This is a genomic window from Acinetobacter sp. UC24323 (genome assembly GCF_024151445.1).
GTDB classification, from domain to species: Bacteria; Pseudomonadota; Gammaproteobacteria; order Pseudomonadales; family Moraxellaceae; genus Acinetobacter; species Acinetobacter baumannii.
In genome coordinates, this window is the sequence record NZ_JAHIBY010000007.1 from 57672 (window position 1) to 115342 (window position 57671).

At 41.0% G+C, this 57671-nt stretch carries 52 protein-coding genes and 1 pseudogene (1 of these 53 only partly in view); 37 read left to right on the forward strand and 16 right to left on the reverse strand.

All coding sequences use genetic code 11. The features are described from left to right. Positions 1–338 precede the first annotated feature (338 nt). Positions 339–1289: a hypothetical protein gene (locus KNQ97_RS10785; protein ID WP_253612212.1), complete on the forward strand. Its 951-nt coding sequence runs from the start codon at positions 339–341 to the stop codon at positions 1287–1289. Positions 1290–1419: 130 nt separating this feature from the next. Here KNQ97_RS10785 and KNQ97_RS10790 read toward each other — a convergent pair whose 3' ends face one another. The 4 genes from KNQ97_RS10790 to KNQ97_RS10805 form a co-directional block, all read right to left on the reverse strand. Then, complete coding sequence (locus KNQ97_RS10790; protein WP_000675264.1) at positions 1420–1704, reverse strand: hypothetical protein; 285 nt, start codon at positions 1702–1704, stop codon at positions 1420–1422. Positions 1705–2350: 646 nt separating this feature from the next. Then, entirely contained in the window at positions 2351–3697 is a 1347-nt protein-coding gene (locus tag KNQ97_RS10795; protein ID WP_253612213.1) for an OprD family outer membrane porin, read from the reverse strand. A gap of 78 nt (positions 3698–3775) precedes the next feature. Next, on the reverse strand, positions 3776–5161 hold the full coding sequence (locus KNQ97_RS10800; protein ID WP_000182796.1) for an MFS transporter: 1386 nt from the start codon (positions 5159–5161) through the stop codon (positions 3776–3778). Between the two features lie 172 nt (positions 5162–5333). Further along, entirely contained in the window at positions 5334–6278 is a 945-nt protein-coding gene (locus KNQ97_RS10805; RefSeq protein ID WP_000050876.1) for a dihydrodipicolinate synthase family protein, read from the reverse strand. Between the two features lie 186 nt (positions 6279–6464). Here KNQ97_RS10805 and KNQ97_RS10810 point away from each other — a divergent pair, with 186 nt between their 5' ends. The 9 genes from KNQ97_RS10810 (at position 6465) to KNQ97_RS10850 (ending at position 16928) form a co-directional block, all read left to right on the forward strand. Further along, positions 6465–7355: a LysR family transcriptional regulator gene (locus KNQ97_RS10810; RefSeq protein ID WP_199978044.1), complete on the forward strand. Its 891-nt coding sequence runs from the start codon at positions 6465–6467 to the stop codon at positions 7353–7355. 136 nt (positions 7356–7491) lie between these two features. After that, positions 7492–8013 carry a sigma-70 family RNA polymerase sigma factor gene (locus KNQ97_RS10815; RefSeq protein WP_003653184.1) on the forward strand — a complete coding sequence of 174 codons (522 nt, stop codon included), beginning with the start codon at positions 7492–7494 and terminating at the stop codon, positions 8011–8013. Continuing rightward, positions 8014–9030, forward strand: coding sequence for a FecR domain-containing protein (locus KNQ97_RS10820; RefSeq protein ID WP_032050863.1), 1017 nt, complete (start codon positions 8014–8016; stop codon positions 9028–9030). A gap of 138 nt (positions 9031–9168) precedes the next feature. Then, positions 9169–12342, forward strand: coding sequence for a TonB-dependent receptor (locus tag KNQ97_RS10825; RefSeq protein ID WP_272361011.1), 3174 nt, complete (start codon positions 9169–9171; stop codon positions 12340–12342). 192 nt (positions 12343–12534) lie between these two features. Then, the gene (locus KNQ97_RS10830; protein WP_002004304.1) at positions 12535–13326 is read left to right on the forward strand and encodes a Slam-dependent surface lipoprotein; all 792 of its coding nucleotides are present in this window, start codon (positions 12535–12537) and stop codon (positions 13324–13326) included. Between the two features lie 103 nt (positions 13327–13429). After that, positions 13430–14896: a porin family protein gene (locus KNQ97_RS10835; protein ID WP_253612272.1), complete on the forward strand. Its 1467-nt coding sequence runs from the start codon at positions 13430–13432 to the stop codon at positions 14894–14896. A gap of 10 nt (positions 14897–14906) precedes the next feature. Next, positions 14907–15827: an energy transducer TonB gene (locus tag KNQ97_RS10840; RefSeq protein WP_000837760.1), complete on the forward strand. Its 921-nt coding sequence runs from the start codon at positions 14907–14909 to the stop codon at positions 15825–15827. A 32-nt stretch (positions 15828–15859) separates the two neighbouring features. After that, positions 15860–16459: a biliverdin-producing heme oxygenase gene (locus tag KNQ97_RS10845; RefSeq protein WP_002036588.1), complete on the forward strand. Its 600-nt coding sequence runs from the start codon at positions 15860–15862 to the stop codon at positions 16457–16459. A 28-nt stretch (positions 16460–16487) separates the two neighbouring features. Further along, positions 16488–16928, forward strand: a complete 441-nt coding sequence (locus KNQ97_RS10850) for a YbaN family protein (RefSeq protein WP_000359624.1) — start codon at positions 16488–16490, stop codon at positions 16926–16928. A 2-nt stretch (positions 16929–16930) separates the two neighbouring features. On the opposite strand, the gene KNQ97_RS10855 is transcribed toward KNQ97_RS10850, so the two are convergent. After that, a complete protein-coding gene (locus tag KNQ97_RS10855; RefSeq protein WP_000061140.1) occupies positions 16931–17206 on the reverse strand; it encodes a hypothetical protein in 276 nt (91 codons plus the stop codon). Between the two features lie 320 nt (positions 17207–17526). Between KNQ97_RS10855 and KNQ97_RS10860 the strand changes: the two genes are divergently transcribed. Both KNQ97_RS10860 and KNQ97_RS10865 read left to right on the forward strand, forming a co-directional pair. Continuing rightward, the gene (locus tag KNQ97_RS10860) at positions 17527–18234 is read left to right on the forward strand and encodes a YoaK family protein (RefSeq protein ID WP_001115355.1); all 708 of its coding nucleotides are present in this window, start codon (positions 17527–17529) and stop codon (positions 18232–18234) included. A 123-nt stretch (positions 18235–18357) separates the two neighbouring features. Beyond that, entirely contained in the window at positions 18358–20271 is a 1914-nt protein-coding gene (locus KNQ97_RS10865) for an alpha/beta fold hydrolase (RefSeq protein ID WP_136512779.1), read from the forward strand. A 54-nt stretch (positions 20272–20325) separates the two neighbouring features. Here KNQ97_RS10865 and KNQ97_RS10870 read toward each other — a convergent pair whose 3' ends face one another. The 7 genes from KNQ97_RS10870 to betI all read right to left on the reverse strand — a co-directional run bounded on the left by KNQ97_RS10870 (position 20326) and on the right by betI (position 29304). Then, positions 20326–21660: a basic amino acid/polyamine antiporter gene (locus KNQ97_RS10870; protein ID WP_002054440.1), complete on the reverse strand. Its 1335-nt coding sequence runs from the start codon at positions 21658–21660 to the stop codon at positions 20326–20328. A gap of 5 nt (positions 21661–21665) precedes the next feature. Further along, complete coding sequence (locus KNQ97_RS10875; protein WP_253612214.1) at positions 21666–22544, reverse strand: homocysteine S-methyltransferase family protein; 879 nt, start codon at positions 22542–22544, stop codon at positions 21666–21668. 216 nt (positions 22545–22760) lie between these two features. Continuing rightward, positions 22761–23231 (reverse strand): hypothetical protein, encoded by a 471-nt coding sequence (locus KNQ97_RS10880; protein WP_253612215.1) that lies wholly within the window; start codon positions 23229–23231, stop codon positions 22761–22763. Between the two features lie 91 nt (positions 23232–23322). Further along, complete coding sequence (gene mqo / locus KNQ97_RS10885) at positions 23323–24963, reverse strand: malate dehydrogenase (quinone) (protein WP_031998356.1); 1641 nt, start codon at positions 24961–24963, stop codon at positions 23323–23325. A 498-nt stretch (positions 24964–25461) separates the two neighbouring features. Continuing rightward, positions 25462–27120 carry a choline dehydrogenase gene (gene betA / locus KNQ97_RS10890; RefSeq protein ID WP_253612216.1) on the reverse strand — a complete coding sequence of 553 codons (1659 nt, stop codon included), beginning with the start codon at positions 27118–27120 and terminating at the stop codon, positions 25462–25464. Between the two features lie 95 nt (positions 27121–27215). Next, positions 27216–28688 carry a betaine-aldehyde dehydrogenase gene (betB, locus tag KNQ97_RS10895; RefSeq protein ID WP_001286303.1) on the reverse strand — a complete coding sequence of 491 codons (1473 nt, stop codon included), beginning with the start codon at positions 28686–28688 and terminating at the stop codon, positions 27216–27218. Next, on the reverse strand, positions 28681–29304 hold the full coding sequence (gene betI / locus KNQ97_RS10900) for a transcriptional regulator BetI (protein ID WP_000166965.1): 624 nt from the start codon (positions 29302–29304) through the stop codon (positions 28681–28683). The genes betB and betI overlap by 8 nt, the downstream gene beginning before the upstream one ends. A gap of 265 nt (positions 29305–29569) precedes the next feature. On the opposite strand from betI, the gene KNQ97_RS10905 reads away from it, so the two are divergent. The 4 genes from KNQ97_RS10905 to KNQ97_RS10920 all read left to right on the forward strand — a co-directional run bounded on the left by KNQ97_RS10905 (position 29570) and on the right by KNQ97_RS10920 (position 34779). Further along, positions 29570–31192: a BCCT family transporter gene (locus KNQ97_RS10905; RefSeq protein ID WP_000243373.1), complete on the forward strand. Its 1623-nt coding sequence runs from the start codon at positions 29570–29572 to the stop codon at positions 31190–31192. 117 nt (positions 31193–31309) lie between these two features. Beyond that, a complete protein-coding gene (locus tag KNQ97_RS10910) occupies positions 31310–33376 on the forward strand; it encodes a choline transporter (RefSeq protein WP_253612217.1) in 2067 nt (688 codons plus the stop codon). Positions 33377–33387: 11 nt separating this feature from the next. Further along, the gene (locus KNQ97_RS10915; RefSeq protein WP_000254582.1) at positions 33388–34002 is read left to right on the forward strand and encodes a MarC family protein; all 615 of its coding nucleotides are present in this window, start codon (positions 33388–33390) and stop codon (positions 34000–34002) included. Between the two features lie 261 nt (positions 34003–34263). Next, positions 34264–34779: an acyl-CoA thioesterase gene (locus KNQ97_RS10920; protein ID WP_001142469.1), complete on the forward strand. Its 516-nt coding sequence runs from the start codon at positions 34264–34266 to the stop codon at positions 34777–34779. Between the two features lie 111 nt (positions 34780–34890). Here the strand turns inward: KNQ97_RS10920 and KNQ97_RS10925 are convergent, their stop codons facing one another. Further along, entirely contained in the window at positions 34891–35091 is a 201-nt protein-coding gene (locus KNQ97_RS10925; RefSeq protein WP_000761577.1) for a hypothetical protein, read from the reverse strand. Between the two features lie 498 nt (positions 35092–35589). Here KNQ97_RS10925 and KNQ97_RS10930 point away from each other — a divergent pair, with 498 nt between their 5' ends. Beyond that, the gene (locus KNQ97_RS10930) at positions 35590–36588 is read left to right on the forward strand and encodes a GTP-binding protein (protein WP_031997187.1); all 999 of its coding nucleotides are present in this window, start codon (positions 35590–35592) and stop codon (positions 36586–36588) included. Between the two features lie 37 nt (positions 36589–36625). Here the strand turns inward: KNQ97_RS10930 and dctA are convergent, their stop codons facing one another. Further along, positions 36626–37888 carry a C4-dicarboxylate transporter DctA gene (gene dctA / locus KNQ97_RS10935; RefSeq protein ID WP_000267735.1) on the reverse strand — a complete coding sequence of 421 codons (1263 nt, stop codon included), beginning with the start codon at positions 37886–37888 and terminating at the stop codon, positions 36626–36628. 188 nt (positions 37889–38076) lie between these two features. Between dctA and KNQ97_RS10940 the strand changes: the two genes are divergently transcribed. The 5 genes from KNQ97_RS10940 to pgaD all read left to right on the forward strand — a co-directional run bounded on the left by KNQ97_RS10940 (position 38077) and on the right by pgaD (position 43040). Beyond that, positions 38077–38607 carry a YaeQ family protein gene (locus KNQ97_RS10940; protein ID WP_001185269.1) on the forward strand — a complete coding sequence of 177 codons (531 nt, stop codon included), beginning with the start codon at positions 38077–38079 and terminating at the stop codon, positions 38605–38607. A gap of 86 nt (positions 38608–38693) precedes the next feature. Continuing rightward, positions 38694–39035 carry an FKBP-type peptidyl-prolyl cis-trans isomerase gene (locus KNQ97_RS10945; protein WP_253612218.1) on the forward strand — a complete coding sequence of 114 codons (342 nt, stop codon included), beginning with the start codon at positions 38694–38696 and terminating at the stop codon, positions 39033–39035. 236 nt (positions 39036–39271) lie between these two features. Further along, the gene (gene pgaB / locus KNQ97_RS10950; protein WP_000632825.1) at positions 39272–41266 is read left to right on the forward strand and encodes a poly-beta-1,6-N-acetyl-D-glucosamine N-deacetylase PgaB; all 1995 of its coding nucleotides are present in this window, start codon (positions 39272–39274) and stop codon (positions 41264–41266) included. Positions 41267–41279: 13 nt separating this feature from the next. Continuing rightward, positions 41280–42539, forward strand: coding sequence for a poly-beta-1,6-N-acetyl-D-glucosamine synthase (gene pgaC / locus KNQ97_RS10955; protein ID WP_000151613.1), 1260 nt, complete (start codon positions 41280–41282; stop codon positions 42537–42539). A gap of 81 nt (positions 42540–42620) precedes the next feature. Beyond that, the gene (gene pgaD / locus KNQ97_RS10960) at positions 42621–43040 is read left to right on the forward strand and encodes a poly-beta-1,6-N-acetyl-D-glucosamine biosynthesis protein PgaD (protein WP_000856365.1); all 420 of its coding nucleotides are present in this window, start codon (positions 42621–42623) and stop codon (positions 43038–43040) included. 101 nt (positions 43041–43141) lie between these two features. Here pgaD and KNQ97_RS10965 read toward each other — a convergent pair whose 3' ends face one another. Beyond that, entirely contained in the window at positions 43142–43930 is a 789-nt protein-coding gene (locus KNQ97_RS10965) for a crotonase/enoyl-CoA hydratase family protein (RefSeq protein WP_031962940.1), read from the reverse strand. Positions 43931–44178: 248 nt separating this feature from the next. Between KNQ97_RS10965 and pnuC the strand changes: the two genes are divergently transcribed. Together pnuC and KNQ97_RS10975 are read left to right on the forward strand one after the other, a co-directional pair. Then, the gene (gene pnuC, locus KNQ97_RS10970) at positions 44179–44760 is read left to right on the forward strand and encodes a nicotinamide riboside transporter PnuC (RefSeq protein ID WP_038347474.1); all 582 of its coding nucleotides are present in this window, start codon (positions 44179–44181) and stop codon (positions 44758–44760) included. Positions 44761–44774: 14 nt separating this feature from the next. Then, positions 44775–45074, forward strand: coding sequence for a hypothetical protein (locus KNQ97_RS10975; RefSeq protein WP_058062294.1), 300 nt, complete (start codon positions 44775–44777; stop codon positions 45072–45074). A gap of 46 nt (positions 45075–45120) precedes the next feature. On the opposite strand, the gene KNQ97_RS10980 is transcribed toward KNQ97_RS10975, so the two are convergent. Next, positions 45121–45933, reverse strand: a complete 813-nt coding sequence (locus KNQ97_RS10980) for an IclR family transcriptional regulator (RefSeq protein WP_000051057.1) — start codon at positions 45931–45933, stop codon at positions 45121–45123. 273 nt (positions 45934–46206) lie between these two features. Here KNQ97_RS10980 and KNQ97_RS10985 point away from each other — a divergent pair, with 273 nt between their 5' ends. The 13 genes and pseudogenes from KNQ97_RS10985 to KNQ97_RS11045 form a co-directional block, all read left to right on the forward strand. Beyond that, positions 46207–46512 carry a non-heme iron oxygenase ferredoxin subunit gene (locus KNQ97_RS10985; protein WP_000118514.1) on the forward strand — a complete coding sequence of 102 codons (306 nt, stop codon included), beginning with the start codon at positions 46207–46209 and terminating at the stop codon, positions 46510–46512. A 27-nt stretch (positions 46513–46539) separates the two neighbouring features. Further along, positions 46540–46839, forward strand: a complete 300-nt coding sequence (locus tag KNQ97_RS10990) for a recombinase-like helix-turn-helix domain-containing protein (RefSeq protein WP_000847096.1) — start codon at positions 46540–46542, stop codon at positions 46837–46839. A gap of 16 nt (positions 46840–46855) precedes the next feature. After that, on the forward strand, positions 46856–47923 hold the full coding sequence (locus KNQ97_RS10995; protein ID WP_079548225.1) for an aromatic ring-hydroxylating dioxygenase subunit alpha: 1068 nt from the start codon (positions 46856–46858) through the stop codon (positions 47921–47923). After that, positions 47916–48680 carry an SDR family oxidoreductase gene (locus KNQ97_RS11000; RefSeq protein WP_004842113.1) on the forward strand — a complete coding sequence of 255 codons (765 nt, stop codon included), beginning with the start codon at positions 47916–47918 and terminating at the stop codon, positions 48678–48680. Before KNQ97_RS10995 ends, KNQ97_RS11000 begins: the two co-directional genes overlap by 8 nt. An 11-nt stretch (positions 48681–48691) precedes the next feature. After that, entirely contained in the window at positions 48692–49621 is a 930-nt protein-coding gene (locus KNQ97_RS11005; protein WP_103236077.1) for a VOC family protein, read from the forward strand. A 29-nt stretch (positions 49622–49650) separates the two neighbouring features. Beyond that, positions 49651–50862, forward strand: coding sequence for an NAD(P)/FAD-dependent oxidoreductase (locus KNQ97_RS11010; protein WP_000411880.1), 1212 nt, complete (start codon positions 49651–49653; stop codon positions 50860–50862). Between the two features lie 42 nt (positions 50863–50904). Beyond that, entirely contained in the window at positions 50905–52128 is a 1224-nt protein-coding gene (locus tag KNQ97_RS11015) for an MFS transporter (RefSeq protein WP_000064049.1), read from the forward strand. 23 nt (positions 52129–52151) lie between these two features. Further along, positions 52152–52673, forward strand: a pseudogene (locus KNQ97_RS11020) (cupin domain-containing protein). Between the two features lie 36 nt (positions 52674–52709). Continuing rightward, the gene (locus KNQ97_RS11025; RefSeq protein WP_000988617.1) at positions 52710–53534 is read left to right on the forward strand and encodes an alpha/beta fold hydrolase; all 825 of its coding nucleotides are present in this window, start codon (positions 52710–52712) and stop codon (positions 53532–53534) included. Between the two features lie 15 nt (positions 53535–53549). After that, positions 53550–54344, forward strand: a complete 795-nt coding sequence (locus KNQ97_RS11030; protein WP_000009973.1) for an SDR family oxidoreductase — start codon at positions 53550–53552, stop codon at positions 54342–54344. A 15-nt stretch (positions 54345–54359) separates the two neighbouring features. Continuing rightward, positions 54360–55151 carry an aspartate dehydrogenase gene (locus KNQ97_RS11035; protein ID WP_079548227.1) on the forward strand — a complete coding sequence of 264 codons (792 nt, stop codon included), beginning with the start codon at positions 54360–54362 and terminating at the stop codon, positions 55149–55151. 13 nt (positions 55152–55164) lie between these two features. Continuing rightward, the gene (locus KNQ97_RS11040; RefSeq protein WP_016144598.1) at positions 55165–56631 is read left to right on the forward strand and encodes an aldehyde dehydrogenase; all 1467 of its coding nucleotides are present in this window, start codon (positions 55165–55167) and stop codon (positions 56629–56631) included. Positions 56632–56669: 38 nt separating this feature from the next. Continuing rightward, positions 56670–57671 carry the 5' portion of a thiamine pyrophosphate-binding protein gene (locus KNQ97_RS11045; RefSeq protein WP_005111834.1) on the forward strand. It continues 639 nt past the right edge of the window, so the window shows 1002 of its 1641 coding nt (coding positions 1–1002); its start codon is at positions 56670–56672; the stop codon falls past the right edge of the window.

The following is a 57671-nucleotide window of genomic DNA, read 5'->3' on the forward strand; positions in this document are numbered from 1 at the left end:
GGAATTAATAGTCTATGAATATTAAAGATATTTTTAATCGTTAGGTAGTGTTAGGTGTTGGTATTAAACTATACTTTATTTAATACTTCGATTATCTCTAGGTATCCGTGCATATCGAAGTTTAATTTTGTATGGGTTTACAGTAGAAACTAGTGCAATACAAGCTAAAATATATGGCCTAAAAACGTATAAGTTTTTTGTGGCATTACTGAATAGTATGTGGGAGACATACTCTTAAATTTGGGGAAATTTCAAAAGATGATTACTCCGCTGGGGAGCGGTTTAAGAAAAGGGTAATCATCGATTCTTAAATAATTTATAAGATTTGGTTAGATCAAATGAATGACTTGATAACGAGATATTTAAATAATCTGGGGCAGTGGCATGACGTTGCGTTGGCAATGGCTAAAGCGATAGTGGCAATAGGTGTGTTTTGCTTAGTCACTTATCTTTTAACAATTGGATATATCCCGTCGGAAATTAGCTTCGGTGATACACTTATTTTTTTACTAATTTTTGCAGCCTGTTCTACTATCTATTTTGCATTAAGTATGGTGTTGTTTTTATTAGGCATGTCTTTAATGCCAGTGATTTACATTATATTGAAAGTGTCTAATAAATATTTACCATCTCATAAGCAGTTTAGAGACGATCTGCCATTTCCAAAGATTAGCATTACTACATTTTGTTTATTCATTTATTTTATATATACATTTTATGGCTTATTTTTCGCTTTCTGGCAAGTAAGCCTCTATGCTGCGATTACAGTAAGCTTAATTGCTTTGCTATATTATGCTTTTTACGTTAACCGCGAAGATATCAAAATTTTTAATAAAAAGTTTAAAAATATAGAGGATATTATTGATGACAATAGCGCAAGTGAAAATCTTAAAACATTTGCAAAAGAAAAGTTAAAGAGATTAGAAATATCTAAAAGAAATAGCTTACAAATGGCTTGTCTTCTTATTACGGTTCCATTGGTTTATATGTTTCCATTTGGGGGCGTTGGTAAAGTATTTTTAAATAGCGCTATGGAAAAAACTGGTATAAGGATAGAAAAGGCAACCTTATATATTAAAGAACCTTATGCAAATTTAATTGAATTACCAAAATCAACCACTAAAGAATTGAGTCAGTATAAAACCTTTATTTTTAAAGATGTTAAAGTGTTATTTCAAGGCATTGGTAAAAGTACTTTAGTTTCTTACAAAGTAAAAGATATTGAAAAGCAGTTAGTGATTCCTAATGACTATATTACTGTGGAGCAAACTCAGAAGATCGATAAGTAAGGTTATTATTCACTATTAATCAGCTAGCTTCCCCCCAAGGCCCCCATGCCACAACAGAACTTTAATTTTTTGCGCTGATTTAAAGTCATCCACCATTGCGACACAGAGATAAGGGAGCTAAGCCAAACACTTAGCCCATGTCGTTTTTATCGCACCGCCGCATCACACTAAAAAAAGTAGGGGCAAAGTCCTGTGGGAGAGCAGGACTTTGCAAACTGACATGTTCTAGACGTTGCATGAGCTGAGGCGAATACACTTGTTCGAGCCGTTGGTAAATACAGTCGCAACTGGCTTGGCTGTGTCCACCAGACAGGCAAATTTTTTCAAACTCCTGCTGAGTGTGGAGGTCACAACCCGAAACGCTGTAATCGCCGACAACAAGGCCTAAAACTAAAATAGTTTTATAAAATTTCATATTATTCTCGTGATGATTTGGGGATATCTCAATGAGAAAAAATAAACCGCTATATTTTAAGTTTTAAAATCATTTTCAAAGGCAATAGTTAACCCGCCTATATAAGCAATAAAATAAAATGACTTAAATTTTAAAATAAAAATAATTTATAGATTTAAAACTTTAGATAATAGAAAACCTAAATTTTAAATAAATAAAAAGTTTATAAGGGAGAGGGGGAAAGTTTATATAGTGGCATGGTCAACTCCTAGAATTTATGGAGCTCTACCACCAGAAATCACCGTCAATTGATTAGGGTGGTAGAACGAGAAGGGGTTGACAGACTGGGTATACAGACCAGCACGCGCGAGCGCGTCCCCCTCCCGTCCTACCGCAACGGTAAGGGGGAGGTGCAGGTTGCGCACAAGTATCATACTCAGGAAGTATGAACCTGATACGCTGTATACTCGGTCTGTCAAAACCGACTGGCAATGTAGGCCAGCGGGACCATAATAATCATAAGTTTTTAATAGGTCAATTCAATTTAAATAAAATATTATAAAAATTTTAAATATAAATTTATATTTTAATTAAACTCAAAAGTTAATATCTTTAAAGCTATAAATTAATAAAAATAATAAAGCTAAACTAAACGTTTAGCCTGCTCTTAAAATGTATAACGGTAATTAATAAATACACGGTGTTGGTCCCAATCTTTACGGGTCATACCATTTATTTTTTCACCTAGGTTTGCATTTTCAAACTTTGACTCATAATGCAAAAATGAATAACGCACATCTAAATTTTTCACCCACGGCAAGGCATAACTCACCGTAAAGTCAAAGTAACGCTCTTTACCTTCAATATCACTGCTGATGTTACTTTGGTGAGCGCCAAAACCATAAATATACTTCGCCTCGGTTTTTAAACCTTTCACATAGTCTTTCCAGTTATATTTCAAGCGAAGGGCAACAGCGGTTTCATCGTTATTGGTAAAGTCGGGGCCAATGGTCGCAGAGGTCGGAAACGGGTTGGTGCCGTGGTCTTGCGTCAAAACCGAGTTGCGTTCGGAGTGCACGGCAAAGTTATCTTCAATCCAAAAACCATCAAACTTTGAAACGGCAATGCCACCTTCAATATTATTCTTAGCCACATTTACATCGACAAAATAGCCATTGCCACGGTTGTTAACGTCTTGACCTTTGACACAGTCCAGCTCGGTTTCGGCACCACATTTAAACAGCTTACCATCATCACGCGAGAAAAAAGCACCTGTATTGAATGTCCACATAAGGCCATGCAAGGGCAATTTATATTGAGCAATCGCCCCATACTTTTTTAGATAATCTTTGCTGTTTAAATACTCGGCATTCACGCTCCAGTTTTTGTACTGATACTTGGCACCAAGCAAACCGACATAATCAATTCGTTCGTCATTCTCAGTCACCAGTTTTTCAAAAGAGTCCATGCTGCGCGGTTTCCAGCGGTCATAGTAAGCCATATAAGTCTGTAGCTGATCATTCAGTTGAAACTGACCACTCGCACCCGAAAAAGTGTCGGGCACTGCGCGGTTGTTGGTGCTTTTAAGTAACAGCGAATCGTGCAACTGGCGACCTAATTTAATTTCACCTTGATCACCCAGTTTTGCTTTGATGTAGAGCTGCCCTAAAGTCGCAAAGTTTTGGTCAAGCTTGCCGTTATTTTCGACTTCTAAAAGCTGAGCGCTAGGCTTGCCAGAGTCAAATAACTTGGTGACTGCATAGAGTGAGCCATCTACACCGAGCCAGTCCCACATGTACGGTGACTGATAATTTAACTCAAGCCCTAACGCACTTTGCTCATATTCACTCGACGAAGGCGAAGGGTTGGCAAGCGTGGGGTGGGCAGTGCCTTCATCGTTCCAGTAACGAGTATTAAGTTTTAATTCTAACTTACCAAATTGTTGAGGAAGCTCTGCATACGCATTGCTCACACTGCCTAAACCAATACAGCCCCATAGCAAATATTTATTCATTTTAAATTCCTTTTTTAAGCATGAATAAGCCCTTTGCCTAACGCTGGGGTTAGGCAAGCTTTTTATGAAATGGATGAATTAAGGAGAGAGTTTTTCGAGCACTTGGCCTTTGGTTTCAATGGCAAACAAGAAGGTCACTAGGCCACCAATGAGTGCCACAACGGCCAGCACACTAAACACATATTGAATGCCGTAACCACCAACCACGAGGCCGACCATAACAGGTCCAATCGCAGAGCCAGCACGTAACCAAGCGGTACTAAAACCAATGCCCATCGCACGTAGGCGAGTAGGGTAAAGTTCGGCAGCGTAAAGGTATAAAGAGAATGAAATGGTCTGCAAAATGGCATAGCTCAGCGTTGCTAAAATCACAACTTGCATGGCCGATTTTGCGCCTAAAACCGAGAGGCTCATGAGTGGAATAATCGCCAAGAAAAACGCTGCACTGTACCAAGGACGGCGACCGACTTTATCAATCATTAACGCACAGATAATAGAGGCAATCACACCCACGCCCGAAGTAATCCAGCCATAACCTAAACTGGTTTGCAGTGACAGGCCAAAGTGTTGTTTGTAAAGAGATGGCAGCCAAGTCACCATGGCATTGTTCACCATATACACGCAAAACCACATGCCCCACAGGGTAAAAGTACGTTTACGGTAAATACCACGGAACAGCTCGCGCCAGTCGGTTTTTGCCATGCCTTGCGGGTTAATTTCTTTAACCACAGGTTCAGGCAAAGTTTTACCGCTTTTAATGGCACCGTCTTCAAAGCTTTTAACAACTTGATCGGCTTCTTTAAAACGACCTTTGGAAGCAAGCCAACGTGGTGACTCAGGCAAGAAAAACCGTAAAGGAATGACCAGTAAAGAGGGAACGAGGCCCACAATAAACATGACTTTCCAGCCGTAAATTGGCATCAGGAAAAATGCTGCCATGCCTGCAAACATAAGACCGAGTGGGAACAAAACTTCATAGAGCAAGAAAAACTTACCACGCTTTTCTGCACCAATAAACTCATTAATATAGGCACTTGCAACAGGCACTTCACCGCCTGTTCCAACACCTTGTAAGAAACGGAAAATTAACAGCGACATTCCGCTCCACGCAAACAAACAAGAAATGTCCATTGCCACAAACAGTAAAATGGTAAAAGACAGCACTTTTAAACGACCGACTTTTTCGGCAAGAGAACCAAAAAAGATCGCACCGACCAGTTGCCCAACATAGCCCGCGGCAATGATCGCGCCGACATAGGCAGGCGTCAGGTGCCATTCGGTAATGAGTTGGGGTAAAGCAAAGGCAATCGCAAGAACAGTATAAGCGTCAAAAAAGGTCGCGATACCAATGGTAATTCGCATAAATTGCAATCGTCCGGTGACGGGTAGTCGTTCGAGTCTTGCAATAATTTCCGCATTTTTTTGATGATGACTAATTTGTTCTACATCCGCTAGATTTGTCATCTTATATCTCCTTATCACTACATTCCTCGTAGTTTTGTTGTTCTATTTCGCACTACCTGTTCACCACAGTTTGCATGCTTTTTATTATTGTTTTTAAGAGACATGCCCGATGTTTGGCCTCAGGCAGCGTACAGGAAAAAAAGGCTAGCGTATATGCTAGCCCGAATGGAATTTAAGCAACGGCTTGGGTTAAATCGACCTTGCCAATTCCGGCTTGACGCATCGCATCATGAATTTCTTGCTCAGCACCATCTGCCAGTGGAAGCAGTGGCGAACGCACAGTAGCATGATCCAAAATTCCGCGAGCAACCAGTGCATGTTTCAGCGCGACCGTACCTTCCATGTGTGAACCACGGTGATAAACATTGCGAGTCACTGGTAATAATTGGTCGTGAATAGCACGAGCTTTAGCGTAATCTTTGGCTTTACCAGCCTTAATCATTTCAATTAAGAGTTCAGGGGCAATGTTGCCATAGCCAACCAAAGCGCCGTCTACATCAAACATGGTGTGAAGCAAATATTCATCGTGGCAAGTCAACACCTGTAAGTCTGGGCGTTCACGGCGAATAATCGGAATTTCGACATCCCAGCGGCGCATATTACGTACACCATTTTTCATGGCAAATACGCCTGGCTGTGCAGAAATATCGAGTAGAGTGTCTAGGTCATAAGTGGCCTTCGTTGCATCTGGATATTGGAATAAAATAGATGGCAAACCACTTTCTTCATAAATCGCTTTATAGCGGTCTTGTGGTGCGCCTTTTTGATAGCCAAAACGCAACCAGCCATGTGAAGGGTAAATCAAACCTGCCGAAGCACCTGCGCTAACTGCACGTTTTGCTTCTTCTGCTGCAACCGAAGTACCTTCGAGTGTAATCCCTGCGATTACCGGAATTTTATCATCTACCGATTTAACAAAGCTTTCGATGACCTGCATTTGTTCTTTTTGCGACAAGAATGTTCCTTCACCTGCATGCCCAAGAACAACCAAGCCTTTCACACCATCGATACTGCCTAACCATGAACCTAAACGTTGAATTGCATTATGGTCTACTTGTCCGTCACGGGTAAAAGGAGTCACAGGTGCTGGGGTTAATCCACGTAAATCTAAACTCATAATCGTACTTCCTATACAGTGTAATTAAATATTCTCTGGTTCTTAATCTGACTTAAATCGTGTTGTAGAGAACATGATTGGAGTATAGAAATAGGTGAGCTATGTAGGAATTACCAATTCTTGAATTTCAGTTATACTGAAAATGTATGGCTCAAAAAGCTGTCTATTACGGTTTAGGAAGAATCGATGAATTATGAATTATGGAAAATATTTTTAGACGCGGTAGAACTCGGTAGCTTAAGCAAAGTCGCCATGCTGCATAACACCAATCAACCGCAAATTAGTCGGCAAATGAACGAGCTTGAAGCGCAATGTGGCGGACGTTTGTTTAACCGAACTGGACGTGGTGTCGAGCTCACCGATTTAGGCCAGCATTTACTTCCTAAAATTCGTTCATGGCTGAACGTAACCGACCAACTCAATAATGAAATTTTGCATTCGACCGATACCCCAATTGGCACAGTTCGTATTGCTAGTTTGCCGTCTACAGCACATCCATTGTTATCGACTTTGTATAAAGTGCTTCAAGAGAAATATCCCTTAATTAAACTGTCGGTGCGTGAAGGGCAAGGGGTACATTTAGAAAAATGGCTCGAAGATGGCAGCGTCGATTTAGCCATTCTCTATCGGTTTAACCCGACGCCTAAACAGGGCGATGTTTACCTTACCGAAGCCGATACCTATTTGGTCGGCTGCGAAGGAGATGTGCTCACTCAGGCCAATGAAGTCGAATTTAAAGAAGTCAGTGAGTTACCGCTGGTCACCTTTTGCAGGCCAAGTAACTGGCGCAATTTTTTAGACCACATGGCTTATGAAAATGGGGTAGAGCTGAATATTGTATTTGAAGCTGACTCGATTAGTTTACAAACCCATTTGGTTTCAGAGTCTCGCATGTACACCATGCTGGGGCCGCAAGCATTAAAAAAGGCCAGTCAATACACCTCAATTCAAGCTGCAAAAATTATTAATCCCGCGCTCAAGCGTTATATTTCTTTGTCTATTTCTAAACATGGCTATTTAACGCCTGCATGTAAGGCGGTGATGGAAGAAATTAGAAATCTTGCCGATTTGCTTTGAGAGAAGTGCCTCAAAGCGAGCGAGCAATTAATTCAATTTATTAAACAGTGATTTCAGTTTTACTTGAATTATTGCTTGACTTGTTTAAATGATAATTATTATCATTTGTGGGTTCCTTGTTTTGAGTCCAATTGCTGTGAACAAAACTTCTCTGCTTGTAGATCAGTTATATAGAAGTCACCAAAGCTGGCTTCACCAATGGTTGAGACAAAAATTAGGTAATACTGATCAGGCCGCAGATCTGGTTCAGGACACATTTATTAAACTGCTACAAACGCGTGATGAACTATTCGGAATTAAGGAACCGCGTGCCTATTTAACCTCGATTGCTAAAAATCTGCTCATTGACCAAGTGCGCCGTAAACGCATTGAACAAGCTTATTTAGATGGCTTGAGTCAAATGGAATATATGCTTGATGCAGTGGCGTCACCCGAAGACCAAATGCAAATTATTCAAGCAATTAACCAACTTTGCAAAGCACTCGAAGGGGTTTCTGAAAAAGCACAGCAAGCTTTTATTTTGCATTACCTTGAAGGCTATACCCATAAAGAAATTGCCGAGCGTTTAAATGTGTCGACCAAAATGATTCAAAAATATTTGGCGAGCTGTTTAATTCAGTGCTACCAAAACCGACAAGACATGGACGCTTGCATTTAAATGGCCATGGATAAAAGCAAATATCACCAGTTGGTTGAAGAAGCTGCACATTGGATTGTTCAACTGAGTTCGGATGATGAAAGCTCACGGAAAACCGCCAAACAAAAATTTGAAGAGTGGAAAAAAACCAGTGAGCAACACCGCCAAGTGGCTGCCGACATTGAACAGTGCATTGGTTCAATTCAAAAACTTTCTCAAACCAGCGGACATAAAAAAGTCACTAAAGTTGCTCTTAAAGCTGGCCTAAACTCAGGCAAAGCCTATAAACATTTACGTGCAGGAACAGCTTTTGCCGTTGTGTTTGTTGCCATGAGTGGGGCGTTATTTTATTTAACTGACACCACAGTGGCCTATGTGACTGCTGACATTCAAGGGCAATCGGGGCAGTGGACTACGCAAACCTTACCAGATGGTTCACGTTTAATTTTGCGTGGGAAAAGTGCGGTCAATCTTGATTTTAAAACCAACCAGCGAGTGGTTGAGTTGGTGCAAGGTCAAATTTATGTTGATGTTGCCAAAGATAAGACTAGACCGTTTTTGGTCAAAACCAGTCATGGGCAAATTCAGGCACTCGGCACAGCTTTTAGCGTCAGTTATGACCCTTCGGCAACCGAACTCAAAATGTTGCACTCAAAGGTAAAAGTAGAAGCCACACAGGTTAAAACCACCCAATTGCATGCGACTCGTCAGGCCATTGTTGAAGCAGGGCAAGCCATTAAAATGGACCAAAATGGCGTACAAAAATTGCCTGAACTGAATGTTTATAACGAACAACAAAAATGGCAAAAGCATCAGCTTATGGTAGAAAACCTGCCGCTGAATCAGGTGCTACAAGAGCTAGACCGCAACTACAAAGGCAAAATTATTTTTAATGATGCGGCGCTGCAACATGTGCGGGTCAATGCGGTGTTGCCTTTAGACCAAACCACAGAGTCGCTTAAGCTTTTGGCTACGGTTTTTCCTGACCTGAAAATTAAGCAAATCACGCCGTTTGTGGTTATGGTTTCTTTAAAATAATAAAAAATTAAATTTATTTTCGATTTTAGGTTCCACTTTTTTGAAAGTCGTTCGTCATAGTAAGTAGAAGCAATAAATATGGATCATTTTAATTTGTTGTATTGAATGATTCTTATTACGATTTACTGGGGCGGGCAAATGAAAAAAGCGGGAACGGGGCAAAAGCGGAATCGATCGATTTTTCGATTCTCAACACTGGCGTTTGCTATACATGCTGTGTCGATGGGCGGGCTTGTTACGCTGCCTATGCAGCAGGCTTATGCACAAACAGCCGGGGTTAAAAGCTATAACATTCCAGCCGGCCGTCTTGCTAACGTACTGAATCAGTTTGCTGAACAATCGGGTACTTCAGTTGCAATGGATGCCCAGCAACTTCAAGGGCTTCATAGCCTAGGCTTAAAAGGTAACTTTGCCGTCGAGCAAGGTTTTGAGCAGCTTTTAAAAGCAACCGAATTTAATGCTGTAAAAGTTGGGCAGGGCTACACACTCAGCAAAAAAACTACGCCTCGGGTCACTCCCGCTAAGGTTCAGGCCACTAGCCTGCCGCCAAGTAGTGCCGTAATTGAAGAAGATGCATCGGTACGACTCACGCCAATTGTGGTATATGGCAAAGAAGACCGTGACACAGAAGGCTATAACAAAGTTTATGACGCAAACCGCTCTTCGGTCTATGCGGGCAAAGACTATGTTGAGCGATTTAAAGGAACCAACCCAGCCGATGTTTTACAAGGTATGGTGGGTGTCTATAGCGGCGATGCCCGTAATAGTGGCGCACTCGACCCAAGTGTACGAGGGGTGCAGGGTGTTGGTCGTGTGCCTTTAACTATTGATGGAACTGAACAGTCGATTGCCGTGTGGCGTGGCTACAACGGGGTAAACAACCGAAACTATATCGACCCCAACCTCATTGCGGGCATTGAAGTCATTAAAGGCCCATCTTTAGAGCGCAATACAACGACTTCTGTTGGCGGCGCTGTAGTCGTTAAAACGCTAGAGGCCGATGATATTGTTCGTCCGGGTAAGTCTTTCGGTGCTGAGTTAAAAGTAGAAGGCTCAACCAACTCAATTGATCCGTCTTTGCCGGACATGAGTAAAGTAGGCCAAAACTACGATAACACCACGCCTTGGATCGACATGAACGGGTCAAAATATGACCCCGATATTTATAAAAAGAACCGTACCAGAAGTGATAACTCTCATTTTTCGGGCGATGACTTAGCGGGCCGACTGGCAATTGCCACCAAGCAAGACAAATTCGATTTACTGGCAGTTTATGCAGTACGTGAGCGCGGCAATTATTTTTCGGGGACACATGGCGCGGGCTACTATAAACGAGCGACGCCAGACAGTAGCCTCGATTTTATTCCTTACTTTGCCTATGCCTATCAACCGGGAGATGAAGTTCCCAACACTTCAAGTCATATGAAGTCGTGGTTGTTAAAAGGGACCTATCGCCCAACAGATGATCAGACCCTTAAACTGACTTACCGAGATACCAAAAATATTTTTGGTGAAATTATGCCGTCTCGAATTGTTTGGGGTATTACGCCTGACTTGGGTGTTCCGCAGTGGCCTTTAAGCAATATCCACTCTAAAGCTTATAGCCTCGAATATAAGTTTAAGCCTGAGAATAATCGTTGGATTGATTTCTATGCCAATATTTGGCAAACCGACACCGAAAGCCAGACATACACACGTGGTGGATGGCCAACCACAATCGATTTTAGAGATAACACCATTATTAATACGGCAATAAGCCATTCTGACAATACCCGTAAAGGCATTACCGTCAGCAATAAAACCCGTTTGTTAGACCAGCTTGATTTGACGCTCGGCGGAAGTTTCTTAAAAGAAAAATTAACGTCTGACGATGTATATGGTGAATTTGGCCCAAGTTATTCGCTCTATCAAGCATTGCCACGGGCAGGACGCCGTGAGGAAAAAACGTTCGACTTTAATTTTAATTATCGACCCGTGTCTTGGTTAAGTTTTGATGCGGGCATGCGTTATCGCTCGTATTGGGCTGTTGATGACTTTTTAAATAAGTCTTTGCAGAGCGAGATTGACCCGAGTTTAAATCCGCTTTTTACCAAAAAAAGTAGGCTTAAAGAATATACCTTTGAATATCAGACCATGCCTGAGAGTTACACCTCGACTCAGCAGCGTTTAATCAATGTTTTAAAACAGCGCTATGCCACAAAAAATCCTGAGTGGGATGGGCAGCTCGACACTGTGCCTGCATCAGAGAGCACATTGTATAACATGATCTGGTCACAGAAAAATACGCTGAGCTGGAAAGCAGATGCGAATGGACAATTGTCGCTTGCCGATAATCCTTTAAATCAGCTCAATGCCTCTGGGCAAAAGTACGTCGTAACTGGCGGGAACTTTATGTCGGTGGTAGACCAAGTTCCGGTTGAGTCGGCCGACAAAGTTAAAGATAGCGGCTGGGCACCGCAGTTAGGTGCCTCAATTCACCTCACGCCAAACAGCAGAATCTATGCACGCTATGCAGAGGAATATCGCTTACCAAGTTTGTTTGAAAGCACTGTCGGTTTTTCTGCCATGTTGCCATATCAAGCAATCAAACCTGAACACGCTTTTAACTACGAAGTGGGTTATGTCTATGACATGCGTGATTGGTTTAGCACAGCACGCAATGCCGACATTAAGCTCGCCTATTACTACAACAAAACCAAAAATGTGATTGAGCGTGATCAAAACCTTATTTTTACCAATATGGATGAGCAAAAGCTATCAGGTCTAGAGTTACAAAGCCGTTTTGATAATGGTGGTTTCTTCACAGACTTGAGCGTGGCCTATAACTTAAAAAATGAAGTGTGTGATACCAATAGCGCCATTAACAAAATGATTTTAGGCGGTACGGTTCAAACCGAGCAGGGCCTTGAGTTCCGCGAACCGTATCAGCGTTGTGTTGATGACGGTTTCCCAAATGGCTACTTGGTGACTATGGCCACTCCTGAACTGAGTTTCCACGGTTTGCTTGGCGCACGCTTTTTTGATGAAAAGTTAGAGCTCGGTGCACGTGCAATATTCTATAAAGCTTATGAAAGCCCGCTACGCAAAAACAATGATGCTAGCGTTAATAAAGGCTATTACCTCAATGTGCCTTTGGCTTGGGATGACACGTGGATTTTTGATGCCTATGCGCGTTATCAGGTTGATGACTACAACACAGTTGAGTTTGTAGGCAGTAATCTTTCTAACCAGTTTTATATCGATCCTTTAACTCGTAGTGCCATGGCCGCACCCGGCCGAACGATGAAAATTAGCTGGACCACCAAATTTTAAACAGAATTTGATTCCCTCTACACATACATAAAAGGGGAGTCAGGTAACGGTAAATAATAAGGTTGAATGATTATTATTTACAAAAAACCGAGTAGGTTTGCAGCTGGGCCTACTCAATAAACTAAAAAATAGCGAAATCGTTATTTTAAATTAAACAATAACTTAGTTTTAAAAAAGATGGAGTAACAACAAATGAAAATCTCTCAATTGTTCTTGGGTCTCGTTGCTTGTTCAACTGCATTTGCTTATGCAGGAATTGATGGTATTTCGAGTAATGAAAGTAACATCAAAATCGGTGCTGCTGCCAATGCAAGTCATCCGGGTGGTGTAGCAGCGGTGTCGGTTCAAGCTGCGGGTGCGCCATATAACGCTTTTACAGGTTTTAGTTCGTTAAAAGGTTTGGCTCAGGCTTTTGCTGCTCAGGGAACGAGTAACACCAATGTAACGGTTGGCAGCAAAACCTTTAATATTTCACATATTCCAGTGTCTGCAATGCCACCTTCACACAGTGCATTAGGTAATTTTAACTTTGGTCAGGTGGGCACACAGGAAGTCTATTTTGGTGAATGGTGGAAAGCGGGCGACACGCCGGCAAGCGCGAGCCATACCGTTTACTACGCGGGTGATAATACCAATACCACTGTTCCAACCGCGGGTACTGCAACTTATACCGTTGCAGGGATTAACGGCTCTGGAAGCAATCTGTTAAGTGGTACGTTCACGGCAAATTATGGCGCGGGTACACTTGAAGGAACACTTACTGGAACTGGTACGGCTGTTTCATCATTAAGCCTAGATGGTGTGGCATTTAACCCGGGTACTGCTGCGTTTGCAGGTTTGGCAACGGCTAACGGTACGGCTGGTATCGACAACTCTGGTGTGGTGCAAGGTCAATTCTTTGGTGCAAATGCTTCGGCTTTAGCGGGTATTGCCCAGTTTGATAACGTGTCTTACAACACTGCATTTGGCGGTGCTAAAAATTAATGAATGCAAAAGGAATCTACACACGTAGGTTCCTTTTGTTTTTTGGGCTTTTGCTTGGTTGCTTCAGGTTTATTGTTTTATGAAACGAACGCTTTTGTGCTGTCTGACATTGTTGAGTTGTCCATTTTTATATGCCGACGAAGACACACAGCTTCGTCTTAATCAAAGCTTGGACCAAACGCTTTTACAAGAACAGCGACAGTTTCACGAACAGGGAACCATTCGTAGTACCGAGCAATTACCTAAACTTCAAATTAATGGACAAGAATATAGTGTTGAGCAAAATCCGAATGATCTTGCCAAGGCGTTATATTTGGCAGTCATGCAAAAACAGTGGCTCAAAGCCACGGTTTATTTAGAACATTATAAAAAATATGTTGGCTACGATCGGGCTTTAACCGACTTTGCCGAAGGGGCAGTTGCACGTTCTCAGGGTCAACTGAAATTGGCTGAACAAAAATTTCAAAGCAGCCTAAAACAACAACCTCATAATTTAATTTGTGAACTTGAGTTAGCGCGCGTGCTGTTTGAACAACAGAAGAATAAGGAAGCAGAACGCCTTTTTATTTCCATTCAAGACCAACTTAAACAAAGTGATCCTGCGGTAATTCCGTCTGGAGTTTTAACAACAGTAAATACTTTTGTTCAGGCACTAAAAAAGCGAGACTCTTGGCAAGGCTCGGTTTCAGCGGGTTACACCTATGTCAGTAATTTAAATAGTTCGTCTGAACAGAGCAAAACATGGACGCTTTATGGCAAAGATAGTAAAGGTAATATTATCCCAATTGAGCAAGTTACTCGTGGGACGCCTAAAGCTGAGTCGGCAACGGGTTTAGATTATGAAGCCAGTCTTATAAAACGCTATGCGATTAAGGGGCATCATGGCGTGGCTTTACGTGCGCTGGCGTTTGGACAATCCTATAACGACCACGCGGCATTTAATGAATCTACCATCAACATTAATACAGGCTACAGCTACTTTGACTTAAAAAATCAAATTGGGGTGAGTCCGCTATTTGAACATAAACGTTATGGCAATGATGGTCTTTACAATGCATGGGGGGCGCGTGCCGAATGGATGCATTTTATCTCGGCAGATAAAGCTTTCAAGCTTGAGGCTGAGAGTAAAGATTTAAATTATCAGAAATATAAAACCCTAGATGGGGTAGAAAGCTCAGCTTTTGCTACTTTCTGGAAGATTTTTCCAGACCAGTGGACTTTTTTTGGTGGTCTAGATGTGCTCGACCATTCGACCCAAGAAAAATACATGGCTGCCTACCAACAGCAAGGTGTGCGATTGGGCTTAAGCAAATCTTGGAGTACAGGATTTAATACCACTTTGCTGAGTTCTTATCGTTGGCGTGTGTTTGATAAATACGCAGAAACTTTCTTAGCTCGTCGTCATGATTTCGAACAGAACTATACCTTTGTTGTGCAAATGCCGCGCTTTGATTTTTATGGCATGACACCCAATTTAACCTATCGCTATAACCATAATAAAAGCAATGTCGATTGGCTGTATTCCTACGATAAACACAACATTAGCTTCAAGCTTGAGCATCGTTTTTAGGGAATAAGCCATGAAATCAAAATCATTATTCCCTACCCATAAGCCGATTGTTATGTTGCCTTTACCACAAGGGCCGAAGCATTTTTATAAGTTTTTAATCGTAGTGGTGGTGATTGGACTGCATGTGTTTGCTGTCTGGATGCTGAGTCATTTAATTGAACCTTATACTTTTAAGGCAACACCCAAAGTAGATGCATTAAAAGTAAGTTTTGTATCATTGGCACCTGCTAAAAAGCCATCGGTTGAAAAGACTGAAAGCCAACCTAAAAATAGTGTAACACCTCAATCTACTTTAAACAGTTCGGTATCTCATGCGCCCGATCAGCCAAAATACTCGCCTACAAATGTTCAAACATTAGCGTCAAAAACTGCTTCTAAAGAAGTTGTGCAAAATAATTTAAATGACAAACAGCAAGCACAACCAAAAACGACTTTAAATAATTCAACTTCACTCCAACCAGCGCAGCGTACAGAAATGCTGGTGACTCATACCGATAAAAAACTGAGTTCGACAGACTTTGAACAAACGCAAACTGAGCAGTTGACACAAAACGCCAATAGTGAAATTAAAAGTGGTGGGGTCAAAACACCCGCAATGCAGCAAGAATATTCCAAAGCCCCTAGCACTCAAGTTGAACACGATGACGTTGTTCAGGTGAGTAGCGTGGATGTGCTGAGTTTTGGCGGGCTTGACTATGATGACCGTGAGTTAAAACAACAAAATCGTTTGGTTGAGCTTCGGATTCGCATTAATGAAAAAGGGCAGCCCATCAACATTCAATTACGTCAAAGTTCGGGTATTCAAAGCCTTGATGAACGGGTCATACAAGCTGCACGTAAATCCAGATTTAAACCCCACAAAATTAACGGTCGAGCCGTGACCATTGTTGTGGATTTTCCAGTCCAACTCAAACTCAATCGGGGCCGTTAACCGATGAGTAATATCCATTTTGTAGGAGAAAGATGATGAATTCATCTACAGAACAAATCATTAGCAACAGTTTGTCTTTACGTTTGAAACAAGAAACTGCTGCTGAACACGAACGTATGCATCAATTAATGTCAGAGGCAAAGGTGTTTTCAAGTAAAGAAAAATACGCGCAATTTACTTTGTCTCAATATTACTTTCAGCTTGAAATTGAACATCTTTTTGAGAAAGAAGGGGTAGCAGGCCTGATTCCAGACTTAGACATTCGTGGCCGCTCAAAACAAGCACTTGCCGATTTAAATGATTTAGGGATTCAACCCAACGGGCAGCAATTACAAAGTGAAAACGTACAACTACCCGAAGCTTTAGGCTGGATTTATGTGTCTGAAGGTTCAACCTTAGGAGCTGCATTTTTATTTAAAGAAGCTCAAAAGCATTTGGGTTTTTCTGAAACGTTTGCTGCACGTAATTTAGCGGCCTATCCCGAAGGGCGCGCGAAAGTCTGGAAACGTTTTGTACAAGTACTGGATGAAACAGGCTTTGACCAAACCCAGCAAGACCGAGTCGTTCAAGGAGCTTTAGATGCCTTTGGATATTTTGGTCAAGCGCTTGATCAGCTTGATGAATTGAAATAGTAAAAAGTGGATAAAGGGAATACCCGATATGGATAAACTTAATCAAGTCAATGTCATGGTAAAACATGAGCAGTCGTTAGCACCTGCTCAACCAGTCAGTAAACTTGCCCGTTCTATGTGGGTGCGTTGGGTGTTTATTGGTTTGGCTTGGTTGTGTATTGCGCTTGGCATATTGGGTATTTTTATTCCGGGTTTACCCACTGTCGACTTTATGATTTTGGCGGTTTTCTTTGCCGCTCGAGGCTCTGAAAAACTTCATCAATGGTTTCGAAATCATCGCTATATCGGCCCACTCATTCGTGAGTGGCAAGAACATCGGCGTATTCCCAAAAAGGCAAAATACATCTCGACCTTAAGTATGAGTTTAGCTGCGGGATTGATGATTTGGACCATTCCTCACCCGTGGTTTGTCTATCCTGCAATTTTATGTATGGCTGGGGTAGTGGCGTGGATGTGGCTTAAAAAATAAAATTATGACTGGCATTTTTGCATGGTACGCATCATAGATTTTACAAAATCACGCGGCACTTCTGGGCTTTGTAGACTTAACTTTCCAAGCTTATGCATGAGTTTTGGAGAATATTGGCGCTCTAAACGGTGATAAATACACAGACAGGTCGCGCGACTATGTCCAGCGGCTACGCATTTTGAGTAAAAGTCACGGTGTGCATTACTTTTATAGCCGGCAGAGGCAATCGATACAAATAACAATCCACCCAAAAAAACTGAAAAATTATAAAGAGACATATTCCTTCTCGTCGTTGTTGTTTTCTTTATCAATCACTCAGCACAACAGCCGTTTGTGCAAAATATTGGCGAAACTTGCGGCTTCATCATAGTTAGAACAGTTTTAGAGGTCAAATTGATTTGCGGATGAGAAGCGTTTAATGTTTTAAAAATAAACAAATTTTATTGTTGCTGTTTTGAAGACAGTGTTGCGACATTAAACACTCTATGTTTTTACATACTTTTTTGTTTTGATAAATGCTTTAGCTTTGAATTGTTTTTAAATACTTAAAACATCTTCGTACTGAATTTAATGACTTTAAAAGAACAGGATGCTGCTTATGCCAGAGACTTCAATTCAACAAGAAACACAAAGTACGTGGGTAATATGTCGAGATCCTGTTTTATTGACTATGGTGGGCGGGGCAATTGATACCATTGGCTTTATCGCGTTATTTGGTTTTTTTACTGCTCATGTGACGGGCAACTTGGTATTGGCCGGGGCTGCGTTGGTGAAGGGTGGTGCCGGTTTATGGATTAAACTTGCGGCTATTCCATTGTTTATTGTGACGGTGGTTATTACCAAACTTTTAATTGACCGTAGTCAGACCAAACACAAAACGCTGTCTTATTTATTTTTATTTGAAGCTATTTTTCTCTTTGCTTTTATGGCTGCTGGGCTTTACTTTGAGCCATTTAAAAATGCCGATTCGATTACGGTTGCAATCACAGGTGGCCTCGGTTTAATTGCTTTGGCGATTCGTAATACATCAAGCAAAACCCTCATTAAAAATATTAGTCCAAGCACCATGATGACAGGCAACACCACCCAGCTTGGGATTGATATTGCCAACTTGCTTAAAAATAATAATGCCGCCAATCGGGCAAGTTTGCTTAAAAGTGCCAGTATTGTCATTGGCTTTGTGATTGGTGCTTTGATGGGGGCGGTACTCTATGTCTATTTTGACTTTTGGAGCGTAGCGCCGTTTATTTTACCCATACTCTATTTTTCTTATTTGGCTTCCCAGCAGAAGTTTAAACAAGCTTAATAAAATAGACGGTCAATTTTATTTTCTAAATAAAGTCTAATCCAAGCTGAGCCGAAATTGTTCAGGCACAGCTTTACAGGCATAATGATGGGTGGGGAAATACATTCGATAAAGGAATGCACAATGACAAAATCCGGCCATTATTTAGTGCTTACAATAATGGGACTGCTGAGCGGTTGTCAGGTCATTCATTTAAAAGAAAGTAACTTAAGCAGTGCTTTAAAAAGTAAAAATGAAAGCATTTTGACCGATAATACTCTAAGTCATCAGACCCAAAACTTACTGTATTTGGTCAAAGAAGATGAAAAAACTTGCCTACAAAATTTTGATGATTGTTTAAATAAGGTTCAGAGCCTGTCCGAAAATAGCAGCAGAGAAGAACGCTATGCTGCGCTGAGTGAAATTTATTTGGCAAAAGCTTTAGATGTTGGGCGTAGTAGCCAGTGTAATGTCACTCTTAAAAGTAACAGTTGTGTTGAGCAAGAGCTGGCGTTGTTTGATAAAAGCTTGCGCTATAGCTATGTCTATTTGTTTGATTCTGAAGAGTCACCTTTTGATCGGGTATTTGACCATCGCCAAAATCAGGTACGTATTTTTTATAACGTCGCCTTGTCGAAGCTCATGACCACGTATTTTAATCATTTAAATACGCTTCATTTCCCACCTATACTAAAAGCAGATGGGCATGAGTACCACGTTAACTTTGATCATGCTGTAGATGTACAATACATTGAAGTTGATACCTTTCGCTCTAGCTATAACATGAACTTTTCAGGGTTTAATACCGTCAACCGTAAGGATGGTTTAGGTGCGGAGTTTATTGTGGGACGTAAGGAGCATGATGTAAATCATGGTTTTATTTTAGATCCCGATGCTTTTTATGCTTACCAGAGTAATCCCAACATTCATTTACCACGTTTCTTTCCAGTCACGGCTATTGCTTACCCAAAACAAAAGGCCACAGCCGATCAGGTCATTGATGGGGCAGAGTTAGAAATTGCCATGTTTGACCCATACCGACAGGACCGTGTAAAAGTTGAAGGTGTGGACTATCCACTTACTGCAAACTATTCGGCGCCTTATGGGCTATGGTTATCGAAATATAATTTAGGTGCAGCAGGCTATTGGTCTTTAATTAATAAAGAAGCCAATTTGATTATGCCGCATTTATATATGCTGGAACCTTTTAACCCCAATAAAAAAATTATTGTGTTTATTCATGGCTTGGCAAGCAGCCCAGAGGCATGGGTGAGCCTAACAAATGACATTATGGGTGATGCCGAATTAAGACAAAACTACCAAGTTTGGCAGGTGTTTTATTCAACCAATATGCCGATTTTTGAAAGTCGTTTCCAGATTTATTCTTTGCTGAATCAGGCTTTTCAAAACGTTGCCAAAGACAGCTACGCTGCACATGATGCCGTATTGGTTGGGCATAGTATGGGCGGAGTGATTAGCCGCTTACTAGTAAGCGATGCAGACGTTTCTGATTTAGCCATGCAAAAAATGAATGAAGCACAGCTAAAGCGTTTAAAAGAAAATCCTGTTATTCGAGAACGTTTTCAGTTCAAAGATTTGCCCTATTTTAAGCGGGTTGTTTTTGTTTCGGCGCCGCATCATGGTACTGACTATGCTGACCGATGGTTTACCCAAATTGCTCGCCGTATTATTCGCTTACCTGCCGACTTTTTTATTGCCGTTGAAATGAGAGATGAGAAAAATACCAAACTCAGAAAAGGCTTAATTGAAAATGGAGCGAGTAATTTAAGTCGTTCTTCTAACTTTATGCAGTTGACCCAAGCCATTCAACCCTCGTCCAACGTGGTCTATCACTCAATTATGGGCAACATAAATGGTACGACAGATAAGTCAAAAATGAGCGATGGGATTGTGCCGTATCAAAGTTCACATTTGGGTGGGGAGCAGTCGGAGCTGATTATTAAAGGTGGGCATTCGATTCAAACTAGCCCTGAGGCAATTTTAGAATTACGCCGTATTTTACGATTGCATTTAAAGCAGTCGCCGCCTTCAAAATAGTTTTTTTGTTTTTAGAAAACCACTGCTGAAATAGCTCAACAGTGGTTGAAATGATTAATTAAGCTGATTTTGTTTGAGCGATTTTTTATGCTCAAAGTAGCTGATTGAAAAAATAACCAAGCCAACCAAATACAACACGCCAGACAACAGCAGTAAGTCTAAGCCTGCTGCATATAGCAACCAAAGTGCATAGATTGAAGCGACACTTGCAATGGCAATATGCGGCGTGCGTTTGTGGCGAATAGATTCTTTAAGATAAAACGCCGATACCAGAAAATAAGGCAGCAAAATCATCACCGATGAAATCAATAAAAGCTGGGTGTAATTTTTGTTGAAAAAATACACGGCAATCAGAGAACCTTGCACCACAATAGTGGTCAGCCATAGTGATGAAATTGGCACATTATTTTGGTTATTCTTTAAAAATAGTTTCGGGAAAGCACCATTTTTTGCAGCTAAATATGGAATTTCGGTCGCAAATAACGTCCAGCTTAAATAAGACGATGAAACTGAAATAATCAAGCCGATAGTAATAATGATGGTACCCGGTAGACCGATGAGTTGCTGCAAAATGGTCGCCATAGATGGGTTATGCATGCCTGCAAGCACTTCACGGCTCACTACACCATAAGCCAATACTGTGACCATCACGTAAAAACTTAATGCCAGCAACACACCTAAAATGGTCGCTTTGCCAATGTCATGACGGTTTTTTGCACGTGATGATAAAACCACCGCACCTTCAATACCGGTAAATACCCAAAGGGTAATGAGCATTAGGTCTTTTACTTGCTGCCAAAGGGGAACTTTTAAAGAGAAGTCATTTAAGTTGAGTTTGAACAAATCAAACTTAAAGGCAATAAAAGTAAAGAAGATAAAGACCACCATTGGAATAATTTTGGCAATGGTTGCCAGTAAATTCACAATCGCAGCTTCCTTAATACCTCGGCTTACTAACCAGTGCACCAGCCATACAAAAATGCTTGAACCAATCAGTGAGTAAAGTGTATTACCTTCACCAAAAATAACGTGGTCTTTGCTGTCGGTAAACATGCCGACGCCTGAAAAGGCAATCACCACATAACCAACAATACCAATGGTAGTACACAACCAATAGCCCCACGCCGAGCAAAACCCGATGAGGTCTCCAAAGCCTTCGCGTGCATAGTTATAAATACCGCCGTCAAGGTCTGGTCGTTGACGGGTTAAATGCAACAATGAGAGAGCCAAGAAAATAATGCCGACTCCGGTAATGAGCCATGCAACAAGAAGGGCAGAGCCGTTGGCAACTTGAGCCATATTTTGGGGGAGGCTAAATACGCCTGACCCCACCATAGAACTAAATACCAGCGCTGTAAGAGACAATAATCCGATTTTGGCAGCAGACATGGTATTTATTCTTTAAAAAATTGAGAAAGTTCAGCAATGTGTTCTGGTCCAATACCACAGCAACCGCCCACTAAACTTGCACCTGCTTGCTGCCATTGCTTAGCAAAACCTAAATAAGCTCGAGCATCTAAGTCTTTACGAATTTCATCAAGTCCATCGTTAGCAGTAGCGCTTTCATCTTGCGGTGGGAAAGCGTTGGCATAAGCACCAATTTGCACAGACTCAGGTATAAGCCCTTTAATTTCATTAATCGCTTGCAAGATCACTTCAGGTTGGCAGCAGTTAAACAATACTGCTTTGGCATTTGACTGCTTTATAAAGTCAGCTACTTGTTGCATATTTTCGCCAGAACGAAGTAAAGCTTGTTCTTGTTTGATTTCATCTTGCAGCGTAAATGACACCCAATAGTCTTTACCATCTTGTGGTAATAACGCATGGACTGTTTCAACTTCTTTTAAGCACGATTGAGTTTCAGCGAGCCAGAAATCTACTTCTGGTGTCAATGTGTTAATAATTGGCTCAGCAAGGTTTTTAGCCTGTTCCGGTTGGAACAAGTCGGCACGGTAAGAACCAAATAAAGGCGGTAAGCAGCCTGCGATTTTGACATTTTTGCCGCTTTCTTTAACTGCATTTTTTGCTTGTTCAATCGCAACTTTAATTAAACGCACGCCGTCAGTTTCAAAACGTTCTTGACCAATATGAAATGGCACAACCGCATAGTTATTGGTTGTAATGACTTCTGCACCAGCGTTGATAAAGTCGAGGTGGACCTCTTTTACTGTTTCAGGTGCTTCAATGAGTGCAAGCGCAGACCACTCTGGTTGACGAAACGGAGCACCACGGCGAGCCAATTCACGGCCTAAACCGCCATCTAAAATTTTCATAAATTACAACGTAAAGGGAGAAAAATAATTCAGCTAATCTAGCGTGTAGATGAATGCTATTCAATCGCTAATATGCTCGATATATTTCTAAATAAATTAGATTGTTATGAATATTTTTTCTTAAAAGGAATTCTGTAAATGCTGTTCAGTTTTACTGATGAACTTCATGTGAAAAAGAAAATACATTTTCATGAAGTATACAGACTAAAAGTAGTCTTATAGCGCGCCGTATTGCTGCCAGCTTTCACCAGTATGCTGTGTTTGATAATACGCTTTAAGTTGTTCAAGCTGCGTAAAATGTACGCCTGACCAAATCAATAAACTAATTAATATGAGTACTTTAGATAAACTACGAACTTTACTTACTTGAGTAAAAGCCAACACAACAAAAAATAAGGCAGGTAAAAATATAAAGAACTGGATAGGGGAGAAAAATAGGTGAGCCGTGCTGAAATATAACGCGACTGCGCTCATGAGCACACTTAAAACAGCACATAGTTTTTGATATTTACCGAGCTTAAAAGAATAGGCAGTAATGACAAATAACAAGGCTGAGCTGACATAAATGGCTGTACCACCAATCATCCACATATAAAATCCGCTTAACAAAAGATAAGCCAGTAGCAAAACAAGCACGAGCTTAAAACAAAACGGTAAGAGGCGAGGTGATGATTTTAAAGGCGTCATGGCAAGTCTAAATATCTCAACAGAAGTCTTAAAAAACAAAAGGACGAATCGAAATTCATCCTTTTGATATTTTACTTATACACCATCAAACTTAGTTTGCTTTTGCAACAGGGGTAGCAGCAGTTTCATCGTTTGCAGCTTTGAACGGAGATGTATAGTTCAAGCCAAGTGTAGAGCTTGTGTACTGACGAACTTTGTCGAGTAACACAGGGTCTTTGCTTAAGTCTTGTTTATAAGAAACCACAATTTCATGAAGCTTCTGGTTCCACTTACCTTCAGTTTGCTGAGGGAAAGCTTTTTCAAGCAAGTTAAGCATGATGTATGGAGAAGTCGAAGCACCTGGAGACGCACCTAACAATGCAGTTACAGCACCATCTTTAGACGCAAAGATTTCTGTACCGAATTGAAGTGTTGCAGGTTTACCCGGTTCTTTTTTGATGATCTGAACACGTTGACCACCTTGGCTTAAACGCCAGTCTTCAGCTTTCGCATCTGGGTAGTATTTACGAAGTTCATTGAGACGGTCTTCATCTGACATCATCACTTGGCTCACCAAGTATTTAACAAGATCAAGGTTTTCCAAGCCAACAGTGGTCATTGGTAAAACATTGCTTTTGTTGGTTGATGCAAGTAAGTCAAGTTGAGAACCATTTTTTAGGAACTTGTTTGAATACGTTGCAAATGGTCCAAACAATACATATTTTTTACCGTCGATATAACGTGTATCAATATGTGGTACAGACATTGGAGGGGCACCAAGTTCCGCACGACCATATACTTTCGCTGTGTGCTGAGCAGTAATTGCTGGGTTGTCAGTAATTAAGAACTCACCACCTACAGGGAAGCCAGCATATTGTTTCGCTTCTGGTAAACCAGTAAGTTGCAATAATTTAACCGCTGCACCACCTGCACCGATAAATACAAAACGTGTTTTAACGTGATCTGTTTTACCGGTTTTCAAATCTTTGAAAGACACCGTCCAAGTTTTGTCATCATTTTGGCTGATGCCAGTCACTTCAGTTGAAGTCTGTAATTTGAAGTTAGGGTTTTGGTTTAAGTGATTCACTAATTGTTTAGTGATTGAACCATAGTTCACGTCAGAACCAACTTCCATACGAGTCGCTGCAACTTTTTGAGTTGGATCACGATCGGTCATGACTAAAGGCGCCCATTGTTTAATCACAGCTGGGTCTTCAGTAAATTTCATGCCTTTGAAAAGCGGGCTTTGAATCATGGCAGCATAACGTTTTTCTAAGAATTTAACGTTATCGCCCCAAACGAAAGCAATGTGTGGAACTGGGTTAATGAATGTTTTTGGTTCAGCTAAAACGCCTTGTTTTACCTGATATGACCAGAACTGTTTAGCAACTTCAAACTGAGAAGCAACTTTTTCAGCTTTGGCAATTTCCATCTTACCGTTTTTCTCTTCGGTATAGTTCATTTCCATAAAGCCAGAGTGGCCTGTTCCGGCATTGTTAAAGCCGTTTGAGCTTTCTTGAGCAACTTGATCAAGACGCTCAAACATACGAATTTGCCAATTCGGTTCAAGCTCAGTGAAATAAGTACCGAGAGTGGCACTCATGATACCGCCGCCAACAAGAACAGCATCAACAACTGGCTCATCTTTTGCAGTTTGTACTTGTTTTGACGCAATCGGTCTAAACAAGAAAACAATACCCGCAATTAAAATAAGAATGATTAATACCAGAAGGTATTTCAAAAACTTTTTCATGTAAGGGGGACCTTAAAATAAGTTATTTGAGTCACTTAAGGTGTGAGGAAACCTAGACAGCGTATCCAGACAAAACGGATATAAATGCGAAAGTAAAATTCTCCAAAACAGAGAACTTTGAAAAAAGAAAAATTACTTGGGATTATCGCAAACACTCTATATTTTAGACTAATTTTGCATTGACAATACAATTTTTATAATAAATGGGTTCTATTAAAATCATAAATATGATTTATATTTGATCAAATTAAACTTTTATAAGATTATTTTTAGTTTTAATTTAATTGTAAGTGGTTGAAAATAAATTTGGTTAAACTTAAGCCATTTGAAGGATATGCTTCGATAAAAATAGGTGAATTTTTAATTTATGACCTATTGATGTAATTAATATCCTTGCATGACCTTATTTTTCTGTCATACATACTTCTTATTAATATGAGTGCTATAAATAATAAATTAAGGGCATATTCCTGCATAAGAAATATGCCCTTTAAGATTTTATGATGCTACATAGAATGGTGCAGTCGAACGTGGTAACGCTTGGCGTCCACGAATTTGGTCTGCAATTTTCTCGGCAATCATAATGGTGGTTGCATTTAAGTTACCGGTAATAATCAGCGGCATAATTGAGGCATCAACTACACGCAAACCATTCATACCGTGTACACGGCCTTGACCATCTACAACAGCCATTTCGTCTTCGCCCATCTTACAGCTACAAGATGGGTGGTAAGCTGTTTCTGCATGGTTACGAACAAAGTCATCAAGCTCTGCATCTGTCTGCAAATGTTTGCCTGGACTAATTTCATCACCACGATATGGGTCAAGCGCAGGTTGATGCATGATTTCACGCGTAATACGGATTGCATCACGGAACTCACGCCAGTCTTGTTCAGTCGACATGTAGTTAAACAAGATACTTGGATGCGCAAACGGGTCTTTCGATTTAAGTTTGATACGACCGCGTGAAGGCGAACGCATTGAACCCACGTGTGCTTGGAAGCCATGTTCTTTTACTGCATTACTACCGTTGTAGTTAATAGCTACTGGCAAGAAGTGGTATTGAATGTTTGGCCACTTAAACTCATCCGAGCTACGGATAAATCCACCCGCTTCAAACTGGTTACTTGCACCAATACCTGTACCATTGAATAACCATTCGGCACCAATGGCAGGTTGGTTATACCATTTTAAAGCAGGGTATAAAGAAACGGGTTGCTTACATTTATACTGTAAGTACATTTCCAAGTGATCTTGCAAGTTTTCACCCACGCCCGGCAAATCATGAACCACATCAATGTCCATTGATTTTAAGAAGGTACTTTGACCTACACCTGAACGCTGTAAAATTTGCGGTGACGCAATTGCGCCTGCACAAAGTAATACTTCACGTTTAACCAAGGCACGTTGCAAGTTGTTTTGATCAGCACCAATAATATATTCAACACCAATTGCTTGCTTTTGATTAAACAAGATTTTGTTGGTCGTCGCATGAGTTAAAATAGTCAGGTTTGGACGACCTTTTGCCATATCCAAATAACCACGTGCGGTACTTGAACGACGGCCTTTAGGCGTAACGGTACGGTCCATTGGACCAAAACCTTCTTGCTGATAACCATTTAAGTCGTCAGTACGTGGATAACCTGCCTGTACACCTGCTTCAACCATGGCATGGAAAAGCACGTTGTTACCATTTTTTGGTGTAGCCACTGATACAGGACCGCTATCACCATGATAGTCGTTGCCACCAATGTCACGAGTCTCGGCTTTTTTGTAGTAAGGCAAACAATCGGCATAAGTCCAGTTTTCAAGGCCTTTATGGGTTGCCCATTGTTCTAAATCCATTGCGTTACCGCGGATATAGCACATACCATTAATTAAAGATGAGCCACCTAAACCTTTACCACGACCACACTCCATACGACGGTTGTTCATGTGTGGCTCTGGGTCAGTTAAATAAGCCCAGTTATAGCGACGACCTTGAAGAGGGTAGGCCAAAGCTGCCGGCATTTGTGTACGGAAATCCAAGCGATAATCTGGTCCACCTGCTTCTAGCAGTAAAACGGTGGTATCTTTGTCTTCAGTAAGACGCGCAGCGAGTACATTTCCGGCAGATCCTGCGCCAATAATAATGTAATCATATTCTTTAATATTCATAACTATCCTTTTTTTACTAACAGTTTGCCTGAGCAATCTATAAAGACTGCTCGGCATATGTGATTTAGGTTGAAGGTTTTAGAGCGATTGAGGCATTAAAAAATGCTTTGATAATCGCCAAGTTCAACTTGAATAGATTTGATACGGGTATAGTGCCCAAGCGTGGTTAAGCCATTTTCGCGGCCCACACCAGATTGCTTGTAGCCACCGACTGGCATTTCGGCAGGTGATTCACCCCAAGTGTTAATCCAGCAAATACCAGCTTCAATTTGGTGAATAATGCGATGAGCGCGGCTAATATCTTGAGTGACCACACCGGCAGCTAGACCAAAGGTCGTGTCGTTGGCACGTTGAATCACTTCTTCTTCGGTTTCATAGCTTAAGATGCTCATGACAGGTCCAAAAATTTCTTCTTGAACAATCGCCATCTGGTCAGTGCAGTCGCTAAATACAGTCGGTAGTACATAAGCGCCTTTGGCAAGCTCGCCTTCGGTCGCACGACCACCACCGATTAACACTTTAGCGCCTTGTTGTTTGCCTGACTCAATGAAAGACAACACTTTTTCCATATGAGGGAAGCTAGTGAGCGGACCGAAGTTTGTGTCTTCAGCCATTGGATCACCAATACGAATACGTTTTACACGCTCTACAACCGCTTTTTCAAAGTCAGCTAAACGTGATTTTGGAACAAATACGCGCGTACCGTTGGTACATACTTGACCTGAGCTAAAGAAGTTCGCCATAACCGCAATGTCTGCGGCACGGTTAAGGTCAGCATCTTCACAAATAATGAGTGGTGACTTCCCACCAAGCTCCATAGTCACTTCTTTTAGTGTAGAGCCAGCAGCGCTTGCCATCACTTTTTTGCCAGTTTCTACGCCACCCGTGAATGAGATTTTTTCAATCACAGGATGTTCTGTGAGCCATTGACCGATTTCACGACCAGCACCTTGTACCACGTTAAATACGCCGTCTGGTAAACCAGCTTCTGTATAGATTTCTGCAAGTTTTAATGCAGTAAGTGGAGTTGTTTCGCTTGGCTTGAAAATCATGGCATTGCCAGCAGCAAGGGCAGGGGCAGATTTCCATAAAGCGATTTGGATTGGATAGTTCCAGGCACCAATACCTGCAACCACGCCTAAAGGTTCGCGGCGTGTATAAAAGAAACTTGATTCGCGAAGTGGAACTTGTTCGCCCTGAATAGCTGTTGCAAGTCCTGCGTAGTATTCGAGTACATCTGCACCAGTCACAATATCGACGGTAGATGTTTCGCTGTAGGCTTTACCGGTGTCGAGTGTTTCAAGACGGGCAAGCTCATCATTACGTTCACGGAGAATATCGACAGCACGGCGTAAAATACGTGAACGCTCCATAGCGGTCATGGCTGCCCAGATTTTTTGTCCTTGTTGGGCACTTTTTACAGCAGCTTCAATATCTTGTTCAGATGCCTGTTGAAGAGTCGCGATAATTTCGCCGTTGGCAGGGTTAATACTATTAAATGTTTTACCACTGGTTGCTTCAACGTAGCGTCCATGGATATACAATTGATGAACTTGTACATCACTCATTTTGTCTCTCCTGCAAAGGCTTGTTCGCAAATTGCAATTGCGTTTTTACATAATCGTAAGCAATGGAACGGGCCAGTTCGCTGTCAAATTCATTGTGACGGCTTAAACTGCCACGTAGCCATAATCCATCAATCAATGCTGCCAGACCTCTTGCGGCAACACTGGCCTGTTGTTCATCCATTAACTTGAGAAAATAAAACTTCAAGTTGGAATACAGGCGTTGATCATTAATCTTTTGCAAACGGCTCAGGTCCGGTACATGCATGCTTGCAGACCAAAAGTCTAACCAGACCCGCATTGCTTTTTCATTTACCTGACTAATGTCAAAGTTAGAGTCAATAATTGCCTTAATCTGGCTTTCCGGATGCGAATCTGCTTCTGCTCTGTACTGTTCGGTTTTCCGACGCAAAACATTGAGCATTTCTTGCATACAGGTATTTATTAACCCTTGTTTGTCGCCAAAGTAATGGCTGACAATACCGGTCGACAACTCGGCTTTTTTTGCAATTTGTGCAATGGTGGTATTGGATAACCCCACTTCATAAATTACGTCGAGTGCAGCGTTCATAATCTCTTCACGGCGCACATGCTCTGGTTTTACTCTGCGTTTTGTCATGATTGTCCACATCAGCACTTTTACGGGTGCTTTAAATTCAGCATGTTAACTTGCAGAGCATCATAGCACTTTTTTTATCATACTTGTTATTGATTGAACGTTCAATCAATAACAAGTATGATGTGTAAAAATCAATGAATTTTTGAATCTTACTTCGGGGTAGAAGAGATAGAATCAGAAGTTCTTACGGATAGGATGATGCGCATAAGTCCGGTACTTATCACGTTATTTTGGAAAAAATACACCGATTGCAAGGAGCAATAAGATGGTGTTGAAAAGTGATGGATATTCTTCAGACCATATTCGGTTAAATCGTTTTGTATTTTGGAGTTCGGCAGTCAGTATCGGCATTTTTGGCCTATTATTTGTGCTGTTTCCAGAAAAAAGTCAGTTTTGGCTGACCTATGTGCAAGAGCAGGTAAACCACTTTTTCGGGTGGTATTACATGTTGGTGATTGTGCTGTGTTTAGGCTTTGTGGCTTGGCTTGCCTTCTCAAAAGTGGGACAGATTCCTTTAGGAAAAGACCACGACAAACCTGAGTTTGGCTATTTGGCTTGGACCTCAATGCTGTTTTCGGCAGGTATTGGTATCGCGCTACTTTATTATGGTGTTGCTGAACCTGTTGACCATTTTCTAAGACCACCAGAAGGTGAGGCAGGTACTATTCAGGCCGCCCGCAATGCCATGACCTATAGCTTTTTGCACTGGGGTATTCATGGCTGGGTGCTTTATGCCTTGCTGGGTGTGACATTAGGTTATTTTGCCTTTAGACAAGATTTACCACTCGCACTACGCTCGGCACTCTATCCAATTTTTGGAGAGCGTGTTCATGGTCTGGTAGGTGATTTTGTCGATGGCTTTGGTATTTTAGCAACCGTAATTTCTTTGGTAACCAACTTAGGTATTGGTGCTTTGGTATTGGTTTCAGGTATTTGTTATTTAATTCCTGAAATTCCTGATAACTCTGCAACTTTAATTACTGCAGTTTTAATCATGATGTTTGTGGCGACAGTCACTACAGTGGTCGGGATTGAAAAAGGCTTGGCATGGTTATCACGGATTAATTTACGTTTGCTCTATGCCTTACTTTTATTTGTATTTTTAACAGGACCGACGAACCATTTGTTAAATGGTCTTGTGCAAAATACGGGCGATTACCTTAATAATTTTATGGGTAAAAGTTTTGATATGTATTTATACAATCAAAAAGCCAGTGGCTGGTTGGGTTCATGGACTGTGTTTTATTGGGCATGGTGGATTGCTTGGGCACCTTTTGTAGGAATGTTTATTGCCCGCATTTCCAAAGGCCGAACTATTCGAGAAGTGGTTTTGGGTGTATGCCTCATTCCATTAGGTTTTACCTTGGCTTGGATCTCGATTTTTGGAAATACTGCAATTCATTTAATTCTCAATCAAAAACAGAAAGTTTTAGGTGATATGGTTTTAAGCGACCCTGCGTTGTCATTATTCAAATTACTCGAATATCTCCCGTTTAATCCGTATATTGCCGGGATTGTTGTTGTAATTTGTTTCGTTTTATTTTTGACACCGGTTGGGTCTGGTACACTAATGATCGCCAATTTGTCCTCGAAAGGGGGCACCAGTGATAGTGATTCACCGATCTGGTTACGCATCTTTTGGTCTGTGGTCATTACCATTGTAAGTATCGGCTTATTATTAGCAGGTAGTTTTAACTCCATGCAAAGTGCAGTGGTGTTATGTGGTTTACCATTTTCTGTGATTATTTTGCTTTATATGTTTGGTCTAGCCAAAGCCCTAAAGCAAGATGATTTTGACCCGAATGTTGCGAAAAAGCAGTTAGCTATTTCAAAAGACATTTCTATTCCATCGAATTGTGACCAGAACAAAGTGACCGAGGTTTTATAACCTTGGTTCATCACATTTATTTATATTTTTTGCGTTCAAAGCAGTCTTTTCATTATTGTTAAATAGTGAAAAGACTAAATTGAATATTTTATTTTTCTTCTATTCCTTGAGGATTGTATGGCAACAGATAATCCAAGAGCAGTTGATGATTTAACATTATCTAAATCTAAAAAAGACCCGCTTAACCGTGTGGTTTTTTATATTTCAGCTCTAATCATTTTAATCTTTTCTCTCGTTACTTTTTTATTTAACGATTTCGCAAATCGAACCATTAACACCGTCCTTGCGTGGGTAACGTCAACCTTTGGCTGGTACTATTTACTGGCTGCAACGCTGTATATGGTGTTTGTAATTTTCATTGCCTGCTCACGGTATGGTGAGATTAAACTTGGCCCTAAACACTCAAAGCCTGAGTTTAGTTTACTGAGTTGGTCTGCCATGCTGTTTTCGGCAGGTATTGGTATCGATTTAATGTTCTTCTCGGTGGCTGAGCCATTATCTCATTATATGCAGCCGCCTGTCGGCGTAGGCCAGACCTATGAAGCGGCACGCCAAAGTATGGTGTGGACGCTGTTTCACTATGGTTTGACTGGATGGTGTATGTATGCCTTGATTGGTATGGCACTTGGTTATTTCAGTTATCGCTATAACTTGCCGCTGACCATTCGTTCTGCACTTTACCCAATTTTTGGGAACAGAATTAATGGCGCCATCGGCCATAGTGTAGATACTGCTGCCGTCATCGGGACAATTTTTGGTATTGCGACCACCTGCGGGATCGGCGTGGTACAGCTGAACTATGGTTTACATGTTTTATTAGGACTGCCAGAGAATATCTGGATGCAGTTTGCACTCATTGCCATTGCAGTCGGTATTAGTATTATTTCAGTGACATCTGGGGTGAATCAAGGCCTTCGGATTTTGTCTGAAATCAATATTTATGTATCGATTGGTCTTTTACTGTTTATTTTGTTCTTGGGCAATACCGAGTTTTTACTCAATGCGCTGGTACAAAATATTGGTGATTATTTAACTCGCTTCCCAACCTTAGCCTTACAAAGTTTTGCTTTTGAGCAACCTAAAGATTGGATGAGCAGTTGGACTTTGTTCTTCTGGGCATGGTGGATTGCTTGGTCGCCATTTGTAGGTTTGTTTTTGGCCCGTATTTCTAGAGGCCGTACTATTCGTGAGTTTGTGTGCGGGACTTTAATTATTCCTCTGTTATTTACCTTAACCTGGTTATCCATTTTTGGTAATAGTGCATTGCACAGTGTTATTTTTGAAGGCAACCAGACTTTAGCTGCAACGGTATTATCTAATCCGGCACATGGTTTTTATGACCTGTTAGCGCAGTACCCGGGTTTTACCTTTATTGCTTCAGTCGCAACAGTGACGGGCCTTTTATTCTATGTGACTTCTGCTGATTCGGGTGCATTGGTTTTAGGTAACTTCACGACCAAGCTTACCCATATTGATAATGATGCACCGCGTTGGTTAAGCGTGTTTTGGGCAATTGCCATTGGGTTATTAACACTCGCTATGCTGATGACCAACGGGATTACCGCTTTACAGAACGCAACCATCATTATGGGACTGCCGTTTAGTTTCGTGATGTTCCTTGTCATGGCGGGGCTTTATAAGTCGCTCAGACTTGAAGACTACAGGCATGCCAGTCGAAGTATGAACGCGGCACCTGTGGTGGGTAACGTCGACATTCTCAATTGGAAACAGCGTTTGACTCGGGTTATGCATCATCCGGGAACGACTGAAACCAGACGAATGCTCGATACCGTTTGCAAACCTGCTGTTCAAGCTGTTGCCGATGAACTCATTAAGCAAGGCATGAACGTAGATGTGCAACAAACACCACTTGAAGATGAAGAGGCGCTATATCACCTCGATATCACTATTCATTTGGAAGAAGAGCAAAACTTCGTTTATCAGATTTGGCCTGTCCGTTATAGCGCGCCTAACTTTAGTCAGCGTGTAAAACGAGGCAAACAGTTCTATTACCGTCTCGAAACCTATCTTTATGAAGGTTCTCAAGACAACGACCTTGTGGGTTACAGTAAAGAACAGGTTATTAATGACATTTTAGATAAATATGAAAGACATATGACGTTCTTACATATTAATCGTATTAGCCCTGGGAACCGTCCATTATTCCCAGATCCACAAGCTTAAGGGGAATATGCATGGTTTCACCATATCTGCATTCTTTTGCTTTATTTTTCTCTTTGCTCAATCCTTTTTTAATGAGCATTTATATGATTGGCCTCATCCGCCATTCAGAAACCAAGGTATTTAACAAGGCCTTAATTCAGGGGAGCTTGATTGCTTATATCGTCTTTATGCTGTTTGCATGGGGCGGTGAAGCAATCTTTAGTAAATACCTGAATGTACGCTTTGAGGCTTTCCAGATTTTTGGTGGTCTTATCTTTTTGGTGATTGGTTACCGCTATGTGTTTCAGGGTGCAGATACCATTGGTGAAATGCGCGGTGCACCAGAACATTTGGCTGGTACCATCGCTATGCCTTTTATGATTGGGCCGGGTACCATTAGTGCAGCTGTGGTGACAGGTATTGAAATGTCGATTGGTGCTGCGGCACTTGTGATTGGGTTTACCATGTTTTTAACATGCAGTATTTTGATTTTGATGAAATTTTCACATGATCATTTGCGGTACAAACATGCAAAATATATCGATCGTTATTTCGATATTGTCGGGCGTTTATCTGCTTTATTAATCGGTACGATTGCTGTTGATATGATTATTAATGGCGTTACCGGACTGATCCATAAAGTATAACGAACCTCATATAAAACGATGCTGTGTCATTTAAAATGGAACAAAATGGCATAGCATCTTTTGATTATTTTTGACCGCTCAATAACTGTTTATTTAAGAAAAACTAAAAAATTATTAAAAATAATAGCTTAAAAAATATTCGTTCAAAAAAAGAATTAACAATATTAAAAAATACGATGCTATGTTGTGGATTTAAGCATGTTTTTTTTGTGAATTATCAACCATAATGTTTTCTGAGCTTGTTTGAGACAGAGTTGAGTCATGCCTACATTAGATGAAATGACAACCGTAACTGACGATCAGTCAGAATTAACCATGTCAGTTTTAATGACACCGGACATGGCAAATTTTTCAGGTAATGTTCATGGTGGAACAATTCTAAAGTTGCTAGACCAAGTGGCCTATGCTTGTGCAAGTCGTTATTCAGGCAGCTATGTCGTAACGTTGTCTGTAGACAAAGTAAATTTTAAAGAACCTATTTATGTAGGCGAACTCGTTACATTTTTAGCGAGTGTGAACCATGTGGGACGTACTTCAATGGAAGTGGGTATCCGTGTGGAAGCTCAAAATATTCAAAAGCGTACCGTTCGTCATACCAATAGCTGTTATTTCACGATGGTTGCGGTTGATGAGCATGGTAAACCACGCGAAGTGCCTAAATTAAATTTAGATACCGAGTGGAAACGTTGCCGATTTGAAGCGGCTGAACATCGTAAGGTGTTGCGCCTACAAGAGAATCATAACCCTTCTTGCAGCATGTATAAGAAAACTTCTTAAAAAAAAAGATCGAACCGCAGCATGGTTCGATCTTTTTTCTTCACCGAAATTTAACGTCCTGTTTCGTTTCAGTAAAATTATCTCTGAGCTTGGAGGAGAGTGCAGAGATAATTAACGAGTTGCAGGAGCAGCTTCAGAAGCAGAACCTACAGCGTCAGAAGCAGCATTTGCAGTGTTTGCTTGCTCTTGAGTTGAAACAACAACTTTTTCTTCACCAGCAGTGTTATGTGCTTGGTCGTGCTTAGAAGCAGCGAAAGTTGAAGCAGCAGTTAAAGCTAGGGTAGTAGCGAGTAAAGTTTTAGCTAATTTCATTTTATGGCATCCTTAAATTCATTAAAAAATAAATCAAACCTAATCGTTCTGACCTACATAGAACATATAGGGCTGAATGATTAAGCTAGGACACATGCTAAGCCGAGCTTGGGATTACATCAATTAACTTAACAATCTATTACGCCTATCTTAACAATATGAAATATAACGTCCGTTTATGTGCGTCTACTGTAAAATTAAAGCGCTACTTGAGCGCTAAAAATGTGAAAGAATATTTCGTATTGAGTAAAAAAAAAGCAAGTTAGTTACGTAAACAAAACACTCTGGCATGAATTGTGAATGTCTATAAATAGGATATTTCGTTTAATTGTTATTTTTCTAAAGTTAATTTAGATAATTGATGAGATGTATGTCACATATTTGGTGCTTTAGCCTGATAATTGAAAAGTATATCTTCAAAGTGAAAAATTATTTTCATGCTACTTAAACAGTGATATACCTTTCTTAGTTTTTAAACCTTGTTGATTTGAGCCGCTTGTGAAACTGATTGCCCAAAAAACTGTTCCTACCCATATTATTTCAGGGTTTTTAGGAGCAGGGAAAACGACATTATTGCAACATTTATTAAGTCAGAAACCGAAAGGTGAAGTGTGGGCTGTCTTAATGAATGAATTTGGGCAAATCGGAGTCGATCAACAACTCCTACCTCAAGATCAAGGTTATGCAGTCAAAGAACTATTGGGCGGCTGTTTATGTTGTAGTAGCCAACTTCCTATGCATATTGCTTTGGCTCGCTTGTTAAGTGAACAAAAGCCAGACCGACTCTTTATTGAACCTACAGGGCTTGGACATCCTTCGCAATTATTTGATCAGTTAACGGAACCACATTGGCAAAACAGCTTAGCTATGCGTGCACTAGTGACTGTGGTTGATGGTAGTCGTTTGCATGACACCAATTGGGTCAAGCAAAACCTATATGAAGACCAATTAAAAGCTGCACAGATTGTGGTGGTCTCTCATGCCGATACCATGACTTTTGAAGATGAACAAGCACTTGTTGAGCTTAAAGAAGAATACCAACCTTATCAGCAACAATGGCTAAAGACTGAACATGGTCAACTTGAACTGGCGCAAATTGATGTGCCTGCGCGTTTAACTGCACGCTCTATACAGCCTTTACTCAAGCTGCAAAAGCAAATGACTGAAGCCGAAGTTGCAAAAGAAATTCACCAACTGCCTTATCATTATGTCGAGTCGGCGCAGGGTTATATGGTCGCGGGTTGGAAATTTCCTAAGCGTTGGAAATTTGAGTTTTATGCTTTGCTCGATGTGTTGTGTGCACAACAAGACTGGCTACGTATTAAGGGAATTTTTAATACAGATCAGGGATGGAAGACCTTTAACTTTAATCCTGAGCAGTTTAACTATAAGTCTGGTGAAGAGGGCATTGATAACCGCATTGAAATGATTAGCCAACATGAACATGACTGGCTGGCATTTGAAACTGAACTATTAGCTTGCAGAATTGAACAATAGAGAACATTGAAATACTTCAATATTCTCTATGAGAGATTTAATTTTTTATATTAAGTACTTGTTTCGCTTGTGCATGATCGATGTCTTTTTCCCAATGGGCAATGACTACGGTCGCTACACAGTTACCAATTAAGTTGGTGCAGGCACGGATAATTCCGATAAACCAGTCTACAGATAGTAAAAGTACCAAACCAATTGCAGGTAAACTTGGAATTACGGAAAGTGTTGCAGCAAGAATCACTAAGGCTGACCCCGGAATGCCGTGTGCGCCTTTCGATGTAATAAGCGAAACCAATAAAATAGCCAGTAAGTCGTGCATGGAGAGATTGATATTGCAGGCCTGTGCAATAAAGATCACGCCTAATGTTAAATAAATTGAAAAGCCGTCTAAATTAAAAGAATAACCGGTAGGAATAACCAGACCGACTGTTGAATCTTTAATTCCCAAGTTTTTAAGCTTTTTCATGATTTGGGGTAAAACGGAATCAGAAGAGGCTGTCCCTAAAACAATAGCGAGTTCATCTTTAAAATAGCCGACAAATTTAAAGATATTCAGTCCGGTGAGTTTTAAAATTGAACCCAAAATAATGACAACAAATAAAATGCAAGTCGCATAAAAGAGTAAAACTAAATAACCGAGTTGCAGGAGTGAATCTAATCCAAATTTTGCAGTGGTATAAGCAACTGAACCAAATACACCAATTGGTGCCAAGCGAATAATGAGTCCCATAATTTTAAAGAAGACTTCCGAAAAAGCTTCAAGCGCTTGACGGACCAACTCTGCTAAATGTTTAGGAATTAACAGTAGTGAAACGCCAAATAAAATAGCGATGAGTAAAACTTGTAAAATATCGCCGTTGGCAAAAGCGGCAGTAAATGTTTTCGGAATAATATTGAGTAAAAACTCCGAACCTGTATGCATGTCATGAGCACGTTCGGTATAGGTACTTAAATCTTTAGCATCTAAATGAGTAATATCGATATTCATACCGACGCCCGGTTTAAAGACATAAGCAACAATAATTCCCAAAATTAAAGCAATACTCGTGACCACTTCAAAATAAAGAATCGTTTTTGCACCGACTTTGCCCATTTTTTTAATGTCGTTTGCACCATAGATTCCCAGTACCACTACACAGAATACAATTGGAGCAATCAACATTTTAATGAGAGAAATAAAACCATCACCAAGAGGTTTTAAAGCTAGGGAGAAATCATGAAAAGCAAGACCTACTGCAATACCGAGGAAGAGAGCGCAGAGGACTTGTAGGAATAAACTACGTTTAAGTTTTTGCCACATAAGTCATCAAATCAAGAGAGGAATACAACCCCTTTCAAGCAAAAAGCCCGCCAACTTTGAAAGTGGTTAGATGTTTTGAAATAAGATGCAAATGGAGAGGATAAGAAGTTTTACATTACTGAGTTTTTTCTATAATTTTTTAATTAAAATCGAGTATTCTTAGCGCCAAATTTTTGGACATATTAACTATGGCGCTTAAAGCAACAATTTATAAAGCAGATCTGAATATTGCCAATATGGATGACCATATTTATGGTGATTATCAACTGACACTTGCCTTACATCCTTCTGAAACTTTAGAACGATTAATGGTTCGTGTCATGGCTTTTGCTCGTTTCGCAAGTGATAGCCTTGAGTTTACCAAAGACCTTTTTGAAACCGATGAGCCTGCACTTTGGCAAAAAGACTTAACAGGACAGTTAGAAACCTGGATTGAAGTTGGTTTACCGTCTGAAGATAAAGTGAAAAAAGCCAGTGCCCGTTGTAAAACTGTGGCAATTGTCGCTTATGGTTCACAAGTTGAAGATTGGTGGAAGAGAAACAGTAAAATTAAAACATTGAGTAATGTTCAAGTTTGGCAGCTAGCACCTGAAAGTACAGCAGAGTTAGAGCAGCTTTGTGAGCGTACGATGCAGCTTCAGTTAAATGTTATGGACAACGAATGGACTTTGTTAAGTGACAAGGGCCAAGCGAATGTCGTATGGACCCAATTACAGTAAAACTGAAAAGCGCAACAAATTTTACAAATTCACTTGTTAGACTAAAGATCAAGTCTGAGCTGTGAAATTAAACGAACGGGAATATTATGAACACTGAATTAGAAATTATCGATTTAAAAGTAGGCGAAGGTAAAGAAGCGGTTAAAGGTGCCTTAATTACGACGCACTATACAGGTTGGTTAGAAGACGGCACTAAATTCGACTCTTCCCTTGACCGCGGAAATTATTTCGAGTGTGTCATTGGTACAGGCCGTGTGATTAAAGGTTGGGACCAAGGCATTATGGGAATGAAAGTTGGCGGAAAACGTAAACTTATGGTTCCTGCTCATTTGGCTTATGGTGAACGCAAAATGGGTAAAATTATTCCGGCAAACTCAAATTTGATTTTTGAAATTGAATTATTTGATGTAAAAACTCGCGATGATTGAAATCAAACCGTTTAGAGCTCGACTTTATCTATAAGCTTTAAATATAAATATATTCGATATTTATATTTTAGCTTTTTAAATATTTAAGATTATTTTCAGTTTATTTAATTATAAAGGTGAACTGAAAAACTGTTCTGTTGGGGCAGTTTGAACTTAAAGACTAAATAAATGTGAATTTTAGTTCTTAAGTTTAAATTTCACATAAATAATCTATATTGCTATTGAGACGCTATTTCATGATTACCCGCTTTGCATCTCCTTTGTTGAACCTCACGCTTGGCTTGGCTCTAGCAGGCTTGTCAGGTATGGCATTAGCTAACCCACCTAAAATAGATGCTTCGACACTTACGGTCATTGGGTATCATGAAATTACCGATACTAAAAATGCCTTAATTCCTCAGTATGCGGTCACCACTCAACAATTTACTGAGCATGTCGATTGGTTGCAAAAAAATGGCTTTCATTTTATTACCGTAGACCAGTTAATCCGTGCTCATCAGGGCAAGGCAGCACTTCCAACCAAGCCAGTTTTATTAACTGTAGATGATGGTTATCAGTCTTTCTACCAAAATGCATATCCTGTTATTAAGGCTAAAAAAATCCCAGTGGTACTTGCGGTAGTGGGTTCATGGTTAGAGCCAAAAGCAGGGCAGAAAGTCGATTTTTCGGGTGAAGAAATTCCACGTGATAAAATCTTAAGCTGGGGTGAGCTCAAAGAAATGCAAGATAGCGGGTTTGTTGAAATCGCAAGCCATAGCTATCATTTACACCGCGGTATTACAGGTAACCCGCAAGGGAACTCTGAACCAGCGGCAACGACACGTTTTTATGATGTAAAAACTAAAACTTATGAAAATGACAGCCAATATCAGGCTCGTATTTATAATGATTTAAAAAAGAATAATCAGCTACTTAAAGAGCATGGTATACGTTCACCACGTATTATGGTGTGGCCATATGGTCGCTATAATATGCAAACGGTCCAAATTGCTAAAAAGCTTGGTATGCCAATTACCATCACGCTTGATGATGGCGCAGATCATGCGAAACAATCTCTACAGAATATGAGCCGTATTTTGGTAGAGGGCGGAATGAGTACTAATGATTTGGCTCAAGAGATTAAGAACCGTGAATTAAACTTAACGGATAACAACCGTCCGCAAAAAATCATGCATATTGATCTCGACTATATTTATGATCCGGATCCGCAACAACAAGAACGAAATTTAGGCCACTTGTTAGACCGAATTAATGCGATGGGTGTAAATACAGTTTATTTGCAGGCATTTTCAGATCCGGATGCGAATGGTTCTGCCGATATGGTATATTTCCCGAACCGTCATATTCCAATGCGTGCGGACTTGTTTAACCGTGTAGCATGGCAAATTCAAACCCGTACGCCTGTAAGTCGTATTTATGCTTGGATGCCTTTATTAGCCTGGGAATTACCAAAAACTGATCCGGTATCAAAAGATTTAGTCGTGACAGAGCAGGCAAAAGCTGGTGAACACTTAAATATGGGGTATATCCGTTTAAGTCCGTTCTCACCTCAGGCACGCCAAACTATTCGTGAGATTTATCAAGATTTGGCCAAGTCAGCGTCTTTCAATGGAATTTTATTCCATGACGATGTCACATTATCTGATTATGAAGATGCAAGCCCAGATGCATTAAAAGCTTATGCGAAACAAGGCTTACCAACAGATTTGGCAAAAATCCGTGAAAACGATCAAGATTTGCAAAAATGGACTGCATATAAGACAAAATATCTAGATGATTTTGCAATGCAACTTGTTGAAGACGTGCGACAATATGAACCGTTCTTGCTTACAGCTCGTAACTTATACGCGCAAGTTGCCTTAAAACCATATGCGGAAAACTGGTATTCACAATCGCTTGAAGAGTCATTAAGACGTTATGATTTTACGGCTATTATGGCAATGCCTTATATGGAGCAGGTCGATAACGCCGATCAATTTTATAAAGACATGATTGATCGCGTGAAAAAATATCCAAACGGCATTAAGAAAACAGTTTTTGAGCTACAAGCAACAAACTGGCGTAACAACGAAAAGGTACCGTCAACTGAAATGGCAGCAACAATTCACTCACTCTATCAGCAAGGTGCAATGCACGTTGCATACTATCCAGATGACCCAATCAAAGATCATCCGGACGTGAACGTGATGCATAAAGCATTTGCTGAAAAATCATCTCGTCTTGTGCCATAGGCGAGGCTGAAACATGACAATCTTTGCTGCTATATGGTCGCATGCCTTAAAATTCGTTTTCTATTATCCATTATTTATGTCGTATTTATGGATGATTGGCGCGATCATTTTCTATTGGAAGGAACGTAAAGCTCCGCCTTATGATCAGCCAGCTCCATTAGAAAGCTATCCTAAAGTTGCTGTGCTTATTCCTTGTTTTAATGAAGGGGATAATGCAGAGGAAACGATTACTCATGCTTTAAAATTGGATTATCCTCATTTTGAAGTGATTGCGATTAATGATGGCAGTTCGGATAATACAGGTGAAGTGCTGGATCGGTTAGCTGAACAACATGAAAAACTCCGTGTTGTTCATCTTGCACAAAACCAAGGTAAAGCCATGGGGTTGCAAGCCGGAAGCTTAATGACCGATGCCGAGTTTTTAATTGGTATTGATGGTGATGCTTTACTTGACCCGCATGCAGCAAAGTGGATGGTTCGTCATTTTCTTCAAAATCCGACTGTTGCAGCCGTGACGGGTAACCCACGTATCCGTACCCGTTCAACTTTATTAGGTCGTATTCAGGTTGGTGAGTTTTCTTCGATTGTCGGCATGATTAAACGTGCTCAGCGTACCTTTGGCCGTTTATTTACCGTATCTGGTGTTATTACGGCTTTTCGTAAGAGCGCTGTTCACCAAGTGGACTATTGGTCACCTAATATGTTGACTGAAGACATCGATATTACTTGGAAATTGCAACGTGCCGGCTGGGACATTCGTTTTGAACCGAATGCCTTGGTCTGGATTTTAATGCCTGAAACTTTAAACGGATTGTGGAAACAACGTTTACGTTGGGCAATGGGTGGAGCACAGGTATTAATTAAAAATATTGATGTGTTCACCAAACCAAAATTGAATTTTTTATGGCCTTTAATGTTTGAGCTTTGCTTAACTTTAGTCTGGTCATATTTAATGCTGGCGATGGCTTTGTTGTGGTTAGTACATTTTATTTTACCGGTCCCTGCATTAGCCGTTGTGAGCTCTCCATTTTTACCGTATGGTAGCGGTATTTTATTGGGGGCAACCTGTCTCATTCAGTTTGCTTTAAGCAAATGGATGGATAGTCGTTATGAACCGCATCTAGGAAAAAACTATTTCTGGATGATCTGGTATCCATTGGTCTTTTGGCTAATCACCATCTCGGCAACTATTGTGGCATTTCCAAAAGTCTTACGACGTGGAGATGAGAAACGTGCGCGTTGGGTGAGCCCGGATCGGGGCATTCGTGGATGAAATGCAAGAGTCATGAGATTTTAAAGATCGTGCTGTATTGATGTCTGGGGAAAACCACAGCACTTCGTTAGGTAAAGAGAAATGAAGACAAATTCGTTGATTATTGATTTACGCCGTCAATTGCCATGGCATAAACGCTATGCTTCTACAACAAGCACAGCCATGATGTGGGCGGCTTGGTTGTTGTTGTGGCGTCCATTCGTGTTTATCTGGGTATTGGCCGAGCTGCAAAAAACTCATTTAGTACATCGTCTGTTCAGTGCATTCGGTGTAGGTATTGAACATGGTATTACAGCGCTGATTGCTTGTGCAGTCGGGTTGCTACTCTGGAGTCATGTATTGCCTGAACGCCGTGTAGAAGGTAGTGAACTTAACATGAAACAGACAGATGACTATGCGCGCTATTTTGATTTGCCTGTGCAAGAAATTGAGCAGGGCCGTAGCCAAAAAATTACGGTCGTTCACCATAATGAATTTGGTAAAATCATTAGAGTTGAATAAAGTACATTTATAAAAGAAAGCCCACATCATGTGGGCTTTTTTTCGCTAATTTCGGTATATCCATAAGTTTTAAACTGTAGAGCGCAGTGCTTGAGTAGGACTTATTTACCTTTAAAAACAGGAGGTCTTTTTTGCAGCATGGCGAAAACACCTTCTTGAACATCTTCTGTTGTGAGTAAAGGTTGAAGATGGTTTTGCAGTTGGTTAAAAGCCACTTCGTAACCTTCATTGACTGCCTCACGAGCAGAGGCGAGGGTCGCTTTTACAGCAAGTGGTGCAGCTTGCGCGATATGTTCAGCAACTTCTATGGCACGTTTAAGCTCTGTACCTTCTGGACATATTTCTGTAATGAGGTCCATATCAAAAGCTGCTTTGGCATCAAAAGAGTCACCAGTGAGCAAATAGCGCATGGCTTTGGCCCAACCTGCGGCTTGAGTAAAACGTGCAGTTGCTCCGCCAAAAGGTAAGATGCCACGTTGAACTTCCATTTGAGCAAATTGGGTATTTTCACTCGCAATCACAATATCTGCGTTGAGAAATAATTCTATACCAGCGGTATAACAATAACCTTGTACTGCTACTATCAACGGTTTACTAAGCTTTCGGCCTACAGTGCCCCAAGGGTTAATTTCGTTTTCACTAAAATCAAACACACCCGTAGCGAGTTTAGGTTGTAACTCAACTAGGTCTAAACCAGCTGTAAAATGGTCACCGTGAGCAAAAACAATCGCACAGCGCAGGGCGTCATTATTTTCATATTCAGTGAGCGCTAGTGATAAGTCTTTGATCATGTGACTATCAAAAGCATTACGTTTTGCTGCCCGATCTAAGCCAATTAAAAAAATATGTCCGCGAGTTTCACGGCTGACTTTTCCTTCTTGATTTGACATATTTTCATGCTCTTTTATTTGTCTTTCATTATCTTTTAAACAATCATTGAAAAACTAGCAAATAGAAATTGTTAGTAACTCGATCAGTATTTCTTTTGTCTGTACATTGAAATAAATTGATGACATTAGAAAAGAATAAAACCTCAGCCAACGTCATTTTCCATGATTTATTTAAATTAGCAGTTTGCTTCACTTTATATTTTTCTCATAATACGCTGTCAAATTGATCTCAATAAGCAGCTTCTCTTATGTCACCTCTAGAAATTTTCGCGGTCTTAATTAGCCTCATTGGAGTTGGATTAACGGTAATCCGTAATATGTGGTGCTGGCTGTTTAATTTCTTTGCTTTTGTCCTATATGCCTATTTGTTTTACGAATTTAAGCTTTATGGCGAAACGATTTTGCAATTCTTTTTTATGGTCGTAAATTTTTATGGCTTTTACTATTGGCTTAAAGGAAAACAGCAAGATCATGACATTCGAATCGAGCCTATTGCAGTTCAAACAGCTATCATTCAAATGATTATTGCCGCGGTAGGTGGCTTAGTCTTTGGTTTGGTTCTTAAAAACTTTACCGATGCAGCAGTGCCAATGCTTGACTCACAGCTTGCAGCATTTAGTTTGCTTGCAACTTACTGGACCAGCCGAAAGCATATTGCGACTTGGATACTCTGGGTATTTGTCGATATTGTTTATGTCGGCATGTTTATCTATAAAGATTTATTTTTAACAGCCGCTTTATATGCAGCCTTTGTATTAATGGCAGCTTATGGTTGGTATCAATGGGAAAAGGTTAAAAGAAAGCAGAACTTAGGTGCTGGGCAGCTTTAATTGGGAGAATAAGCATGTTGTTGAGTTTAGATGCTTATAGACAACAACAGTTTGATCAAATTGTTGCAAAAATTATGGCTGAGCCTGCAAAATATATAGATTTTAATTCAGTATCGGATTTTTATAACGCTGCTTGGCTCAAGGACTTTCCGCAAGGGACCCAAGTCTCTGCGACAGGTTTAGATGATGGGGCTGAAGAGTTTTATGCCGTAGTACAGTTTAAACAGCAGTACTTAAAGTTTGATATTAAAGAAAATCATTCAACATTGAGTTTTCAGGATATGAATGGTGAAACTTTTAAGCGTAATTTTTAATTGAAGAAATAAGAGTATTAAAAAAAGCGACTTAACGTCGCTTTTTTTAATAGATAAATTTTGAAATTTTATCTGCCGTTGCGATGACTAGAGCAGCGATATCTTCTTTAAAGGTCTTCTCATCATAAGTGGTAATTGGACAACTGACTGAAAGGACAGCCACCATTTTTCCATTTGATTGTTTGAAAATAGGTGCAGCACAAGCAGCCATGTCATGGTTGTAATGTCCCCAGCTCACCATCGACTTTTGAGTTTTTACATAATTTAATTTTTGCAATAACGCTTTTAAACTGGTTGGGGTAAGTTCTGAGTAACTATCCCAGTCATTAAAATTGCGATAGCGTTGTCGTACTTCTGCCTCTGGTAAATCTGATAATAACATTTGACCAATAACTGTAGCATGGGCAGGCCAGCGAGTACCTAAACTAATATTGCTGGTAAACGTACCCATAGATTGAACGTTATTTACAAAAACAATGTGTGTACCTTCTAAAACGGTCAGGTGTACTGCAAGTTTGGTCTGGTCACGTAGTTCTTTCATTAAAGGCGTAGATAAATCAAGTAATGAAAGCTTTGATAAACTGTTAAAACCCAGCTCCATAACTTTTGAATCAAGCGCATATGTTTTTTGTGAAGCCTTTCTTAAGTAACCGCAAGCTTCAAGTGTGTAGATAAGCCGAAATGCACTAGAACGGTTCACTTCCAAAATTTCGGCAATTTCTGTAATCGTCATTTCTTGTGCTTGTTGATTAAATGCTTGCAAGATGGCTAAACCACGCACAAGCCCTGGTACTAAATACCGATCATCATTTTTTGTTGTTTCTGATTCTTGCGAATCTTCTTCAATCTCTAGGCTCATTCGTGTCGTTTTCCTATAAATAAAACAGGGTTCGAATTGGGGCATTATGCTTTATTTTAGAACTATTGTAATTATAAAGATTACATAAAACAATTTTTATATTTAAAACATTGTTTCTAACTTGAAACGTAACAAATTATTTAAAATTTATTAATCAATTGATTTTAATATTTATTTTTACTTTGACAAAAATTAATCAAGAGGATTATGCTTAGCTTGTGTTTTGAAAATCAAATTATGTTTTGTATATAAAACAAAATGAGGACGCAAGGTATGAGTTGGATCTCAGTTTGTCAGCAGGGTGACGTTAGCGAAGATGAGCCGAAAGCCGTCGAAGTTGAAGGGAAAAAAATTGGTGTTTTTTTTGTCGATGAAAATTACTTCGCTATCGAAAATGTTTGCCCTCATGCGTATGCCTTATTAACGGAAGGATTTATCGAAGATCAGACTGTTGAATGTCCATTGCACGAAGCAATTTTTGACATTCAGACAGGTGAGCTAAAAAGTGGACCCGGGTGTAGAAACCTATGTACGTACCCAGTTCGTGTTGAAGGACAGGATATTCAAATTCAACTCTAGTCCTCACATGTACAAGGAAGCAGAACAATGAAGACATTTAATGAAAAGTTGGCAAGCTGGATTCATGCAACGCCGGCAACCGAAGCAGGTATCAACAATATTCAAGTTCCAGGTCAATCTGAATTGTTGGTTTGGCAAACACGTTATAAAGAACCGACTCTCTACGAACAAGACTTTGTAAAGAACTTGATTCAGGCATTTTCTGCGGGCGCAACAGAATTAGATGAGGTTGTTTCTGCACTTAATCAACAGGGTTTCCGTTGTGAATCTGGTGATGAATGGACTTCTGAGAGCTTTACAGAAGAAATGCAACGTTTAGGTTATTGATTCAGGGAAGAATAAAATGAACGCAATCGTATCAACTTCACAAAGCGCTGAAGAATATTTAGAACTTGGTTTACGTGACCAATGGCATCCGGTTTTAGCAAGTTGGGAAGTCGCTGCTAATCCGGTTGGGATTACCCGTTTAGGTGAAAACATTGTGGTTTGGCGTGATGCCGAAGGTCAGGTTCATGCGCTTGAAGATCGCTGTCCACACCGCGGTGCTCGTCTTTCACTAGGCTGGAACTTGGGTGATCGAGTTGCTTGCTGGTATCACGGTGTTGAAGTTCGTGCTGATGGTGTGGTTGCCGATGTGCCAGCCGTTCATGAATGCCCAATGACTGGAACCAAGTGTTTAAAGAGCTATCCGGTCATTGAACAGCATGGTGCAATCTTCATCTGGTTTGGTATCGATGCAAATGAGCAACCCGCACCGCTTGAGTTCCCAGAACAACTGGCAAGTGAAGAGTGGAGTTCATTCCTTTGCCAAGCAGACTGGAAAGTAAACCATCAATATGCCATTGATAACGTCATGGACCCAATGCACGGTACATATTTGCACTGTACTTCACACTCTATGGCAGAAGGTGAACGTACCGCAGAGATGAAACACCGCACAACTGAAAATGGTTTTGTTTTTGAAAAAGAAGGCCAAACAGGTGTGAACTTTGACTGGGTTGAATATGGTTCGACCGGTGCAAGTTGGTTACGTCTTTCAATTCCTTACCGTAAACAGTTTGGTCCGGGCGGTGAATTCTGGATTGTGGGTTACGCAACACCAATTGATGCCAACAATACCCGTGTATTTTTCTGGCGCTGCCGTAAGGTGAGTGGTTGGCAACGTAATGTATGGCGCTTCTTATATCGCAATCATTTAGAACAATTGCATTGGGATGTATTGGAACAAGACCGCATTATTTTAGAAAACCTTGCGCCAAATGCACGTGCACGAGAATTCTTATATCAACACGATGTTGGACTTGCACGTTTACGCCGTTTAATGAAGAAAGAAGCTGAGAAGCAATTAAAGAAAATTGCGGCACTAAATGCATCAAACCGTATTGAGATGCAGGAAGAAGTTCATGGCTAATGTAGCGTTGTTGCAAGGCAAAAAAGTTTTAGTGACTGGTGCTGCACGTGGTTTAGGGCGGGATTTCGCTCAAGCCATTGCTGAGGCAGGCGCTGAAGTTGTGATGGCAGATATTTTGTCTGACTTGGTGCAACAAGAAGCGCAAGCGTTACAGCAACAAGGGCTAAACGTTCATGCAGTAACAGTTGACCTTGCCAATGCAGACTCTATTGAAAATGCGGTTGCAAAAAGCATGGAAGTATTACAAGGACTAGATGGCCTTGTGAACTGTGCAGCGCTTGCAACCAATGTCGGTGGAAAAAATATGATTGATTACGATCCTGAACTTTGGGATCGAGTCATGAATATTAATGTGAAAGGTACATGGTTAATTACAAAAGCGTGTATTCCACATTTAAAACAATCGGCTGCTGGCAAGATTATTAATGTTGCTTCCGATACAGCACTTTGGGGCGCACCGAACCTGATGGCTTATGTGGCGAGTAAAGGTGCAATTGTTGCCATGACGCGTTCAATGGCAAGAGAGTTGGGACAGTTCAATATCTGTGTCAACACATTGTCTCCGGGGCTGACACTGGTTGAAGCAACCGAGTATGTGCCACAGGAACGTCATGATTTATATGTCAACGGAAGAGCGATTCAACGTCAGCAACTTCCACAAGATTTAAATGGAACAGCATTGTATCTACTGTCGGATTTGTCCTCTTTTGTGACAGGTCAAAATATTCCGGTCAATGGCGGTTTTGTCTTTAACTAAGGAGTAGTCAAATGATTACAGGGATCGAGATTTTAAAGTTTGGAGTTGAAGATAGAGCCGCTTCAAACAAGTTTTTGGCAGATTTTGGTTTAAGCCAAAGTACTTCGGATATTGAAGGCACAGATCTTTACCAAACCCAAAATGGCAGCAAAATTTATTTATTTAATTGTGATGATGACCGTTTGCCTGCTGCCATTGAACAAGGTTCAACTTTACGTGAAGTCACTTGGGGCGTTGATAGTCTTCAAGACCTAGAAGACTTGGCAGCTCGTTTGGCCGATGTAGACGGTTTTAAACGTACTGAAAATACAGTTCAGTGTCTTGACCCAAATGGCATGACCATTCGTTTTGAACAAAGTTTTGTAAAAGAAGTACCAGAACTTAAAACGGAAGGTATTAACCAATACGGCAACATTCAACGTGTGAATGCAGCAAGTCCTGTATATGAAAAAGGTCAACCTGTTGCGATTGGACATGTGGTGTTCTTCACACCGGATTTAGCAACTACTGAAAACTTCTATATTGAAAAAGTAGGCTTTCATTTATCTGATGCTTACAAAAATCGCGGTGCATTCTTACGTTGCCGCGGTGAAGGTTATCACCACGATTTATTCTTACTTAGCGTTCCAAATAAACCTGCGGGCCTAAATCACGTTGCATTTGTTGTTCGTGATATTCATGAGGTGATTGGAGGCGGTTTACATATGAACCGTTCAGAGTGGTCAACCTTTATTGGACCGGGACGTCATCCAATTTCTTCTGCTTATTTCTGGTACGTCAACTCACCATTGGGTGGTGCATTTGAATATTACACCAACGATGATTATTTGACCGAAGAATGGCAGCCACGTGTAGAAGAACATCGTCTAGAGCTTTTCACCGAGTGGGCGATTGAAGGTGGTCTTGATGACAAAACCCGCCGTCAGGTAAAGCCTGTGTAACAGGCATTGCTTTACAAGGAAGAAAGGCTATGGAAAAGATAGTAATTGTAGGGGCGGGGCAGGCTGCAGGTTGGGCAGTTAGTACCTTACGTCAAAATGGATATGTGGGTGAAATTCATGTGGTCTCAAATGAAGATCAGGTGTTTTATGAGCGTCCGCCTCTGTCTAAGCAAGTACTTTCAAAAGAAGCAAGTTATGAAAGTTTGAATCTGTTCTCCCCAGAACAGGTTCAAGAGTTCAACATTCAATGGCACAAACCGGAAATTGCAACAAAAGTCGATCGCGAGCAAAAGCAGGTTCATTTAGAAAGTGGACAGGTTTTACCCTATGACAAATTGCTGATTGCAACAGGAAGCCGTGCCCGTGTACCCGTTAATACATGGCAGTTCATTCCTAATGTTGTGACTTTACGAAATGTGCGTGACTGTGAACGTCTGGCTGAAATTTTAAAGAATGCAAAAAATGTTGCTGTGATTGGCGGTGGCTGGATTGGTTTGGAAATCGCTGCAACTGCACGTAAGCAAGGGAAAGATGTTCATATTTTTGAATATGGCGACCGCTTATGTGCAAGAAGTGTGAGTCCGGAAGTTTCTGCATTTTTAAAAAATATGCATGAGGCTCAAGGCACAAAAATTCATTTAGACAGCAAGAGCCTTCACTTAGTGGAAGCACCAGATCAAAAAGTTGAAGTGGTGAACCATCCTCAACATAGCCAGTTATTTGATTGTGTTGTAGTGGGTGCAGGTGCCGAAATTGCGAAAGAGTTAGGCGTGCACGCTGGGCTCGATGTGAAAGATGGCATTGTAGTGAATTGTTTTGGACAAACCTCGGATCAAGACATTTATGCCGCAGGTGATGTCGCGATTCATCCGGGCTTGGGCTATTGCATTCAGTCTTGGGCAAATGCACAAAATCAGGCGATTGCAGCTGCGAAATCAATGCTTGGAATTGAAACTGAATATACCGATATTCCTTGGCTTTGGTCTGATCAATATCACTTTAATATCCAGATTTTAGGTACGTATCAACCTGAAAAAACCAAAGAAGTAGTGATTCGCCAAAGTGGTGAAGATCAGGTGAGCTATTTATATCTGGACCATGAAAATCGCTTGCTGAATATGATTGCCATTAATGACTCGAAGTTAATCAAGCTGGCAAAGCGTTGGATGCAAGCCAATACCGTTTTAGATCCAAAATTATTAGCAGATGCTGAATTTAATGTCATGAAGTTAAAACCGTAAACATTAAATCTGGTTCTCATTACCAAATCGAAGGAATGACACATGAGTAATGAAGAAAAAAGTGGATTAAAGCATTGGGTACCTGCTTTTGTCCTTATGGTGTGTGTAGTACTGGCATTTTTCGACAAGATCAGTATTGCGGTTTTATTTTCAGACCCACATTTTCAAAGCTCGATGGGAATTGCTGAAGATAAAGCCAAGCTCGGATGGCTCATGACAAGTTTTTTACTTGCTTATGGTTTTTCATCAGTCTTTCTAAGCTTTTTAGGCGACATTTTTAACCCAAAGAAAATGCTGTTCTGGAGTGTGACTTCTTGGGGTTTACTCATGCTTTGCATGGGCTTTACCACCAGCTACTCAGGCATGTTGATTTTACGGGTTCTACTCGGTTTGGCAGAAGGTCCGCTATTTGCTTTGGCATATACCATTGTTAAGCAGACTTATACAGACCGTCAGCAGGCACGTGCCTCAACCATGTTCTTACTGGGTACACCGATTGGTGCATTCCTTGGGTTCCCAATTACGGCAGCCGTTCTGGCACACCACGACTGGCACACCACTTTTTTTGTGATGGCTGCGCTCACACTCATTGCAATTTTAAGCATTGTTTTTGGTCTGCGTAACTTGCAACTCAAGAAAACTGTTGAGCTTGAAGGTGAAAGTAAACGTACTAACTTCAAAGGCCATATCGCCAACACCAAAGTACTTGTGAGCAATAGCGCGTTCTGGTTGGTGTGCTTATTCAATATTGCCTTAATGACTTATTTGTGGGGCCTAAACAGTTGGGTTCCTTCTTATCTCATGCAAGACAAAGGATTCAACCTCAAGGAGTTTGGGGTGTATTCAAGCTTTCCATTCATTGCCATGTTAATTGGCGAAGTGGTTGGTGCGTTTTTATCTGACAAATTAGGCCGACGCGCAATTCAAGTATTTAGCGGTTTATTACTCGCGGGCATCTTCATGTATGTGATGGTCATTATGACTGAGCCATTATTGATTATTGCTGCTATGTCTTTAAGTGCTATGGCGTGGGGCTTTGGAGTAGCTGCGGTATTTGCTCTGCTTGCCCGAGTAACCACCTCAAATGTAGGTGCGACAGCGGGTGGAATATTTAACGGTTTAGGCAATTTTGCAAGTGCAATTGCACCTGTACTGATCGGTTACATCGTGATGCAAACACATAGTTTTAATTTGGGAATTACCTTCTTGGCTGCAGTCGCTGTCATTGGGTCGTTGTTCTTGGTTCCTCTTTTAAAACGTTATTAATTCACTGTATAGGAGTTTAAAAAATGACTACACAACAATTCGAATAGTGGAAACAGCCGGAAGGCGCTTCTTTAGAAGATTGGTTAAACACACGTATTGCTCGCTTTGAGACTCGTAAATATGACTTTGAGGCTTTGAAGTTCCAAGCCGATTACGACCCGAAATATCGCCGTGCTCAAATGCGCTATATGGGTACGGGTGCAACTGGTGTTGCAAATGACAGCAATACTGTACCTGCAGAGAACTTTACGTTTTCGACTATGGTGCTACCACCACAGTGTGAAGGTCCTTTGCACATTCACCACGACGTTGAAGAAGTTTTCTTTATGCTCCGCGGCGAAATTGATTTGTTTATTGAGCATAACGGCGAGAAATTCCAGACCCGCTTAAAAGAGCGTGACCTGATTTCAATTCCACCGGGGATCTACCGTGGTTTATTTAACCCAGGTCAAGAAGATGCCTTGATGTGCGTGATGTTGGGAACAGGTAAACCAACAATTCCTAACTATCCACCAGAGCATCCATTGTCTCAAATCAAACGTTAATTGTTTGATGAAGTGAATGAAAGGAAAGAATTAGAAATGATGACACTCATTGAAAAGTTAGCAGAATTTCCGGTGAAAACGGTCAATGTTCAAGGCCAGCAACAAGCCTATCGGGAAGCTGGTCAGGGCGAATACCTTGTGTTGTTGCATGGCATTAGTTCCGGTTCTGCTTCATGGGTAAACCAACTTGAAGTGCTGTCTCATCATTTTCATGTCATTGCCTGGGACGCACCGGGCTATGGCAAATCAGATGAACTTTTAACGGATCAACCGAATGCAACCGACTACGCAAAGCGTTTGGCAGGGTTGTTCGATGCTTTAAAAATTGAAAAAGCAATAGTGGTGGGACACTCATTAGGTGCCTTACAGGGCAGTGCATTTGCTGCACTTTACCCCGAGCGAGTGAAACACTTGGTGGTCGCTAACTTGGCGCAAGGCTACCAACGCCACGATGAACAGACACAAATTCAGGTTTTTGAAAAAAGACCAAAAATGTTGAAAGAACTCGGTGCTAAAGGAATGGCCCAAAGCCGTGGACCTCATTTGATTTATAAACAAGAGCCACAAGCCTTAGCTTTAGTTTCAGAAGTGATGCAGCAGTTGACCTTACAAGGTTTCACACATGCATCTTACTTACTGGCATATGACGAAATACGTAATTATTTAACCGATTTAAAAGTCCCATGCACAGTGATTGCAGGGCAGCAAGATCAAATCACTCCTGCGTTAGGTATACAAGAGCTTGCTCAGGAATTGCAGTTGGAACAGCGCTTCGTCATAGAAGATGCAGGACATTTAAGTTATGTCGACCAACCGCAAGCATTTAACCAAATTATGTTGACGATTCAGGAACAATCGTAAGAGAGATTAAGGATTATGAGCTTCCAAGTTGAAGGAAAAGTTGCAGTTGTTACCGGTGGCTCATCTGGGATTGGGCTGGCTGCTGTTGAAATACTGGTTGCAGAGGGTGCAAAAGTTGCTTGGTGTGGTCGCGATGAAGAACGTTTAAATGCTTCTAAGCACTATATTTTAGAAAAATTTCCACATGCCAATATTTTTACCAAAGCATGTAATGTTTTGAAAAAAGAAGAAGTTCAGCAATTTGCCAAAGAGGTCAAACTCAATTTGGGCAATGTGGACATGCTTATTAACAATGCGGGACAAGGCCGTGTTTCAAATTTTGAAAATACGCAAGATGAAGACTGGATGAAAGAGATTGAGCTGAAATATTTCAGTGTTTTACATCCGGTACGGGCTTTTCTTGACGACTTAAAACAGTCAGCAAATGCCTCAATTACCAATGTGAATTCGTTACTGGCATTGCAACCGGAACCCCACATGATTGCGACTTCATCTGCACGCGCTGCACTGTTGAATTTAACCCATTCGTTGGCGCATGAGTTTACTCAGTATGGCGTTCGTGTGAACTCGATTTTACTCGGAATGGTGGAATCTGCGCAGTGGAAACGCCGTTATGAAACCCGTTCAGATTTAAATCTGTCATGGGAAGAGTGGACCGGCAATATCGCAAAAAATCGTGGCATTCCTATGCAGCGTTTAGGCCGTCCAGAAGAGCCTGCACGTGCTTTAGTTTTCTTGGCATCACCATTGGCATCTTACACCACAGGTTCGGCAATAGATGTCTCGGGTGGTTTTAACAAACATTTATAAATATCAGGTGCTGTCATGAAAAAGTTGATGATGATTGGTTTTGGCGCAATGGCAGCAGAAGTGTATGCCCACTTGCCCCAAGATCTGCAACTCAAGTGGATTGTCGTGCCATCTCGCAGCATTGAAAAAGTGCAATCACAAGTCTCTTCCGAGATTCAGGTGATTTCCGATATTGAGCAATGTGATGGTACGCCAGACTATGTCATTGAGGTGGCAGGTCAAGCAGCAGTAAAAGAGCATGCTCAAAAAGTTTTAGCGAAAGGCTGGACCATTGGACTGATTTCGGTGGGTACTTTGGCTGATAACGAGTTTTTAATTCAGCTTAAACAAACTGCCGAAAAAAATGATGCCCATCTGCATTTACTGGCAGGGGCTATCGCAGGTATTGACGGTATTTCTGCTGCTAAAGAAGGTGGCTTGCAAAAGGTCACTTATAAAGGCTGTAAAAGTCCAAAAAGCTGGAAGGGCAGTTATGCAGAGCAATTGGTCGATTTAGACCATGTTTCAGAACCTACGGTCTTTTTTACTGGAACTGCTCGTGAAGCTGCCATGAAATTTCCGGCCAATGCCAACGTTGCAGCAACGATTGCACTTGCAGGACTTGGAATGGATGAAACCATGGTTGAGTTAACTGTTGATCCAACCATCAACAAAAACAAACACACTATTGTGGCAGAAGGTGGCTTTGGACAAATGACCATTGAACTGGTGGGTGTGCCATTGCCAAGTAACCCGAAAACATCAACTTTGGCTGCGCTTAGCGTGATTCGTGCTTGTCGCAACAGTGTAGAAGCAATACAGATTTAAGAAGGATTTGATCATGGCAAAGGAAATTTATATTGCAGGTGAATGGCGATTAGGCCGTGGTGCAGTCATTCAAAGCCTATTTCCGGCAGATCAGTCGGTAAACGCTGAGCTTTCAACAGCAACGCTTGAAGATGTAAATGAAGCAATTGAAAAAGCAGATCAGGCTTGGCGTCAACCGAGCTGGAGAAACAGCTTGCCGCATGAGCGCGCACGTATTCTCTACAAAGTTGCAGACATTATTGAAGCGCGTGTAGATGAATTATCAAAACTACAAACCCGCGATAATGGTAAGCCTTTAACCGAAACTCGTGGCTTGGTGATGAGTGCTGCGGCAACTGCACGTTATGTTGCAGCTGCATGTGAAACACTAAATGATGAACTCACCACCCAACGTGCTCCAGACTTTATGACCATGAGTGTGCATGAACCTGTAGGGGTTGTGGCAGCTATTACTCCTTGGAACTCTCCAATTGCGAGTGAAGTTCAAAAGCTTGCTCCAGCTTTGGCAGCAGGAAATGCCGTGGTGTTAAAACCAGCAGAAGCAACCTCACTGATTGCTTTAGAACTTGCCAAAATTTTTGAAGAAGCAGGTTTACCAAAAGGCTTACTTAGTGTGTTAGTAGGGCGTGGTTCTGTAATTGGTGACGCAATTGCTCAGCACCCATTGGTTCGTAAAATTTCTTTTACAGGTGGAACAACCACGGGTCGTCATTTGGCACATATTGCCGCAGATAAACTCATTACCACTTCGCTTGAGTTAGGTGGTAAGTCACCAACCATCGTTTTACCGGATGCAGATGTCGAACTGGCTGCTAAAGGTGTGGCTTACGGTATTTTTAGCTCGGCAGGCCAAGCGTGTATTGCAGGTTCTCGCTTGTTTATTCATAGCAGTCTTTACGATCAGTTTTTAACGCGTTTGGTTGAAATAACCAAAGGCTTACGTGTGGGCCATCCGGAACAAGCTGGTGTGCATTTAGGTCCACTGGTCAATGACAAACATTTGCAGTCAGTTGACCGCTATGTACAGCTTGCCAAAAGCGAAGGTGGTCAAGTTCTGATTGGTGGTGAAGCGCTTACGACTGGTGACTATGCCAAAGGAAGCTATTACCTACCAACGATTATCACGGGCTTAAATAACAGTGCTCAAACCTGTCAGGAAGAAATTTTTGGCCCTGTTTTAGTCGTTATGAAGTATGACAACGAGCAAGATTTAATTGCTCAAGCCAATGACAGTTGTTTTGGTCTTGCCGCAGGTATCTGGACTGAAAGTTATCGTAAAGCTTGGCGTATTGCACGTGCATTAGAAGTGGGAACGGTATGGATTAATACCTATAAAAAATTCTCGATTAGTGCGCCGTTTGGTGGCTTTAAAGACAGTGGGATTGGGCGCGAAAAAGGCCGTTTGGGCATTTTATCGTACATGCAACAAAAGAGTATTTATATGGGGCTGAATGAACAGCCTAACCCTTGGTGCGATTAATAAATTCAAGGACTGAAAACAAATTTTGAGGAACAGATATGACTGAACGTGTAAATGTAGGCGAAGCAATCGCAAGAGTTTTAGAAGCGCACCAAGTTGATAGTATTTATGGTGTTATTTCCATCCACAATTTACCTATTGCCGATGCGGTAGGGCGCCGTGAAAAAATGCGCTTTGTTGCAGCACGTGGTGAAGCGGGTGCGGTTACTATGGCAGATGCACACTCACGCTTTAAAGGCCTAGGGGTAGCGTTGACCAGTACAGGTGCTGGCGCTGGTAATGCAGTAGGTTCACTGATTGAAGCAATGAATGCGGGTAGTCCTGTATTGCATTTAACGGGTCAAGTTGAGCGTGAATATCTCGACCGTGATGCAAGCTTCATCCATGAAACCAAAGACCAACTTACATTCTTGCGCGCATCAAGCAAAGCAGCGTTCCGTATCACCAGTCCAGACAATGCTGTTGGCGTGATTCGTGAAGCTATTCGTGTTGCAACCACAGTTCCAATGGGACCTGTCAGTGTTGAATTACCCATTGATGTACAAGCAGCAGAAATTGATTTACCACTTAATCTTGGGCCAGTGAAAGCACTTGAGTTGCCACAGGCAGAGCAAGCTGAAATTGATCTTCTTGTCAGTGAAATCAAAAAGGCAAAACGTCCGATTTTCTGGATTGGCGGTGGAACTTTAAATAGCGTTGCAGAAGTTAAAGCAATTGCAGATTTAGGCATTCCGGTTGTTTCATCGACTCATGCTCGTGGGGTGTTGCCAGATGATCATCCACGTAGTTTAGGTGCTTTCCATAACTCGGCAGGCGTTGAGCAATTATTAAAAGATGCTGACTTGATGGTTGTGGTGGGCTCTCGTTTACGTAGTAATGAAACTAAAACTTATTCGGTTGAATTTCCTGAAAACATTATTCAGGTAGATGCAAACCCAGTAGCTCAGCAACGTAATTACAAAATCCGCAACTTCATTTGTGGCGATGCCAAAGATGTCTTAACACGTGTGTTAGAACAGCTTCAAGGAACTTCAAAAGTT

Coding starts and splice junctions, on each gene's coding strand:
- KNQ97_RS10830 (WP_002004304.1), top strand. CDS start 12,535: ATGAAAATCTCTCAATTGTTCTTGGGTCTCGTTGCTTGTTCAACTGCA.
- KNQ97_RS10790 (WP_000675264.1), bottom strand. CDS start 1,704: ATGAAATTTTATAAAACTATTTTAGTTTTAGGCCTTGTTGTCGGCGAT.
- pgaC (WP_000151613.1), top strand. CDS start 41,280: ATGACAATCTTTGCTGCTATATGGTCGCATGCCTTAAAATTCGTTTTC.
- KNQ97_RS10965 (WP_031962940.1), bottom strand. CDS start 43,930: ATGTCAAATCAAGAAGGAAAAGTCAGCCGTGAAACTCGCGGACATATT.
- KNQ97_RS10805 (WP_000050876.1), bottom strand. CDS start 6,278: ATGAGTTTAGATTTACGTGGATTAACCCCAGCACCTGTGACTCCTTTT.
- dctA (WP_000267735.1), bottom strand. CDS start 37,888: ATGTGGCAAAAACTTAAACGTAGTTTATTCCTACAAGTCCTCTGCGCT.
- mqo (WP_031998356.1), bottom strand. CDS start 24,963: ATGAAAAAGTTTTTGAAATACCTTCTGGTATTAATCATTCTTATTTTA.
- KNQ97_RS10985 (WP_000118514.1), top strand. CDS start 46,207: ATGAGTTGGATCTCAGTTTGTCAGCAGGGTGACGTTAGCGAAGATGAG.
- KNQ97_RS10870 (WP_002054440.1), bottom strand. CDS start 21,660: ATGTCTGCTGCCAAAATCGGATTATTGTCTCTTACAGCGCTGGTATTT.
- KNQ97_RS10995 (WP_079548225.1), top strand. CDS start 46,856: ATGAACGCAATCGTATCAACTTCACAAAGCGCTGAAGAATATTTAGAA.
- KNQ97_RS10990 (WP_000847096.1), top strand. CDS start 46,540: ATGAAGACATTTAATGAAAAGTTGGCAAGCTGGATTCATGCAACGCCG.
- pnuC (WP_038347474.1), top strand. CDS start 44,179: ATGTCACCTCTAGAAATTTTCGCGGTCTTAATTAGCCTCATTGGAGTT.
- KNQ97_RS10905 (WP_000243373.1), top strand. CDS start 29,570: ATGGTGTTGAAAAGTGATGGATATTCTTCAGACCATATTCGGTTAAAT.
- KNQ97_RS11040 (WP_016144598.1), top strand. CDS start 55,165: ATGGCAAAGGAAATTTATATTGCAGGTGAATGGCGATTAGGCCGTGGT.
- KNQ97_RS11015 (WP_000064049.1), top strand. CDS start 50,905: ATGAGTAATGAAGAAAAAAGTGGATTAAAGCATTGGGTACCTGCTTTT.
- KNQ97_RS10875 (WP_253612214.1), bottom strand. CDS start 22,544: ATGAAAATTTTAGATGGCGGTTTAGGCCGTGAATTGGCTCGCCGTGGT.
- KNQ97_RS11030 (WP_000009973.1), top strand. CDS start 53,550: ATGAGCTTCCAAGTTGAAGGAAAAGTTGCAGTTGTTACCGGTGGCTCA.
- KNQ97_RS10910 (WP_253612217.1), top strand. CDS start 31,310: ATGGCAACAGATAATCCAAGAGCAGTTGATGATTTAACATTATCTAAA.
- KNQ97_RS10915 (WP_000254582.1), top strand. CDS start 33,388: ATGGTTTCACCATATCTGCATTCTTTTGCTTTATTTTTCTCTTTGCTC.
- KNQ97_RS10845 (WP_002036588.1), top strand. CDS start 15,860: ATGATGAATTCATCTACAGAACAAATCATTAGCAACAGTTTGTCTTTA.
- betI (WP_000166965.1), bottom strand. CDS start 29,304: ATGACAAAACGCAGAGTAAAACCAGAGCATGTGCGCCGTGAAGAGATT.
- KNQ97_RS10945 (WP_253612218.1), top strand. CDS start 38,694: ATGAACACTGAATTAGAAATTATCGATTTAAAAGTAGGCGAAGGTAAA.
- KNQ97_RS10800 (WP_000182796.1), bottom strand. CDS start 5,161: ATGACAAATCTAGCGGATGTAGAACAAATTAGTCATCATCAAAAAAAT.
- KNQ97_RS11000 (WP_004842113.1), top strand. CDS start 47,916: ATGGCTAATGTAGCGTTGTTGCAAGGCAAAAAAGTTTTAGTGACTGGT.
- KNQ97_RS10840 (WP_000837760.1), top strand. CDS start 14,907: ATGAAATCAAAATCATTATTCCCTACCCATAAGCCGATTGTTATGTTG.
- pgaD (WP_000856365.1), top strand. CDS start 42,621: ATGAAGACAAATTCGTTGATTATTGATTTACGCCGTCAATTGCCATGG.
- KNQ97_RS10975 (WP_058062294.1), top strand. CDS start 44,775: ATGTTGTTGAGTTTAGATGCTTATAGACAACAACAGTTTGATCAAATT.
- KNQ97_RS11035 (WP_079548227.1), top strand. CDS start 54,360: ATGAAAAAGTTGATGATGATTGGTTTTGGCGCAATGGCAGCAGAAGTG.
- KNQ97_RS11005 (WP_103236077.1), top strand. CDS start 48,692: ATGATTACAGGGATCGAGATTTTAAAGTTTGGAGTTGAAGATAGAGCC.
- KNQ97_RS10795 (WP_253612213.1), bottom strand. CDS start 3,697: ATGAATAAATATTTGCTATGGGGCTGTATTGGTTTAGGCAGTGTGAGC.
- KNQ97_RS10860 (WP_001115355.1), top strand. CDS start 17,527: ATGCCAGAGACTTCAATTCAACAAGAAACACAAAGTACGTGGGTAATA.
- KNQ97_RS10865 (WP_136512779.1), top strand. CDS start 18,358: ATGACAAAATCCGGCCATTATTTAGTGCTTACAATAATGGGACTGCTG.
- KNQ97_RS10980 (WP_000051057.1), bottom strand. CDS start 45,933: ATGAGCCTAGAGATTGAAGAAGATTCGCAAGAATCAGAAACAACAAAA.
- KNQ97_RS10825 (WP_272361011.1), top strand. CDS start 9,169: ATGAAAAAAGCGGGAACGGGGCAAAAGCGGAATCGATCGATTTTTCGA.
- KNQ97_RS10820 (WP_032050863.1), top strand. CDS start 8,014: ATGGCCATGGATAAAAGCAAATATCACCAGTTGGTTGAAGAAGCTGCA.
- betB (WP_001286303.1), bottom strand. CDS start 28,688: ATGAGTGATGTACAAGTTCATCAATTGTATATCCATGGACGCTACGTT.
- pgaB (WP_000632825.1), top strand. CDS start 39,272: ATGATTACCCGCTTTGCATCTCCTTTGTTGAACCTCACGCTTGGCTTG.
- KNQ97_RS10850 (WP_000359624.1), top strand. CDS start 16,488: ATGGATAAACTTAATCAAGTCAATGTCATGGTAAAACATGAGCAGTCG.
- KNQ97_RS10785 (WP_253612212.1), top strand. CDS start 339: ATGAATGACTTGATAACGAGATATTTAAATAATCTGGGGCAGTGGCAT.
- KNQ97_RS10940 (WP_001185269.1), top strand. CDS start 38,077: ATGGCGCTTAAAGCAACAATTTATAAAGCAGATCTGAATATTGCCAAT.
- KNQ97_RS11010 (WP_000411880.1), top strand. CDS start 49,651: ATGGAAAAGATAGTAATTGTAGGGGCGGGGCAGGCTGCAGGTTGGGCA.
- betA (WP_253612216.1), bottom strand. CDS start 27,120: ATGAATATTAAAGAATATGATTACATTATTATTGGCGCAGGATCTGCC.
- KNQ97_RS10880 (WP_253612215.1), bottom strand. CDS start 23,231: ATGACGCCTTTAAAATCATCACCTCGCCTCTTACCGTTTTGTTTTAAG.
- KNQ97_RS11025 (WP_000988617.1), top strand. CDS start 52,710: ATGATGACACTCATTGAAAAGTTAGCAGAATTTCCGGTGAAAACGGTC.
- KNQ97_RS10925 (WP_000761577.1), bottom strand. CDS start 35,091: ATGAAATTAGCTAAAACTTTACTCGCTACTACCCTAGCTTTAACTGCT.
- KNQ97_RS10855 (WP_000061140.1), bottom strand. CDS start 17,206: ATGTCTCTTTATAATTTTTCAGTTTTTTTGGGTGGATTGTTATTTGTA.
- KNQ97_RS10810 (WP_199978044.1), top strand. CDS start 6,465: ATGAATTATGAATTATGGAAAATATTTTTAGACGCGGTAGAACTCGGT.
- KNQ97_RS10920 (WP_001142469.1), top strand. CDS start 34,264: ATGCCTACATTAGATGAAATGACAACCGTAACTGACGATCAGTCAGAA.